General features: G+C 73.7%; 43 protein-coding genes and 1 pseudogene. 22 read left to right on the top strand and 22 right to left on the bottom strand.

Annotated features, from left to right (window positions below):
• The first annotated feature begins 214 nt into the window (after positions 1 to 214).
• From AB0D94_RS31140 to AB0D94_RS31150, 3 genes are all read left to right on the top strand, one after another.
• Positions 215 to 1372 carry an AAA family ATPase gene (locus tag AB0D94_RS31140; protein WP_362058699.1) on the top strand — a complete coding sequence of 386 codons (1158 nt, stop codon included), beginning with the start codon at positions 215 to 217 and terminating at the stop codon, positions 1370 to 1372.
• Positions 1373 to 1842: 470 nt separating this feature from the next.
• The gene (locus AB0D94_RS31145; RefSeq protein ID WP_362058823.1) at positions 1843 to 5562 is read left to right on the top strand and encodes a DUF5682 family protein; all 3720 of its coding nucleotides are present in this window, start codon (positions 1843 to 1845) and stop codon (positions 5560 to 5562) included.
• Positions 5559 to 7472 carry a hypothetical protein gene (locus tag AB0D94_RS31150; RefSeq protein WP_362058702.1) on the top strand — a complete coding sequence of 638 codons (1914 nt, stop codon included), beginning with the start codon at positions 5559 to 5561 and terminating at the stop codon, positions 7470 to 7472. The genes AB0D94_RS31145 and AB0D94_RS31150 overlap by 4 nt, the downstream gene beginning before the upstream one ends.
• A 183-nt stretch (positions 7473 to 7655) precedes the next feature.
• Here AB0D94_RS31150 and AB0D94_RS31155 read toward each other — a convergent pair whose 3' ends face one another.
• Positions 7656 to 7889, bottom strand: coding sequence for a hypothetical protein (locus tag AB0D94_RS31155; RefSeq protein WP_362058705.1), 234 nt, complete (start codon positions 7887 to 7889; stop codon positions 7656 to 7658).
• Positions 7890 to 8008: 119 nt separating this feature from the next.
• Between AB0D94_RS31155 and AB0D94_RS31160 the strand changes: the two genes are divergently transcribed.
• Positions 8009 to 8332: a hypothetical protein gene (locus tag AB0D94_RS31160; protein ID WP_362058708.1), complete on the top strand. Its 324-nt coding sequence runs from the start codon at positions 8009 to 8011 to the stop codon at positions 8330 to 8332.
• Positions 8333 to 8522: 190 nt separating this feature from the next.
• On the opposite strand, the gene AB0D94_RS31165 is transcribed toward AB0D94_RS31160, so the two are convergent.
• Positions 8523 to 8945 (bottom strand): MarR family transcriptional regulator, encoded by a 423-nt coding sequence (locus AB0D94_RS31165; protein ID WP_362058711.1) that lies wholly within the window; start codon positions 8943 to 8945, stop codon positions 8523 to 8525.
• A 163-nt stretch (positions 8946 to 9108) separates the two neighbouring features.
• Between AB0D94_RS31165 and eno the strand changes: the two genes are divergently transcribed.
• Entirely contained in the window at positions 9109 to 10416 is a 1308-nt protein-coding gene (gene eno, locus AB0D94_RS31170; protein WP_362058714.1) for a phosphopyruvate hydratase, read from the top strand.
• 445 nt (positions 10417 to 10861) lie between these two features.
• Here eno and AB0D94_RS31175 read toward each other — a convergent pair whose 3' ends face one another.
• The 4 genes from AB0D94_RS31175 to AB0D94_RS31190 form a co-directional block, all read right to left on the bottom strand.
• The gene (locus tag AB0D94_RS31175) at positions 10862 to 11824 is read right to left on the bottom strand and encodes a DUF6461 domain-containing protein (RefSeq protein ID WP_362058717.1); all 963 of its coding nucleotides are present in this window, start codon (positions 11822 to 11824) and stop codon (positions 10862 to 10864) included.
• 813 nt (positions 11825 to 12637) lie between these two features.
• On the bottom strand, positions 12638 to 13141 hold the full coding sequence (locus AB0D94_RS31180) for a hypothetical protein (RefSeq protein ID WP_362058720.1): 504 nt from the start codon (positions 13139 to 13141) through the stop codon (positions 12638 to 12640).
• A gap of 252 nt (positions 13142 to 13393) precedes the next feature.
• Complete coding sequence (locus AB0D94_RS31185; RefSeq protein WP_362058723.1) at positions 13394 to 14446, bottom strand: hypothetical protein; 1053 nt, start codon at positions 14444 to 14446, stop codon at positions 13394 to 13396.
• Positions 14447 to 14895: 449 nt separating this feature from the next.
• On the bottom strand, positions 14896 to 15474 hold the full coding sequence (locus AB0D94_RS31190; RefSeq protein WP_362058726.1) for a dihydrofolate reductase family protein: 579 nt from the start codon (positions 15472 to 15474) through the stop codon (positions 14896 to 14898).
• Between the two features lie 14 nt (positions 15475 to 15488).
• Between AB0D94_RS31190 and AB0D94_RS31195 the strand changes: the two genes are divergently transcribed.
• The gene (locus AB0D94_RS31195; protein WP_362058729.1) at positions 15489 to 15950 is read left to right on the top strand and encodes a hypothetical protein; all 462 of its coding nucleotides are present in this window, start codon (positions 15489 to 15491) and stop codon (positions 15948 to 15950) included.
• Between the two features lie 111 nt (positions 15951 to 16061).
• Here the strand turns inward: AB0D94_RS31195 and AB0D94_RS31200 are convergent, their stop codons facing one another.
• Entirely contained in the window at positions 16062 to 16421 is a 360-nt protein-coding gene (locus tag AB0D94_RS31200; RefSeq protein ID WP_362058732.1) for a helix-turn-helix domain-containing protein, read from the bottom strand.
• A 49-nt stretch (positions 16422 to 16470) separates the two neighbouring features.
• Between AB0D94_RS31200 and AB0D94_RS31205 the strand changes: the two genes are divergently transcribed.
• Positions 16471 to 17358 carry an NAD(P)-binding domain-containing protein gene (locus AB0D94_RS31205; RefSeq protein ID WP_362058735.1) on the top strand — a complete coding sequence of 296 codons (888 nt, stop codon included), beginning with the start codon at positions 16471 to 16473 and terminating at the stop codon, positions 17356 to 17358.
• Positions 17359 to 17411: 53 nt separating this feature from the next.
• Here AB0D94_RS31205 and AB0D94_RS31210 read toward each other — a convergent pair whose 3' ends face one another.
• Complete coding sequence (locus tag AB0D94_RS31210) at positions 17412 to 17891, bottom strand: HAD domain-containing protein (RefSeq protein ID WP_362058738.1); 480 nt, start codon at positions 17889 to 17891, stop codon at positions 17412 to 17414.
• A gap of 243 nt (positions 17892 to 18134) precedes the next feature.
• Between AB0D94_RS31210 and AB0D94_RS31215 the strand changes: the two genes are divergently transcribed.
• Entirely contained in the window at positions 18135 to 18998 is an 864-nt protein-coding gene (locus tag AB0D94_RS31215; RefSeq protein WP_362058741.1) for a hypothetical protein, read from the top strand.
• 59 nt (positions 18999 to 19057) lie between these two features.
• Here AB0D94_RS31215 and AB0D94_RS31220 read toward each other — a convergent pair whose 3' ends face one another.
• On the bottom strand, positions 19058 to 19648 hold the full coding sequence (locus AB0D94_RS31220) for a YdeI/OmpD-associated family protein (protein WP_362058744.1): 591 nt from the start codon (positions 19646 to 19648) through the stop codon (positions 19058 to 19060).
• A gap of 141 nt (positions 19649 to 19789) precedes the next feature.
• Here AB0D94_RS31220 and AB0D94_RS31225 point away from each other — a divergent pair, with 141 nt between their 5' ends.
• Positions 19790 to 20137 carry a hypothetical protein gene (locus tag AB0D94_RS31225; RefSeq protein ID WP_362058747.1) on the top strand — a complete coding sequence of 116 codons (348 nt, stop codon included), beginning with the start codon at positions 19790 to 19792 and terminating at the stop codon, positions 20135 to 20137.
• 12 nt (positions 20138 to 20149) lie between these two features.
• Here the strand turns inward: AB0D94_RS31225 and AB0D94_RS31230 are convergent, their stop codons facing one another.
• Positions 20150 to 21820, bottom strand: a complete 1671-nt coding sequence (locus AB0D94_RS31230; protein WP_362058750.1) for a carboxylesterase family protein — start codon at positions 21818 to 21820, stop codon at positions 20150 to 20152.
• Between the two features lie 184 nt (positions 21821 to 22004).
• Here AB0D94_RS31230 and AB0D94_RS31235 point away from each other — a divergent pair, with 184 nt between their 5' ends.
• Positions 22005 to 23051 carry a hypothetical protein gene (locus AB0D94_RS31235; protein ID WP_362058753.1) on the top strand — a complete coding sequence of 349 codons (1047 nt, stop codon included), beginning with the start codon at positions 22005 to 22007 and terminating at the stop codon, positions 23049 to 23051.
• Between the two features lie 107 nt (positions 23052 to 23158).
• On the opposite strand, the gene AB0D94_RS31240 is transcribed toward AB0D94_RS31235, so the two are convergent.
• From AB0D94_RS31240 to AB0D94_RS31250, 3 genes are read right to left on the bottom strand one after another with little or no spacing between them, the layout of a single operon-like run.
• On the bottom strand, positions 23159 to 24184 hold the full coding sequence (locus AB0D94_RS31240; protein WP_362058756.1) for an NAD(P)/FAD-dependent oxidoreductase: 1026 nt from the start codon (positions 24182 to 24184) through the stop codon (positions 23159 to 23161).
• Positions 24181 to 24735 carry an isoprenylcysteine carboxylmethyltransferase family protein gene (locus AB0D94_RS31245; protein WP_362058826.1) on the bottom strand — a complete coding sequence of 185 codons (555 nt, stop codon included), beginning with the start codon at positions 24733 to 24735 and terminating at the stop codon, positions 24181 to 24183. Before AB0D94_RS31245 ends, AB0D94_RS31240 begins: the two co-directional genes overlap by 4 nt.
• Positions 24736 to 24792: 57 nt before the next feature.
• Positions 24793 to 25851, bottom strand: a complete 1059-nt coding sequence (locus AB0D94_RS31250) for a 3-oxoacyl-[acyl-carrier-protein] synthase III C-terminal domain-containing protein (protein WP_362058759.1) — start codon at positions 25849 to 25851, stop codon at positions 24793 to 24795.
• Between the two features lie 76 nt (positions 25852 to 25927).
• On the opposite strand from AB0D94_RS31250, the gene AB0D94_RS31255 reads away from it, so the two are divergent.
• A complete protein-coding gene (locus tag AB0D94_RS31255) occupies positions 25928 to 26845 on the top strand; it encodes a UbiA family prenyltransferase (RefSeq protein WP_362058762.1) in 918 nt (305 codons plus the stop codon).
• Positions 26846 to 26900: 55 nt separating this feature from the next.
• Here the strand turns inward: AB0D94_RS31255 and AB0D94_RS31260 are convergent, their stop codons facing one another.
• Positions 26901 to 27935, bottom strand: coding sequence for a PHP domain-containing protein (locus AB0D94_RS31260; RefSeq protein WP_362058765.1), 1035 nt, complete (start codon positions 27933 to 27935; stop codon positions 26901 to 26903).
• A gap of 168 nt (positions 27936 to 28103) precedes the next feature.
• Here AB0D94_RS31260 and AB0D94_RS31265 point away from each other — a divergent pair, with 168 nt between their 5' ends.
• A complete protein-coding gene (locus AB0D94_RS31265) occupies positions 28104 to 28496 on the top strand; it encodes a hypothetical protein (protein ID WP_362058768.1) in 393 nt (130 codons plus the stop codon).
• Here AB0D94_RS31265 and AB0D94_RS31270 read toward each other — a convergent pair.
• Positions 28456 to 28932 carry a MarR family transcriptional regulator gene (locus tag AB0D94_RS31270; protein ID WP_362058771.1) on the bottom strand — a complete coding sequence of 159 codons (477 nt, stop codon included), beginning with the start codon at positions 28930 to 28932 and terminating at the stop codon, positions 28456 to 28458. The genes AB0D94_RS31265 and AB0D94_RS31270 overlap by 41 nt on opposite strands.
• 135 nt (positions 28933 to 29067) lie before the next feature.
• On the opposite strand from AB0D94_RS31270, the gene AB0D94_RS31275 reads away from it, so the two are divergent.
• Together AB0D94_RS31275 and AB0D94_RS31280 are read left to right on the top strand one after the other, a co-directional pair.
• Complete coding sequence (locus AB0D94_RS31275; RefSeq protein WP_362058774.1) at positions 29068 to 29478, top strand: organic hydroperoxide resistance protein; 411 nt, start codon at positions 29068 to 29070, stop codon at positions 29476 to 29478.
• 77 nt (positions 29479 to 29555) lie between these two features.
• The gene (locus AB0D94_RS31280; protein ID WP_362058778.1) at positions 29556 to 31250 is read left to right on the top strand and encodes an FAD-dependent monooxygenase; all 1695 of its coding nucleotides are present in this window, start codon (positions 29556 to 29558) and stop codon (positions 31248 to 31250) included.
• On the opposite strand, the gene AB0D94_RS31285 is transcribed toward AB0D94_RS31280, so the two are convergent.
• Complete coding sequence (locus tag AB0D94_RS31285; protein ID WP_362058781.1) at positions 31196 to 31582, bottom strand: DUF6204 family protein; 387 nt, start codon at positions 31580 to 31582, stop codon at positions 31196 to 31198. The two genes, AB0D94_RS31280 and AB0D94_RS31285, sit on opposite strands and share 55 nt — an antisense overlap.
• 160 nt (positions 31583 to 31742) lie before the next feature.
• Here AB0D94_RS31285 and AB0D94_RS31290 point away from each other — a divergent pair, with 160 nt between their 5' ends.
• Together AB0D94_RS31290 and AB0D94_RS31295 are read left to right on the top strand one after the other, a co-directional pair.
• The gene (locus tag AB0D94_RS31290) at positions 31743 to 33044 is read left to right on the top strand and encodes a VWA domain-containing protein (protein ID WP_362058784.1); all 1302 of its coding nucleotides are present in this window, start codon (positions 31743 to 31745) and stop codon (positions 33042 to 33044) included.
• On the top strand, positions 33044 to 33835 hold the full coding sequence (locus tag AB0D94_RS31295) for a hypothetical protein (protein ID WP_362058787.1): 792 nt from the start codon (positions 33044 to 33046) through the stop codon (positions 33833 to 33835). Before AB0D94_RS31290 ends, AB0D94_RS31295 begins: the two co-directional genes overlap by 1 nt.
• A 69-nt stretch (positions 33836 to 33904) precedes the next feature.
• Here the strand turns inward: AB0D94_RS31295 and AB0D94_RS31300 are convergent, their stop codons facing one another.
• The 5 genes and pseudogenes from AB0D94_RS31300 to AB0D94_RS31320 form a co-directional block, all read right to left on the bottom strand.
• A complete protein-coding gene (locus AB0D94_RS31300) occupies positions 33905 to 36343 on the bottom strand; it encodes a serine hydrolase (protein ID WP_362058790.1) in 2439 nt (812 codons plus the stop codon).
• A gap of 237 nt (positions 36344 to 36580) precedes the next feature.
• A complete protein-coding gene (locus tag AB0D94_RS31305; RefSeq protein WP_362058793.1) occupies positions 36581 to 36979 on the bottom strand; it encodes a DUF4440 domain-containing protein in 399 nt (132 codons plus the stop codon).
• A gap of 24 nt (positions 36980 to 37003) precedes the next feature.
• Complete coding sequence (locus AB0D94_RS31310; protein ID WP_362058796.1) at positions 37004 to 37747, bottom strand: hypothetical protein; 744 nt, start codon at positions 37745 to 37747, stop codon at positions 37004 to 37006.
• A 135-nt stretch (positions 37748 to 37882) separates the two neighbouring features.
• Positions 37883 to 38314, bottom strand: coding sequence for a GNAT family N-acetyltransferase (locus tag AB0D94_RS31315; protein ID WP_362058799.1), 432 nt, complete (start codon positions 38312 to 38314; stop codon positions 37883 to 37885).
• 52 nt (positions 38315 to 38366) lie between these two features.
• A pseudogene (locus AB0D94_RS31320) lies at positions 38367 to 38528 on the bottom strand (ATP-binding protein); the annotation flags it as partial.
• Between the two features lie 167 nt (positions 38529 to 38695).
• On the opposite strand from AB0D94_RS31320, the gene AB0D94_RS31325 reads away from it, so the two are divergent.
• From AB0D94_RS31325 to AB0D94_RS31335, 3 genes are all read left to right on the top strand, one after another.
• Positions 38696 to 39112 carry a YciI family protein gene (locus tag AB0D94_RS31325; RefSeq protein WP_362058802.1) on the top strand — a complete coding sequence of 139 codons (417 nt, stop codon included), beginning with the start codon at positions 38696 to 38698 and terminating at the stop codon, positions 39110 to 39112.
• On the top strand, positions 39109 to 40422 hold the full coding sequence (locus AB0D94_RS31330; RefSeq protein WP_362058805.1) for a sigma-70 family RNA polymerase sigma factor: 1314 nt from the start codon (positions 39109 to 39111) through the stop codon (positions 40420 to 40422). Before AB0D94_RS31325 ends, AB0D94_RS31330 begins: the two co-directional genes overlap by 4 nt.
• 78 nt (positions 40423 to 40500) lie before the next feature.
• A complete protein-coding gene (locus tag AB0D94_RS31335; protein WP_362058808.1) occupies positions 40501 to 40677 on the top strand; it encodes a hypothetical protein in 177 nt (58 codons plus the stop codon).
• Between the two features lie 180 nt (positions 40678 to 40857).
• On the opposite strand, the gene AB0D94_RS31340 is transcribed toward AB0D94_RS31335, so the two are convergent.
• Complete coding sequence (locus tag AB0D94_RS31340; protein WP_362058811.1) at positions 40858 to 41454, bottom strand: GNAT family N-acetyltransferase; 597 nt, start codon at positions 41452 to 41454, stop codon at positions 40858 to 40860.
• A 347-nt stretch (positions 41455 to 41801) separates the two neighbouring features.
• Between AB0D94_RS31340 and AB0D94_RS31345 the strand changes: the two genes are divergently transcribed.
• The 3 genes from AB0D94_RS31345 to AB0D94_RS31355 all read left to right on the top strand — a co-directional run.
• Entirely contained in the window at positions 41802 to 42953 is a 1152-nt protein-coding gene (locus AB0D94_RS31345) for a serine hydrolase domain-containing protein (RefSeq protein WP_362058814.1), read from the top strand.
• Between the two features lie 63 nt (positions 42954 to 43016).
• Entirely contained in the window at positions 43017 to 43775 is a 759-nt protein-coding gene (locus AB0D94_RS31350; RefSeq protein WP_362058817.1) for a class I SAM-dependent methyltransferase, read from the top strand.
• A 78-nt stretch (positions 43776 to 43853) separates the two neighbouring features.
• A partial coding sequence (locus AB0D94_RS31355; RefSeq protein WP_362058820.1) for a rodlin occupies positions 43854 to 44080 on the top strand: 227 nt, incomplete at its 3' end.

Here is a 44080-nt window from a genome sequence, read left to right on the forward strand (position 1 = left end):
GCCGCCGCCCCGCTCGCGGTCCACCACCGGGTCCCCCCACCCCCCCCCCCCCCCGGCGGCGCGGGGCCCGGGGGGGGGCCGGGGGGGGGGGGGCCCGGGGGGGCCCCCCGCGCCGCGTCCCCGTGCGCCGCGTCCCGCTGCGCGTCGTCCCCCGGCGCCTCGTCCCCCGGCGCGCCGTCCCCCTCCCGTACGACCCCTGATCCGAGGACTCCGCATGACCGTCACCGAACAGCCCGCCGCCACCCGGCAGGTGCTCCCCGCCGAGGAGCGGTACGCCGCCGAACTGGCCTTCCTCGCCGCCCAGGACCCCGGCCCCCGGCCGCCGGGCTGGGCCCTGACCCCCCGCGCCGTCGTCACCTTCGTCTGCGGCAGCGACGGCGCCGAGCTCGCCCTGCCCGGACGCCGTACCGCGGGCCTGCCGGCCAAACTGGCCATCGCCCCCAAGTTCGTAGGCGAACGCGCCCTGGTGGAACGCTGCGTGGTCACGCTCGCCGGAGAACGCGGCCTGCTGCTCACCGGCGAACCCGGCACCGCCAAGTCGATGCTGTCCGAGCTGCTGGCCGCCGCCGTCAGCGGCACCAGCGCCCTCACCGTCCAGGGCACGGCCGGCACCACGGAGGACGCCTTCCGCTACGGCTGGAACTACGCCCTGCTGCTCGCCCAGGGCCCCACCCCGCAGGCCTTGGTCGACTCCCCGGTGCTCTCCGCGATGCGGACCGGACGGGTGGTCCGAGTCGAGGAGATCACCCGCTGCCTGCCCGAGGTACAGGACGCGCTGGTGTCGATCCTGTCCGACCGGCGGATCAGCGTGCCCGAACTGACCGCCACCGAGGACGCGCTGGTCTCCGCGGTACCCGGCTTCACCGTCATCGCCACCGCCAACCTGCGCGACCGCGGCGTCTCCGAGATGTCCGCCGCGCTCAAGAGGCGCTTCAACTTCGAGACCGTCGCCCCGATCGCCGACGCGGACGCCGAAGCCACCCTGATCCGCCGCCAGGCGGTCGCCGCCGTCCAGCGCGCGGGCGCCGCCTTCGGCGTGGACGACGCCGTGCTCGACGCGCTCGTCACCGTCTTCCGGGACCTGCGCTCGGGCCGCTCCGCCGAGGGCTGGGACGTGGAACGCCCCGGTACGGTCATGTCCACCGCGGAAGCCGTCCAGGTGGCGGCCTCGCTGGGGGTCTCGGCCGCGTACCTGCCGGGCGGGGACGTCCTGGACCTGCTGCCGGGGCACCTGCTGGGTGTCGTACGCAAGGACGACCCGGCCGACCACGGACGGCTGCTGGGCTACTGGGACGGCCCGGTCCGCCGCCGCGCCGAGGACGGCTCGCCCATGTGGCGCCGCCTCTGGGACCTCCGCGGGAGCCTGCGTTGACCCCGCCGAAGTCACCCCTTGCGGCGCCGGCCGTGCCGGATCCGCTGTCCGCCGCGCCCGTGCACCCCGTCGAGCCCGTGTACGCCGACGCGGCCGGGTCGCCGTCCGGCGTAGCCGTTGTGCCGGTGGCCGGCGCGGGCGGCGTGTCCGGCCAGCCTGGCGCGCCGGATCGGCTGTCTGCCGGGCCGGTGCATCCCGCCGAGCCCGTGTGCGCCGACGTGGCCGTGCACCCTGACGCGGCCGGGTTGCCGTCCGGCGTAGCTGCTGTGTCGGTGTCGGTGTCGATGTCGGGCGCGGGCGGCGTGTCTGGCGGGCCTGGTGCGCCGGATCGGCTGTCTGCCGAGCCCGAGCATCCCGCCGAGCCCGTGTGCGCCGATGTGGCCGCGTACGCCGACGCGGCGGGGCACCTTGACGGGGTCGGGCTGCCGCCCGCCGTAGCCGTTGTGCCGGTGGCCGGGGCGGGCGGCGGCGTGTCCGGGGTCATCGATCCGCGTGACGCGGTCGACGCGCTCGCCGCTTCCCGTGAGCCGTACCTGCTGGGGGTGCGCCACCACAGTCCCGCGCTGGCCGCGATGGTGCCGGACCTGCTGGACGCGTCGGGGGCCGACGTGGTCTGCGTCGAGCTGCCGGCCGACTTCCAGCCGTGGCTCGAACACCTCGCCGACCCGGAGACCTTCGCCCCCGTCGCCCTCGCGGGGACGGGCCAGGGCGGTCGCCTGGCCTTCTACCCGTTCGCGGACTTCTCCCCGGAGCTGGCCGCGATCCGCTGGGCCCGCCGCCGCGGCGCGACCGTCGTCTGCTGCGACCTCCCCCTGGCCTCCCCGGGCTGGACCCCCGCCGGCCGGCCGGCCCCGGACCGGGCAGCCGTCCCCCCGGCCCGCTCCTACGCGGACGCCCTCGCCGCCGCCGGTACCGGGCGCGACGGGGACGACCTGTGGGACCGCGCAGTGGAAGTCCTTGCACCCGGCTGCGCCCCGGAAGCCGTGCGCCGCGCAGCACTCGGCGTCGGCTGGGCGCTGCGCGAGGACGCCGACGTCCCGTCCGTGGACCTCGCCCGCGAGGCCCGCATGCGCGAGGTGATCGCGGCCCAGGCCGGTCAGGGCCGCCGGGTGGCCGCCGTCATCGGAGCCTTCCACGCCCCGGCCCTCCTGACCCGCGCCGAGCCGGCCGCGGCCGAACCCGCGGGGCCGCGGGGAGCCGTCGACGCGGCGGGCCCGGACACCGCTCCCGCGGAGGCGGCCCCCGCGGGCCCGACCCCGAACACCGGGTGTACGGGAGCTGGTGGCGCGGGCCGGCCGGGGGATCAGAGCGCGGACCGGCCCGGGGGCCAGGGCGCGGGCCGGCCTGGGGATCAGGGCGCGGACCGGCCCGGGGGCCGAGGCGCGGACCGGCCCGGAGACGGGCCCGTGACCTCGCTCGTGCCGTACTCCTACGATCTGCTCGACTCCCGCTCCGGCTACCCCGCCGGGATCCGCGACCCCCTCTGGCAGCAGGCCGTCCTGCACGCCGGCGGAAACCCCGAGCGCGTCCGCGAGGCGGCCTCCGTCGCCGTCACCGGGCTCTGTCGCGAGCTGCGCCGCGCCGGGCACACCGCGGGCACCGGCGAGGCCGCCGAGACCCTCCGCCTCGCCTGCGACCTGGCCGTCCTGCGCGGGCTCCCCACACCCGGCCGCGGGGAGCTCCTCGAGGCCGTCACCACCGTCCTCGGCCAGGGCGAACCGCTGGGCCGAGGCCGGGCGCTCGCCCAGGCCCTGGAGGCCGTGTTCGTCGGCACAGCCCGCGGGCGGATCACCCCGCACGCGCCCCGCTCCGGCCTCGGCCCCTCCGTCGAGGCCGAGCTCGCCGAACTGCGGCTGCCGTCCCCCGAGGACCCGGCCCCGCGCGAGATCCGCCTCGACCCGCTCCGCTCCCCGCTCGACGGCCGCCGCGAGGTCCTCCTCCAGCGGCTCCTCGTCTGCGGAGCCTCCTACGGCGAGCCCCTCACCGTCTCCGCCACCGGCGAGGGCGCCGCTCTGGGCACCAAGTGGCGGCTGACCTGGACGCCTTCGGTCCCGGCCCGCCTGGACCTCGCCGGTGTCCGCGGCGTCACCGCCGCCCAGGCCGCCGCCGGAACCCTGCGCGACACCGCGCGCCGCGCCGCCGCGGAGGGCGGGCCGACCCCGGCCGGGATCCTGGCCGGGCTGGCCGCGGCCGCGCGGTGCGATCTGCCCGAGCTGGTCGGCGTACGCCTCCACGAGGCGGCCACCGCCCTGCCGCAGACCGCGACGCTGCCCGAACTCCTCGACGCCCTCGACCTCCTGGAGGCACTGCGCCGCGGGCACCTCCCGGGCACCTCCGCCGCGTCCCGGGCCACCGCCACCGCGCTCACCGCCGACCTGCTCGAAGCGGCCGTACGCTCCCTGCCCGGCCTCTCCGGGAGCGAGGACCCCGCCGACGCTGCGGCCCTCGTGGCGCTCACCGACCGGGCCGCCGTCCACCACCTCGGCGTGCGCCTGGACGAGGCCCTGGCCGAACTGGCCGCCACCGCGTCCCCGTTGATGCAGGGCGCCGCGTCGGCCGTACGGGTCCTCCTCGACCTCGACCCGGCCGCCGCGCTCGGCGACCGGGTCGCCGGCTGGCTCGACGGCGCGGGCGGCCCCGGCGGAAGGCGGGCGCTGACCCGCCGCCTCAGCGGGCTCCTGACCGCCGCCGGACCGCTCCTGCAGTCCTCTCCGGACGCCCTCACCCCGCTCCTCGACCGGGTGGAAAACCTCGCCGACCAGGAGTTCCTGGACCGGCTCCCGGCCCTGCGCGGCGGATTCGACGTCCTCGCCCCGGCCGCCCGCGACCGGCTGCTGGACACGGTCGCCGAGCGTCTCGGCGACCGGCCCGACCTCACCCTCGACGCATCGCCCGCCCTGCTCGCCCTCTGGGCCGCCGCCGACGCCGCAGGACTTGCCGCGCTGAAGTCCCTGCCGCTGCCCGCGACGGAGCCGCCGGCTCCGCGTACGGCACAGCCGGCGTCCACCGCCCCGCCGGGCGCCCCCGCCCCCGCCCCCGCCCCCGCTCCCGTCGCCGAGGACGGCCCCCGGATCGCACCCGCCGACCGCTGGCGGCTGCTCCTCGGCCGCGAGCGCGACCGGCTCCCCGCCGGAGCCCGCCGCTACGCGCACGCGCTGGACGAGCTCTACGGCGCCGGCCGCGGCGAGGGCTCCGGCGACATCGGCGGCGGCAGCGGCAGCGGCCGGGGTGGCCAGGAGGCCTCGTTCCCCACCGCCCGGGAGTGGTCCGAAGAGCTGGAATCGCTGTTCGGCGCGGACGTACGCGAAGAGGTGCTCGCCGGAGCGGCCGAAGCGGGCCGCACCGACGTACTGGCCCAGCTCGACCCGGCGTCCGTACGGCCCTCCGTGGAACTGCTGAGCTCCGTGCTGTCGCTCGCCGGCGGCATGCCCGAAGCGCAGCTGGCCCGCCTGCGCCCGCTGGTCAGGCGTCTGGTCGACGAACTCGCCAAGGAGCTGGCCACGAGGCTGCGCCCGGCCCTGTCCGGCCTCGCCACCCCGCGCCCCACCCGCCGCCCCGGCGGCAAGCTCGACCTGGCCCGGACCCTGCGCGCCAACCTGGCCCACACCCGGCGCGGCGCCGACGGCAGCGTGGTCGTCGTCCCCGAGCGGCCCGTCTTCAGCACCCGGGCGAGCCGCGAGGCCGACTGGCGGCTGATCCTGGTCGTGGACGTCTCCGGCTCGATGGAGGCCTCCGTCATCTGGTCGGCCCTCACCGCGGCCGTACTGGGCGGCGTACCGACCCTGTCCACGCACTTCCTCGCCTTCTCCACCCAGGTCGTGGACCTCACCGACCGGGTCGATGACCCGCTGTCGCTGCTCCTGGAGGTCCGGGTGGGCGGCGGAACGCACATCGCCGCCGGGCTCGCGCACGCCCGCTCCCTGATCACCGTGCCGAGCCGCACGCTCGTCGTCGTGGTCAGCGACTTCGAGGAGGGCGCCCCGCTCGGGGGACTCCTCGGCGAAGTCCGCGCGCTCGCCGCCTCCGGCGCCCAACTGCTGGGCTGCGCCGCACTCGACGACGCGGGCACGCCCCGCTACTCGGTCCCCGTCGCGCGGCAACTCGTCGCGGCGGGCATGCCCGTGGCCGCCCTCAGTCCCCTCGCCCTCGCCCGCTGGGTGGGCGACCGCCTCCGTGGAGAGTCCCGTTGAGCACCGAACTGCCGCCCGTTGCACCCGAGGTGCTCGCCGAAGCCGTCGAGAACCTCACCGCCCGCCTGCGCAAGAAGCTGGACGCCGCCATCGCCGGCTGCGCGGCGGGCGCCACCGCCGAAGCGGACGGCAGCACCACCGTCCGCTTCGGCGAGGACGCCCTGGTCACGCTGCGGCCCGGTCCCACGGGTGCGGTCACCTCGGCCGGACAGGCACTGTGCAGCTGCCTGCTGGCGCCGCGCTGCCTGCACCGGGCCGCCGTCCTGGGGGCGGCCCCGCTCGCCGACCCGGTGCAGCCGCCCGTACCGCCGGAGCCGGCGGCGGCCGGGCCAGCACAGGCATCGGAGCCCGCGGAACCGGTGGCGACGCAGCCCGTCACCGCGGGCCGGCCCCTTACCGAGGCTCAGCCCCTCATCGAGACCCAGGCCCTCACCGGGGGCCGGCCTGTCACCGAGGCCCAGCCCCTCACCGAGACTCAGCCCCTCACCGCGGCCCAGCTCCGCGCCGCTGCCGCGCTCTGGCGGGCCGCCGCCGAGGCCCTCGCCGCGGGCGTCACGGCCGGCGGCGCCGTCGTCCAGGCCGAGTTGCTGCGGGCCGCGCACACCGCCCGCCTCGCGGGGATGCCGCGCGCCGAGGCGGCCGCCCTGCGGGTCGTACGGGGCCTGCGCGGCGCGCGGGAACGCCAGGCGGCCCACCGGCTCGCCGACCTCACCGGGGCCTTCCGCGAACTCCTGCACACCGCCGCACTGCTGGCCTCCGGCTCCACCGAACCGGCACTCACCGGCACCACCCGCCGCGCCTACGCACCGGGCGGCAGCCTGCGCGTGTACGGCCTGTGCCGCGAGCCCGTCCTGTCCGCCACGGGGTACGGGGGAGTGGTCACCCACCTGCTCGCCCAGGACGACACCCGGTACTCGGTCTCCGACGTGCGCCCCGGCGGCCTCGCCCGCGCCCGGGGCGCCGGCACCGCCTCCGTCGCCCTCGGCGGCGCCACCCTCGACCACGCCGGGCTCGCCCGCGGCGGCCTGCGCATCGCCGGGGCCACCGTCTCCGCGGAGGGCCGGCTCGGCGCCGGACGAGGGGTCAAGGCCACCCCCCTGCCCGGCATCCGCTGGACCGAGGAACCGGCGGCGGCCCTCTTCGCCCGCCCGGCGGCCGAGGCCGTCGCCCACCGGCTGGCCGACGAGGAAGGCGCCGAACCCGCGCTGCTCGGCTGTGAGGTCACGGTCGTCGGCGCCTCGGGCGACCACCTCCTGGTCCGCGAGACACGCCAGGACGCGCCCCTGCTCCGGCTGCTGCCCGCGCACCCCCACCCGGAGCTCGCGCACACGGAGAACCTGCGCCGCCTCGCCAAGTACCCGGGCCTGCGGCTGCGGGTCCTGGGCCGCCCCGACCTCGACCGCGCCGCCACGCTGCGCCCGCTCGCGGTCGGCCCGGCCCCCGGCGCGCAGTACACCCTGCGGCTCCCCGAGGAGTGGCTGGGCCGCGCCGACCTCGGCTACGACCGCCTCCAGGGCAGCCACTTCCCGCCCCCGACCGAGGCCCCGGCCTGCGAAGCCGCCCCCGAGGCCGCTCCTGACGCGCTGGCCGACTCCCCGCTGTGGCGGGTACGCCGCCTGCTGGAGACGGGGGTCGCGGGGGGCCGCCGGGCGGTCGCCGAGGCCGCCCGCGACGCCGCGTCCCGGGCCCCGTACGGCCCGCTGCGCCGGGCCGGTCTCACCGCGGCGGCGGAACTGGCGGAGGCCCTCGCCGCCGAGGCCGACCGCCGCCCGCGCGACGCCTTCGGCCGCCTGGCCGACCCCGCTCCCGACGCCTACGCCCGGGCCTGGCTGGCCGCGGCCACCTACCTCAGGGCGGCGGAACGCTCCTTGGTCGCCGCCTCCTGGGAACCGTCCCCGGCCACCCCCTGAGGGGTGGCCGGGCGATCTCCGCGAGGCTCCGCCGGCTGTGGGCCGGTCCGCCGGACCGGAGGCAGCGGGCCGAAGTCCGCCCTCACGTCCGGCGCTTACCCATCCGGGTGATCACGTCCGCGCCGGCGTTCGAGGCCGGCGGCAAGGACCAGCCCGCCCCATTTCTACCGACTGCGTCCCGCTCTACCGACTGCGTCCAGATCTGAGCCCGCAACGAGTGGCCCAGTCGCCGGCCGGCATGAGCCGCTCGCCGCCGGCCCGCACGACGACAAGCCTGTCGCCCTCGCAATCGATGCGATCACCGGCGGCCAGGAAGAGCGGCCTCGACAGCTCGAAGGCATGGCCGTCGTCGGTCTCTAGGTCCTCCACCAGTACCAACCGCGAGGCCGGCGTGGTTCCGTCAGCTACCAGTCGCATGCCGAGATGATCCCACGCAGCCCGATCACATCGGAATGACTCGCCTAGTGCTCTGACCACATAGGTTCGCCGGGTTGATCAGCCGAGACAGGGCCAGCGGTCTTGGGTAGCCTCGCCCCGTGGTGGATCAGGAGCAGTACGTCCGGTATCGGGAAGACTCGAAGGTGCTGGCAGCGATCGGGGAGCATGTTGATACCCAGGTCGGCCGGGTCACCGTGCGGCTGCCCAGGGCCGTGGCCGAGGCCGCGGTGGATGCGTGGGAGCGTGACGAGCCGGGTGGACTCGCTCCCGAGTCCCATGAGCAGTACATGTTGCGGGACCAGGCCGCGGAGCTGGCGTTCATCGGCCTGGCGATCTCGCAGCACGGCCGCTGGGAGGGCGAGGAGGTCGTGATCGACCTCGATGTCGCCTCCGCTGGGGCGGCCTTGAGGGCGTCGCAGTAGTCAGGCCGGCGGTGCAGCGCACGGGTCCGGACCTGCTGCAGCCGTTGCCCCTCCTGACCGGTGAGTCTGCGGACTTTGACCGGCTCTGCCACCACGCCTCCACACACCGAACTGGATGTTTCGTCACATCCAACCGGCACTGGGCCCGCCATCGGGAGCCGCAACCCGGTGAACCTATGCGGTCAGAGCACTAGCGTGCGGCGAGCCGCTCCAGCAGGGCGGCGCTCCGCGCCAGCAACGCCCGCTCCTCATCAGTGAGTTCGGCCTCGATGGCCTGCGCGAGCCAGCCGGCCCTGCGGCCGCGCTCCGCTTCGAGCGCGGCCCGGCCCGCGTCCGACAGCTCGACCAGCGACTTGCGGCCGTCCGTGGGGTGCGCCCGGCGCGTGATCAGGTCCTGTTCCATGAGCAGCCCCACCGCCCGGGCCATCGACTGGGGACGTACGCGCTGATCGGCGGCGAGGTCGCTGGTGGTCATGGCGCCGTTGCGGTCGAGTGCACCGAGCACGGCGGCCTGGCCCAGCGGGATGTGGTCCTCGTGTTTGACGCGTCGGGTGAGCTTGCCCATGGCGGTGCGCAGTTCGGCGGCGATGGCGGCGGCTTCCGGGGTGGGCATAGGGCACTTTACCCCGTTGGTCAGCAAAGCTGTGCACCTGACCTGCACAGCAATGCTGTACAGCAAAACTGCGCAGCATTGCTGTAGGGTTTGGTGTTGTCGGGCTCAGCGCCAGCGTTGTCGCAGCCAGGGCCACGGCATACGACAACGGGAAGGAACTCCCATGTCCGCAAAGGCAGCCGGAACCGTCGACGCCACCATCGAGACCGTCACCGCCCGCCGGATCATCGACAGCCGGGGCAACCCCACGGTCGAGGTCGACGTCGTCCTGGCGGACGGGTCCCTGGGGCGCGCGGCCGTCCCCTCCGGCGCCTCCACCGGTGCCCGGGAGGCCGTGGAACTGCGCGACGGAGACGCCGCGCGCTGGCACGGCAAGGGCGTCGACCGCGCGGTGGCCCACGTCAACGGGGAGATCGCGGCGTCCGTGCGCGGCCGCGACGCGGCGGACCAGACGGGTCTCGACGCCGCGCTGGTCGCCCTCGACGGCACCGCCACGAAGTCTCGGCTCGGCGCCAACGCGATCCTCGGCGTCTCCCTCGCCGCCGCCAAGGCCGCCGCGGCGGCCCACCGCCAGCCCCTCTACCGCTACCTCGGCGGCGCCGACGCCCACCTCCTGCCGCTGCCGATGATGAACATCGTCAACGGCGGCGCCCACGCCGACAATCCGCTGGATTTCCAGGAGTTCATGATCGCGCCGGTGGGCGCGGACACCTTCGCCGAAGCCGTCCGCATGGGCAGCGAGGTCTTCCACACCCTGCGCCGCGATCTGCTGGCCGCCGGGCACTCCACGGGCGTCGGCGACGAGGGCGGCTTCGCGCCGGCGCTGCGTACCGCTGAGGAGGCGCTCGACTTCGTGATGACCGCCATCGAGCGCACCGGCTACCGCCCCGGCACGGACATCGGACTGGTCATGGACCCGGCGTCGTCGGAGTTCTTCCGCGACGGGGTGTACGACTACGCGGGCGAGGGGGTGCGCCGCACCCCCTCCGAGCACACCGACTACCTGGCCAAGCTCATCGACGCCTACCCGGTCGTCTCCATCGAGGACCCGATGGCGGAGAACGACCTGGACGGCTGGCGCGAGCTGACCGCCCGCGTCGGCGACCGCTGTCAGCTCACCGGCGACGACGTGTTCTGCACCAACGAGACGCTGCTGCGCGAGGGCATCCGCACCGGTGTCGGCAACTCGGTCCTGGTCAAGGTCAATCAGATCGGGACCCTGACCGAGGCGCTGGCCGCGGTGGCCACGGCCCACCAGGCTGGCTGGACGGCTGTCATGTCGCACCGCTCGGGCGAGACGGAGGACACCACCATCGCGGATCTGGCGGTGGCGACCGGCTGCGGTCAGATCAAGACCGGCTCGCTCTCCCGCTCCGACCGCACGGCGAAGTACAACCAACTGATCCGGATCGAGGAGGAGTTGGGCGACTCGGCGCGCTTCGCGGGCCGCTCCGCCCTGCGTCGGGCGTGAACAGCGGGCAGAGGTAGAGAACACGCGGGCCCCCGACCACGATCGGGGGCCCGCCGAGGTGCCCGGCGAGGTGGTAGGTGGGAGTGCCGCCCTGATCCTTCATCCCCCTGCGGGCCGAGGGTCCGACGGCGAGCAACAGCTTGGCGTAACCCGCGTAGTTCGCCTCGTTGTCCCCGGCGCGCGGCATCTTCGTCCAGCCGCTTCCCGCCTTGAGGCGGTTGCGGACGTAGTTGGCGTCGGCCGTAGCCACCGTCTCCATCCAGATGGCCTGGGAGACCGGGACGTCGTCCGGCGTAAGGATCTCGGCCCGGCCGGTGAACAGGACGTTGTGGCTGCCCCCGCCGCCGGGAACGCGTCAGCGCAGCGCGGCCGTGACCAGCCCGCGGACCGCATGGGCCGCCACGCTGCCGACATTCGACCGAGGCGGGTGGTGACAGTCGCTGCGTCACTGTTCCCAGTAGTCACGCTGTGGCAGCTCGACCCATACATCCGGCGGCCCCGCGACGGCGCGCCCATCGGTCAGCCGCAGTCCGGCGAACGCACACGAGTAGGCCACTGCGCTGTGCCGGTAGAGGTATGAGGCCAGGACTTCCTCGGGACTGTCGCCCAGGTCCGGCCCGCCGCCCGGGTGGAGGTCCCAGCCTTCGATGCTGCCGTTACGGGCGATCCTGCCCTGATTGCCGCTCTTGGGGTTGGCGTAGAGCCCGTAGCAGACGGTTCCATTGGACAGGCGGGTCAAAACACCCGGCATCGACGGCGCGTAGCCCCACGGCTGGGTGACGACGCAACCACCCCGCACGGTGGTCACGCCCACGATCTGCAGGCTCCCGTCGAAGTTGTACGCCCAGGGCTCTTCGAGTAGTTGCTCCAGCGCTTCGCCGCCCGCTGGGGTTGCCTCCAGGCGACGTATCGCTTCCTCCGCATCGATCCCGGCCACGCACGCAAGCCCCGTGCCCTCGTAGTGGAGGTCTGCCAGCGCGGCGACGAGTCGTCTGCCAGCCCGTGCGGCCGTTCGTTCCACCAGGCTCAATCCGGTCTTTCCTTCAGGTACCTCGAACAGGTCGGGTGTCGGTCCGGCCAAGCTGAGCCGCCCCGGTGACCAGCCCCCGATGAGGGGTCTCCAGGGATCCGCTCCGGCAGCGGCGAGGGCCCGCGCGTTGTCCGGCCGGTCGGACCAGACGGCTTCCCACAAGGCGGTCGTCCCGTTCTCCAGCGCGTCCACGTCCAGGACCCGCCGAGCCAGCTCGGTGACCACGTGCGGTGACCCCCAGACAGCCGCCCGGTGCAAGGGCCGCCCTCCGCTCCACGCCTCCGGATCGGCACCCCCGTCGAGGCGCCGCGTCATGCCGTCGTGGTCTGCCCAGCTCTCCCAGCCCATGCCTGCCCAGCCATCATTGCGACCCGTCACTGGTCCCCCCGAGGTGAATCCGGCCGGCTCCTGTCACCGCCCCGTACGCGCAGCATCACAGACGGGTCTGACACGCGGCCCTGCGTCAGCCAGCGGTTGTCCTGGGCCGCAACTTCGCCGACGACGCGGGGACGGAGTACTTCATCTCCCACCCCGAGTGGGACCGGCACGGGCCCCTGGCCACCTTTGACGGGCACCACGCCGGCCCCGGGCTGTCCTGGCGCGAACTCACCCACATCGCCGGTACGGCTGACCTGGATGCTCCCGGAGTCCACGCACCGTACGCACGCCTGCTGCTCCTCCTGCCCACGCTCGGCGACGCCGACCTCCCCGACGAGGCGGCCGAACTCCTCGCCGGCGTGCTCACCCAAGCCGGCGTACCAGCTGCTGAAGCCCCGCGACCACCCCCTGTGGGAGCCGGCTTCATGGGCGATGCCCGGCGTCTCCCCGCTCTCCGGCAGCCGGGCCCACTACCCCGGCATCCTGCACTGCGACGACCCCAGCAGCCCTCGGTGCGGCAGCCATCTCGCCCAAGGCATCACCCGACACCAGAGCGACCGCCTTGCCCGAGCACTGGGCACCTTGCCCGCCACATGAACCCACACGCCCATGGCGGCCGGTCAGGTTCTCACAGCCCTTGCGCGACCTGAAGTCGCTTGATCTGCCGCAGAACGGGCTCCTCGGAGAGACGGGGGTACGGCTCCGGCCCCAGTCCCACCATGTCGGTTTGACTCGGCGACCCCATCGCAGAGGACGGACGGCAGCGGAGCCGACTCAGGGCCTTCGCCGGTCAGTGGCACCGAATGCTCAGCCCTACGCTTGTGCTGCTGACCGTTGGCTCATGAACTGCTTCGCTGCCTCGACCGCTTCCCGGTTCAGTTCCTCGAAGGTGACACCCCAGCTCGCCTCCCAGCCCTCCAGGTTGTGCGAGCAGTGGACAAGTGGTTCCAGCTCTTCCGGATAGCCGAGCTCCTCGGCGATTTCTGCCCAGATGAGGTGAGTGCCCGTGGCGGGATCCAGGGATCCGTCGGCGATCTGACCGGCGACCCAGTAGGCCATTGCCCACATTGCGGCCCGCCGGTCAGCGGGCGGGTGGAAGAGCAGGCCCAGCTCCTCCAGCACCTGGTCGAAGAGGGCGGCAGCTTCGGGCTCTTCGCTCCGGAGGAGGCCGGCCAGCATCGCGAGCGAGGGGCTCTCAACCCCGGCAATCAACGCGTCCAGCCCTGCCTGGATGAGCCGGTCCGACCCGACGTGCCTATCGAACGCCCTCGCGCGCGCGATGTGGCTGAGCTGCTTGAGGGCGTCGTCGCGGGTCATCGGAGTCTTCTCGGTCGGCGTCTGGGAGAAGAAGGCTCGCACACCCGCCGAGGCTGCTGCATCGTGATTCTCTTCGAGCGACCGCGCTGACAGGGGGTCCCGCCTGCCCTGCCTGCTGGAGGGCGGGCCGCGCAGGTTCCGCCCGCGTACGGGCTCGTCGGAACCTGCGGACCACCACGGCCGCGCCGGCGGCGACGAGCGCGGCACCGAGGCTGCCGAGGAATTCCGGCAGCGCGGCATAAATGATCTCAGTCATCGCACCACCCGGGCGGCGATGGCACGTTCACTGTGCCGGCGGCCGAGCCGCCTGAGCTTGCGCCGCACACGATCGCCAAGGGCAGCTGGCTCCGGTGCACATACGGATGCCGCAGCCTCTGCCCATGTGATGCCGTCGGTCTGCATCCAGGCGAGTGCGACCGCGGTCTCATCCGGTCGTAAGTCCCGCAGCACCGTCACGATCCGCTGGTCGGTCAGCTCGGTTGCCAGAAAATCTGGCTCTGAGAGTCGTTTGTCGCTGATCAGGTCCCCCAGCGTGAGTCCACTTGCCACGCGAGTGTCGAGCAGTTGCAGGCGCCGCCCGCGGACCTTGCGCTCCCAGAGGGGTTGTTGCTGCTGATGGAAGGTGGCAGCCTCCCGCTTCAGCGTTCGGAGCAGGTCGACCACGGTCGTCCTTCCGTCCAGGTAGTCGTGGAAGCAGTCCTGCATCAGAGCCATCGAGACGGCTTCACGCCACTCCGGGTCGGTCTTGGTGATCCCCAGGCACCAGTGCGCGAAGGCATCGACCTCCGGGGTGTCGCCACGGATCGCCCCGATGCGCGCGTGGAGTGTCCACAACAGCGCGCGAGCTTCGTCGCGGTCGGCAGGCGCCATGACAATGGGGAAGCACGCGACAAGGTGGCCGTCGCCGCTCCACGTCACCGTCGCGGGTGTGATGCGTGCCCGGGGATGCGCGGCGGACAGCACGCCAGTGGGACATGCCACGCGCCGATCGCTATGGGGCCTGGTCGACCAGGATGCGGCAAACTCCGTCAGCCAAGGAAGCGCGGCTACTGCGTGGGCGCGTGTCCAGGCTGGGGCATCAATCACCCGGTAGCTACCCAGACCGAGGCGGACCAAGGCCAGCAACTCATTCGGTCGGACGTAGAACATCCTCCACTCCAACACGGGCTCTTCGAGCAAGGCGTAGCCCATCTCGTGATCGGCAACGTGACGGATGCGTTGAGACGGGCGGAGGTCCCTGTCACGGCGGAAGGGCTGGGCGAGGTGAAACGGGAGGTGGCGGACAGTCATAGCGGGGGCGGTCATGAACGAGTTCTCCTCACGGGTGTTGTTTGCCTCTACCCCTAGGCCCGGCAGCGCTTGCGAACGGCAACAAATCCCGGAACGCGTTCTGTGATGCCCGTCACATCGGATGGCTCTCCTTGTCCGGCGCGGCAAAAGGGGACATGGCAGAGGGTCAGGCACCGTGTTCCGACCGTGAGGAGAGACGCCCCGTCACGACGCTCGATCCCTCCGCCGTCCCCGTCGTCCCCGAAGCCCCGGCGTTCACCGTCGACCAGCTCACCCCGCAGGACTGCGCCGCCGTCTCCGCGTTCCTGGCCGCCCGCCTGCGCGAGCTGACCGACAGCGGCCAGGCCGCCGCTTCCGCAGCCTGGCGGCAACTGCACCGGGGGCGCTCACCATCAGCTACGACTTGTCCGGTCGGTCATGAGCGGAGCCAGATGACCGACGCGGCTGCTGTGGCCACTCCGGCCTCAGCCCTGGTTCGCGGCTGCCGGCCTCTGGCCGACGGCGTAGGCCGTCTGTACGAATCCTGCGCCAAGGGCGCGGGTCTCGCGGTGGGCGAGGTCGATGTCGTGGTCCAGGTGGCCGAACAGGGGAATGCCCGCTCCCAGAAGGACCGGGGCGGTGGTGATGATGAGTTCGTCGAGCATGCCTTCGCGCAGGAACGTCTGGACCATCTGTCCCCCGTCCACATACACGTTCTTCGCGCCCTCGGCGGTCAGGCTTTCCAGGAGTGCGTCCAGGCTGCGGTGGACGGTGACGTTCGCGTCCTCCGTCGTCAGTTGGGTGCTCAACACAGCCACGCGCTTGCCTGCGTAGGGCCAGAAGCCGAAGGTGAGGATCTTCTCGTAGGTGTTGCGGCCCATCACCAGTGTGTCGATGCCGGCCATGAACGCCTCGTACCCCATGTCACCGGCCTGCGCGCCGCGCTCGTTGAGCCAGTCGATGTCACCATCCGGGCGGGCGATGAACCCGTCCAGGCTCGTACCCATGTAGACCAGGGTGCGAAAGGCGCGCTCAGGGGTTTCGGGAGCGATGGAAGTAGTCATGACGGTCTGGCTCCTTGCTGAAGAACGGGAAACGGAGGTCACGGGGCGAGGCGATGGGGGGCGAGAACGGCTTCCAGGGAGGCGCGCTGTCGTTCACCGAGAGTGCCCTGTCGGTCGACCGCTCACAGCACGGCGGCGCCCGTCGTCGCGGCCTGCACCGTCGCGGCCAGGGCGGTGGTGTCGGTGTCCTGGAGATCCTGCGGGAGCCGAACGCGGCCGGTGCCCGCTACGTCCCTGACAAGGTGCCGACGCTGTTTCGTGCCGACCCGGCGCCAGGGCTACGTCGACGAGGCCGCGGCCAAGGGCGATGTTATCGCGAGGGGATGCTGCGTGAGGCGGACATCTGCCTGGTCAGCTACCACCACCAACTGTCGGCGACGGCCAGGTTCGGCTCCGGCATCCTGTCCTTCTCCGACGGGCAGCCGGTTCCCGGTGAGGGGCAAGCCGATCACCCGGCGGCGCCTCTCCACCCGTAGTAGCCACTTTTTTGTGGGTACTTGGCGGTGTTCGGCAACGGGGTGATCCTGATGAAGGGCGGCCGGAGAGCCACCGGATCCGGGTGAGAGGTGGGGTGATGGTGCGCTGCGTCAGGAGGCCGACTGGGCGTCGGTGAACTTCTGCAGCTTCTGCAAGCGGCGGTGGCCCCAGTCGGAGACGGGAGCCAGTGCCTCGGAGAGTTCCCGGCCGAACGCGGTCAGGGAGTAGAAGGTCTTCAGTGGAAGTGTGTCGTGCACCTCCCGGTGTACCAGTCCGTCGGTTTCCATTTCGCGCAGCGCCTGGGTCAGCACCTTCTCGCTGAGGCCCGGCAGCCGCCGGCGCAGTTCGCCGGGGCGGTGCGGGCCGGATTCCAACAGCCAGAGCAGAGTGGTCTTCCACTTCCCGTCGATCACAGCGATCGCGGCGGTTACCCCGCAGACATCTGGGTCCTGAGCACGACTGCGCGTCATTTTCCGCCCCATTCATTTCAATTTGCCGATATACCTACGGAGTTGAGCCATGTCCGTACACACTGAACAGTCTGCCGTCACCGTCCTCGGTCTGGGGCCGATGGGTCGAGCCCTGGCGGGTGCGTTCCTGGATGCCGGTCTGCGCACCACGGTCTGGAACCGGACACCGGGCCGGGACCGGGAGTTGGTCGCGCGGGGCGCGGTCAGCGCCCGGTCGGCAGAGGAAGCGGCTGCCGCGAGCAGGCTGGTGGTGGTCTGCGTGGTGAACTACGACGCGGTGGACAGCCTTCTGCGGCGCGAGGCGGTCACCGATGCGCTCAAGGGGCGCACGGTGGTCAACCTGACCGCAGACACGCCGGACCGGGCCCGGGACGCCGCGGCATGGGCCGCCGAGCACGGCGTCCGCTATCTGGACGGTGCGATCATGACGCCGACCGTGACCATCGGCACTCCGGCCGCAGTGTTCATCCACAGCGGCCCGAAGGATCTCTACCACGAGCATCAGCCGGTCCTGGAGGCGTTGGGCGGCACCCATACCCACCTCGGTGAGGAGATCGGCCGGGCGGCGGCATACGACATCGCGCTGCTCGACATCTTCTGGACCGCCATGGCGGGCTACGCCCACGCCGTGGCGGTGGCGCGAGCGGAAGGGATCACCGCGCGCGAGCTGGCTCCGTTCGCCAAGGGGATCGGCGACCTGCTCCCGCCCGTCTTCGAAGGCCTCGCGACGGAGGTGGACAACGGAACGGCCTCCGCCGAGGGCAGCCCGCTCACCTCAGTTGCGTCGTCCATGGCTCATATCGTCCACACCTCCGAGGCCCATGGCATCGACGCAGGCGTGATGCGCGCGGCAGAAGGCCTGGCCCGCCGAGCCATCGGGCAGGGCCACGGCACTGACGGGTTCATACGGGTCGCCGAACTGCTGGGTCGTCGCTGAGGAAAGCCCCGCGGGCGGGCAACGCCGACACCGCCGCGCACTCGGGCAATCCGTCAGACGGCCCGAGACCATCCCTCAAGCGCGGCGAAGTCCGCCTCGGTGATCCCCACCGCGGCATCGACGGCCTGGAGCAGCGCCCGCCCCGTGTGGTGCGCGGCCACCCAGGCGCGGTCGGCCTCGGTGATCTCGTCGTCGACCCAGATGAACGGCCGCCCGGCCGCGTACGCGACGAGGGCCGGGGTCTTCCAGTGGACCCCGCTCCGCCCGTCCTGCGCGGAGGGCTCGGGCCAGTGGACGAGGGGCAGCTCCGGCAGGCCGAGCCGCGGCGCGATGCACTCGTTCGCGTCCTCCATCCAGGTCGTGGCCCACACCAGTTCGCAGTCCAGCGCCCTCAGCCGGGGCCCCAGCGCGGGATCGATCCGGGCCAGCAGCGGATTCGGGCCGTACCCGGGTGCGTAGGGACCCGCCCCGAACGGGATCAGCGGTCCGTCGACGTCGAGGAAGAGCAGCGGACGCTGCGCGGTGTCCGTCATGCCGGCACGGTACCGCGGCCGGAGGCGATCGAGTTCGACGTGGATCCGTGGGAGTTGCAGGGCCAGGAGCGGATCCACGTGCTGTGCGGGGAGAGTACGGGCGTCCCGTGCTCGGGTTCGACGTCGGGGCCGACCGGGTCGTCCTCCTGCGGCAGCCACCCGTCAGCTGACCACCTGCGCATAGTGATGAGGCTGTGATCTGGGAGTCTTCAGATCGGTGGCGTTGATCACTAGGGTTCGGGCGTGCCGAACAACGATGACATACCCGCGGGCCGGAACAGGGCGGACGAAGAGCAGCGGAACGTGGTGCTCGACGACGGTTTCGTCCGCGCCGCCACGGTGCAGGAGACCGTCGTTCCGGCGCGGAAGCGAGTGTGGCCCCGGAACGCCGCGCTGGGGCTGCTGGCGGTTTCGGCGGTCCTGCTCGGGGTGAAGCTCACGGGGGCGTCGGCCGAGGACGAGGCCGCCGCGCCCGCGCCCGCTCCGACGGCCGCCACCCCGGCTGCTCCGGCCTCGCCGACGGCCGCCCCGGCCAGTGCCGGTGCCAGCGCCACAGCCGGTCACAGTGCCGGCGCCGCCGCCGACGCGGGCGCCGGACGGATGATCTCCCTGGCCGACGCCTTCCCGGCCGAGGTGCAGGACGGCTCGGGCGGCACCTTCACCAAGGTCGGCGCCACCGTGCTGAAGTCCTGTACGGAGCCCGGCTCGATCGGTCCCGTCCTGGCCGACGCCATAGCCCGCAGCGAGGGCTGCGTCGGCGAGCAGATCGCGCTCTACAAGGACGCGCAGAACAACCAGTTCAACCTGGCCGTCTTCACGATGAAGGAACCGACGGACACCGTGCGGCTGGTGGGCAGACTGGCGATGGCGATCGACGACTTCCAGGTGGCCGCGCAGGCCCCGCCGCCCGGTTCCGGACTGCCGACCCTCCCCGCCGACAGCGGCATGGTGCAGTCCTTCACGGGGCAGGGCCGGGCCATGGTCGTGGGCATGGGCCAGTGGTCCGACGGCCGGGTCGGCGACTTCCAGAAGCTGGTCGACGACCGGCTCTCGCCCCTGCTGGAGAAGGTCTCGGCGAACGTCGCCCGCTACGAGAGCGCGCTCTGACCCGAGGGATGCCTCATCTAGGTCCTGTCCGGGCTGATCCACGAAGCTCGCCCGGAGGCCTAAGGGGTGTCCCGCCGATCCGGTGCGCCGGGCACCAGCGCGCGCAGCGCCCTGTCGAGGCGGGCCCGGCGGGTCTTCGGGGTCAGGGCCTGGAGCAGCGGCAGGATCAGCTGGTAGCGGCCGGTCCTGTCCAGGGCCTCGAAGGCCTTCGCGGCCTCCGGGTCCGCATCCAGCGCGGCCGCCAGGTCGGGGGGCACCGTCGCCGTCTTCTGCGAGGCGTACGCCGCCTCCCAGCGCCCGTCCGCCTCGGCCTTGCGGACTTCCGCGAGCCCGGGTTCGCGCATCCGCCCCGCGGCGGTCAGCGCCGCCACCTTGTCCACGTTCACCCGGGACCACAGGCTCCGGGGCCGGCGCGGCACGTACTTCTGCAGGTAGTACCGCTCGTCGAGGGAGCGGCGTTGCCCCGAGATCCAGCCGTAGCACAGCCCGATGTCGACGAGCTCGTCGTCGGTGACCGTCGGGATGCCGGACTTCTTCTTGGCCAGCCTGATCCACACGCCCTCCTGACGCGTGTGGTGTTCGGCCAGCCAGCCCTCGAACGCCTCGGCGTCCGCGAAGGCGATGATCTCCACTCCGTCGATCTCGTCCATGCCCGCAGGCTACCGCCGCCGGGTGGCCATCGGGGCAGCTGGGCCCGGCGGTGACGGACAGTTATCCTGTAGCCGCGTCGGCCGCCGGCCGGCCCCCCAGAATTCCGAACGGACGCCTGTCCGGCAAGAGATGGAGCCCCGATGGACGTGCAGCACTTCGAGCGGATCACCGCGTTCATCGAAGCACGCCTCACCCCGCTGTTCGACGCCGGGACGGGCAGCGAGTACGGCTTCGGGATGGACGACACCTCCCGCGCCCTGCGCGCGCTGCGCAACGCCGTCCTGGAGGCCTCGGCGGTCAAGGGCCTCATCGAGAAGCGGGCGACCGCCGAGCCTGCGATGCGCCGGGTCATCGACCAGTCGGTGGAGCACAACTGGGACGTGCTGCGCGGCATCGCCCGCCAGTGGGAGGACCACGCCGACTTCGAGCGGGAGTTCAAGCGCCACGCCTGGGAGCTCGACGAGGCCCCGGCCGCCGCTCAGAGCTGAGCCGGCGGGTCGTCACCGGGCCCCGGCGGGCGCCTGCGACCACGCGTCCCACAGGGCGCAGTGGTGTTCGGCCCCCGCGTCCACCGTACGGATCCCGCCCGCCCCCGGAGCCAGGGACAGGACCGAAGCGGGCGGCGCGGCGCCCAGGCGCGGCCAGTCGGGGGCTCCCGCCGCCCGCGGGACGCCGGTGCGGGCGAACGACGTCCAGTAGCCGGTCATCCGGTCCGCCAGCTCCTGCTGCGGGGCCGCCAGCGGCACCATCGTGAACAAGTAGGGCAGTTCGAAACCGTGCGCCGCGCCGAACGGCAGGTCCGGCGGCGCGGACAGCCCGGTGAAGTTGGGCGCGTCCGCATCGCTGAACCGGTAGCCGTACGCCGGCACGTGCCGGGCCAGCGCGCGTCCGTCCCGCAGCGTCGGGCAGATGAACGAGGCGTCGGACAGCACGGTGGCCCAGGCGAGCGCCGGCGTCGGATGGGCCGACACCGGGTAGCGCGCCGCCACGTCCCGGGCGGTCGCGGCGTCGAAGGACAGCTCCAGCCGGGACCGGTACGCGGCTTCGTCGCCGATCGGATACGCCGCCAGGGTCTGCGACAGGAAGAGGCGCATCTCGTCCTCGGTCGTGCCCTGCACCACGGGCACCCGGTGGAACCTGCCCTCCTCCAGGGCCCGCCGGGGCTCCAGCGGCAGCCGGCCGTTGCCGTACGGGAGCAGGGAGAAGGCCTGCATCAGCTCCGGGGTGGCGAGGGTACGGGCGTCCAGCGCGCGCAGGCAGTCCAGCGCCCCGGCCGGACGGCCGCAGCCGAGCCGCTCCGCCGCGGCCAAGCCGTCGGCGACCGTGCGCTGCTGGGGCACGAAGGGCTCGTACGTGCCGAGCGTCGGCAGCAGGGCCCGGGGAGGCGTGGTGGTCGAGCAGGATCCGCTCTGCACGACGGCCCGGTGGAACAGGCCCGCGGAGGCGGGCGAGGTGAGGTGTGCGCAGACGCTGAGGCCGCCCGCCGACTCGCCGAAAACGGTGACGTTGTGCGGGTCCGCGCCGAAGCGCGCCGCATTGGCCCGCACCCAGCGCAGGGCCGCCTGCTGATCAGCGAGGGCGAACCCGGGGGCCCCGCCCAGCTCGGGATGGCCGAACAGCCCGAAGATCCCGAGCCGGTAGTTGACCGTGACGACCACGGAGTCGCCCTGGACGGCCAGCCGGTCGGGCCGGTACACGTCGGCGGAGCCCGAGTGGAAGCCGCCGCCGTGGAACCAGACCATGACCGGCCGCGGCCGCCCCCGGACGGCGCGCTCCGCCGGGGCGGTGACGTTGAGGTGGAGGCAGTCCTCGGAGCCGGTCGGCCCGCCCGGGACCAGCACGGGAAGCTGCACGCAGCGCGCACCGGGCGCCCCGGCATCGCGCACGCCCTCCCACCGCGCGGCCCGCTCCGGGAGCCGCCAGCGCAGTGCGCCGGTCGGGGGAGCGGCGTAGGGGATCCCCTCGAACGTGTGGTACGCGCCGTGGGCCCGCCCCCGTACCTGCCCCCGGTCCGTGGTCACGACGGGCCGCTCGGGATCTCGCGCCCCGGCGGCCGCCGGCGCCGTCCCCACGGCGAGGAGCAGCGACAGGACCGACCGCAACAGGACCGACCGCAACAGGGTCGACAGCGACAGGGGCAGGTGGAGCCGGACGGTACGCAAGTCGCGCACGGCTGACGCCCTTTCCTGTGGAGAGCGCCCCTGGGCCCGGGGGTCGCAACGGCACCCCGTTTGCCCGCCCCGAATGGCGCAGTGAGCGAAAGTGGCACTCAATGTAACAAAGCGTGCGCTTCCCATGACGCACGATGACCGGCGCGCAATGCGTAGACCCGCGCGTCGGCGAACGGAGCTTTTCATGAATGACCCCATCTCCCTCGCGGCCACCGAAGACGAAGACCGCCAGGGAACCCCCGACACCACCGCACCGGAATCGGCGGGCACCGAGCCCGTCCATACACTGCTGCGGACGGCCGCCACCTGCCGTCCGCTCGAGGAGGTCACCGAACTGGTGAGCCTTCTCAGAGAGACCGGCCAGCTCCCCAACCCCGGTCACGAGGCGCTGCGCACGGCAGCCGTGACCCGCCCCGTGCACGAGGTCCGGCGCATGGTCGCCCTGCTGGGCGAGCCCCCGCACGAGGTGGACGAGGCGGACATCACCCTGCGCGCCGCAGCGGTCGGACGGCCCATCGAGGACGTCGCCCTGCTGGTGAGCATCCTCAGCGGCGCCGACGGGCCCGCGGAGCAGGACGGGCGGCACCCCGCCGAGGTGGCCCCGCCGACGGCACGGGCGGGCGGCGAACTGCCCGGAAAGCCGCACCAGAAGCAGTACGAGGAGCAGGACGAGGAGCCGTACGTGGAGCCGTACGACGAGATGTACGAGGAGCCGTACGAGCCGCCCTACAAGGAGCTGTACGACGCCCCGTACGCGCAGCGGCCCCGGCTCGCGGCCCGGGTCGGCGAAGCCCCCGCCCCCGCCCCGGCCGGCAGCTCCGGCTCCGGCTCCGCGGCCCTGCGGCACGTACTGCGCTGGCCCGTGGCACTGGCCCTGCTCGTCAGCGGCGCCCTGCACCTGCCCCAGGACCTGACGGTCCCGCCGTCGGCCGCGCCCGCCGAGCTCCTGCCCCTGCTCGCAACCGTGCTGTGCCTGGGCTTCGGCGCACTGCTGGCCCTGTGGGACACCACGACGGTGTGGCGGGCGGCCGCGGCCACGGCCGTCGGGGTCGTCGCGCTGCACGTGCTCGGCGGCACGGTGGACTTCGACCCCCTGGGCGGCGCCATGGGCGCCTCCGTGGCCTGGGCCGGCGTGGTCGCCGTGCTGTGCGCGGCGGCCGCGGCGGTCCTCGCGGGCATGGCGCTGCGCACCCGCGCCGAGGCCCGCACCCGTCCGGGGGAGGCGGCCTGACGGGCGGCCGGCTCCGCCTGAGCTGACACGGAAGGGAACGGCACCCCGCGCCCGGCGAGGGGTGCCGTTCCCTTCGCGTGCACGGGTGTTCACGCGTGCACCGGTGTTCAGGCGAGCAGGTTCACCGCCCCCGTGAACACCCGGGGAAGCCGTGTCGCCAGCGGGACGATCCGCTGGGCCAGCGCGGGCCGGTGGCGGGCCCACAGCAAGGACGCGGTGAGCGTGCGGTAGCTGCGCGACAGTTCCCGCCAGGCCCGCTCGTACGCCTGCGGCCGCCCTTCCCGTACGCAGCGCACGAGTTCACCCGCCGCCGTCACCGCCAGGGTGAGGCCTTCACCGGTCAGCGCGTCCACGTACCCGGCGGCGTCCCCCACGAACAGCACCCGCCCCGCCACCCGTACGCGGGCCTGCTGGCGCAGCGGCCCGGCGCCGCGCACCGGCGTGCCGGCTTGCGGCGGCAGCCGGGCGGCGAGCAGCGGGAAGTCCGCCAGCTGCACGTCGAAGGGGGCCTGCCGCGTCGTCAGGACGGCCACCCCGATCCGGTCCGGCGCCAGCGGGGTCACATAGGCCTCGCACCCGGCCGACCAGTGCACCTCGACCAGGTCGCTCCACGCCTCCACCGCGTAGTGGCGGCGCAGCCCGTAGCGCGCGGGCCGGCCCGGTACGGGCGGCACCGCCAGACCGAGCCCGCGCCGGACGGGGGAGTGCAGGCCGTCCGCCGCCACCAGGTAGCGGGCGCTGAGCCCGGCCGCCCGGACCCGGTGCTCGTCCTGGCTGACCTCCCCGACCCGGCGCGCCAGCACGCGTACGCCGAGCCGTGAGGCGCGGTCGGCCAGCGCGGCCTGGAGCGCGGTACGCCGGGTGCCGAGGCCCGGGCCCTGGCGGAACAGCCCGTCCGCGTGCCGCCCGCTGACGGCGTCCACGTACCGGATGCCCGCGAAGGGCTGCCCGTCCACCGGCACGCCCAGCTCCCGCAGCCGGCGGACGGCTCCGGGCATCAGCCCCTCCCCGCAGGCCTTGTCGATGGGGGTGGGCCGGGGCTCCACGACCACGGCCTCCAGTCCGGCGCGTGCCGCGTGGATGGCGGTGGCCAGCCCGGCCGGCCCGCCGCCCGCGATCAGCAGGTCGATCACGGGGCGGCGCCCGCCCCGGGCACGGAGGCCGGTGCGCGCAGCCGGCCGGTCTCCGTCAGGGCGGTCTCCTCGCAGCCGATCCGCACGCGCAGCAGGAGCAGGTTGAGGACGGTGAAGCCGAGGGCCGTCAGCCAGGCCCCGTGCACCAGCGGCAGCGCGGCTCCTTCCACGACGACCGCCACGTAGTTGGGGTGGCGCAGCAGCCGGTACGGGCCCCGCTCCACCAGCGGCAGCCCAGGGACGACGAGCACCCGGGTGTTCCAGCGCGGCCCGAGGGTGGCGATGCACCACCAGCGAAGGCCCTGGGCGGCCAGGGCCAGGGCCAGGGCGGGCCAGCCCAGCGCGGGGAGGAACGGGCGGTCCAGGGCCCACGGTTCCACCGCGCAGCCCACCAGCAGGGCGGTGTGCAGGGCGACCATGGCGGGATAGTGGCCGCGGCCGTGCTCGCGCCCGCCGCGGGCCAGGCTCCAGGCGGTGTGGCGGCGCGCCGTGACGAGTTCGGCGAGGCGCTCGGCCGCGACGAGGCCGACGAGCAGCAGGTACCAGGTCATCGAGGGGGGAAGGGCAGGGGGCAGAGGGGTCATCGGCATGTGATCACCAGTCACCGGTCACCAGCGGAGCAGGACGAGTTCGGAGGCGAAGCCCGGACCGAAGCCGAGCATCAGCCCGACCGAACCGGGCGGCGGCCCCGCCGCCCGCACACCGCTCAGGATGTGCAGGACCGAGGCCGAGGAGAGGTTGCCGGCGGTCGCCAGCGAACGGCGGCTCTCGGCGAGGGCCGCTTCGGGCAGCGACAGCGCTTCCTCCAGCACGTCGAGGACCTTCGGACCGCCGGGATGGCAGATCCAGGCGTCGACGTCCGAAGGCTTGAGGTCGTGCGCGGCGAGGAAGGACTCGACCTCCTCGGCCACGTGCAGCCGCACCAGGTCCGGGAGTTCACGGCCGAGCACCATGCGGAAGCCCCAGTGGCCGATGTCCCAGCCGAGCAGGTGCTCGGTGCCCGGATAGAGGCGGCTGCGCGAGGCCACCACCCAGGGCCCGCTGCCCGACGCGTACAGCGGGTGCTCGCGGCCGACCGCCAGCAGGGCGCCCGCCCCGTCGCCGAACAGGGCCCCGGCGACCAGGTTCGCCATCGAGGTGTCCGTGGGCTGCAGGGTGAGCGAGCACAGTTCGGTGGACAGCAGCAGGGCCGCGTGGTCCGGCCGGCCCGTCAGCTGGTCGTGGAGGATGCCGAGCCCGGCGGCGCCCGCCGCGCAGCCGAGGCCGAACAGCGGCACCCGCCGCACGTCGGGCCGTAGACCGGCGCGGGTGGCGAGACGGGCCTCCAGGGAGGGAGTCGCGAGACCCGTCACCGTGGTCGACAGGACCAGGTCGACGTCCCCCGCGTCCAGACCGGCGTCGGCGAGGGCGAGTCGCAGGGCCCGCTCGCCCAGTTCCAGAGCCGCCGCGACGAACAGGGCGTTCGTCGTGCCGAAGTCGTTCGACGGCCCGTACCGCGCCAGGGGGAGCGCGAGATGACGGGCCTCCACCCGCACCGACGCGTGGACCCGGCGCAGGAGGGCCGTGTCCGAGCCCGGCGGCAGGAAACGGGAGAGCGCTTCCGTGATCTCGGACTGCGGATGGCGATGGGGCGGGAACACGCTGCTCACTGCCAGGACACGTGTCATTGATTCAACATAGGGAAAAAGTGACACATCGTAAGGAATCACGTGAACCGGGCGCGGCGCCGCATAGCGTGGCCGGGTGCCCGCGAGAAGCGCAGAGCTCCAGCCCCAGCCGCAGCAGCCAGAGCCGCGACCCCGGCCCCGGTCCGAGCCGCAGTCGAAGGCCCGGCCGGCCTCCGTCGGGCGCCGCCGCGCGCTCGTGGGCCTGCTGGCGGCGTGCCACCCGCTGCCCGCCGCGGCGGTCACCGCCCTCGCCGCAGCGCTCGCGGTCGCCGCGGGCCGCGGCCCGGCCGGGGCCGCCGTCACCGCGGCGGCGGTGGCCTCCGGACAGCTCTCCGTCGGCTGGTGCAACGACCGGGCCGATCTCCGGCGCGACCTGACCACGGGCCGCCGGGACAAACCCCTGGTGGCCGGTACGGTCACCCCCGCGGCCGTCACCCGGGCGGCAGCGCTGGCCCTGCTGCTCTGCGTACCGCTGTCACTGGCCGCGGGGCCGCTCGCGGGCGCCGTGCACCTCGTCGGCGTGGCCGCGGCCTGGGCCTACAACCTCCGGTTCAAGGGCACGGCCCTCTCCTGGCTCCCGTACGCCGTGGCCTTCGGGCTGCTGCCCGCCTTCGTCACCCTGGGCCTGCCGGGCGCGCCCTGGCCCCCGCCGTGGCTCACGGCCGCCGCGGCGCTGGTCGGCGCGGGCGCGCACTTCGCCAATGTCCTGCCCGACATCGAGGACGACCTGGCCACGGGGGTCGTGGGCCTGCCGCAGCGGCTCGGCGCACGCTGGTCGGCCGCCCTCGCCGGGCTCCTCGTCCTCGGCTCGACCGCGGCCCTGGTCTTCGGGCCGCCGGGGCGGGTGACGGCGTACGGCTGGGGACTGCTGGCGGCGACGGCGCTGACGGTGCTCCTCACGGCCGGGCGGCCGGGACGGGTCCCGTTCCTCGCCACGCTGGCGGTCGCCGGAGCGGACGTGACGCTCCTGCTGGTGCAGCTGCGGCCGGCCTAGCATTTCCTGCCGCCGGACGCGGGTCGCGGCGTGACGGTTCGCGCCGGCGGGACGATCAGGGGCGGCGGGTGCGGGTCCAGGTCAGGAGGTGGTCCGCCGTCCAGGTGTTGACGACGCGTTCGGCCGGTACCCCGCATTCCGCGGCCCGCTCGCAGCCGAGGATCTGCCAGTCCAGCTGGCCCGGCGCGTGCGCGTCCGTGTCGATCGCGAACAGCGTTCCGGCCGCCACCGCGAGGCGGAGCAGCCGGCGCGGAGGGTCCAGCCGCTCGGGCCTGCTGTTGATCTCCACGGCGGTACCCGCCTGCGCGCACGCCGCGAAGACCTCCTCCGCGACGAACTGCGACTCGGGCCGGGTCCGCCCGGTCACCAGCCGCCCCGTGCAGTGGCCCAGTACGTCCATCAGGGGATTGCGTACGGCCGCCAGCAGCCGCCGGGTCATCGCGGGCGACTCCATCCGCAGCTTGGAGTGCACGGAGGCGACGACGAGGTCGAGCCGGTCCAGCAACTCCGGTTCCTGGTCCAGCGAACCGTCGTCCAGGATGTCGCACTCGATGCCGGTGAACAGCCTGAAGGGCGCCCACGCCGCGTTGAGCTCCGCGACCACCTCCAGCTGCTCGCGCAGCCGCTCCGGGGAGAGCCCCCGGGCGACCGTCAGCCGGGGCGAATGGTCGGTGAGTACGCTCCACTCGTGTCCCAGCGCGGCCGCCGCCCGCCCCATGGCCTCGATCGGGCTGCCGCCGTCGGACCAGTCCGAGTGCACGTGGCAGTCCCCGCGCAGCGCCGCCCGGAGCGCGGCCGCGGCAGGCGGGGGCGGCGGGCCCGCGGGCATCGCGGCGGCCTCGTCCTCGAGCTTCTGCAGGTACTCCGGGACCGCCCCGGTCAGAGCTTCCCGGACGACCCGGGCAGTGGTGGGGCCGATGCCCTTCACGGACTCGAGCGAACCGGCCGCCGCGGCCCGCTCGGCCACCTCGTCCTCGCCCAGGTGCTTGACCGCGGCCGCCGCCGTACGGAAGGCCCGTACCCGGTACGTCGGCGCCTGCGCGCGCTCCAGCAGGAAGGCGATCCGGTCCAGCGCCGCAACCGGGTCCATCGCGTACCTCCAAGACGCCCCCCGCCCAGTGTGGCGTGGCCGGGGACGCCTCGCACGGGCACGCCGACGGTCCGGGCGCCCCGGGGCGGCCCCGGGGGTCGATGCGCGCGGACCGGGTAGACGGTCGACGCGACTACCGGACTACGGGACTACGGAAGGCGGCCGGTCATGGGCGAAGGCGCTCAGGCTGACGGAGCAGACCGAGCTGACGGAGGAGACGGGGCCGACGCGGTCGATCCGGCCGACGCGACGACCGAGGCGCACGAGCCCTCCGCCGCGGAACGGGCGGCCCGGGACCGGGTACGCCGCCAGGCCGCCGGGATGACGCACCACGAGGCCGCGGCCGCGCTGGAGGCCGCCGAGGAAGCCGAGGGCGACCCGGCGGGCGCCGGCGAGGGCCCCCGCGCCACGGTCTCGGAATGGCGGCGGATCACCGACCTGCTCTTCGACCACGGCGGCCCGTACTCGCCGGACACCGACGCCTTCGTCCAGGGTCAGCTCACCGCTCGCCGGAACCGGCTCAGGCCTCCTGCGGAGCAGCCGCGTCCAGGGCGGCGGTGAGGCGGTTCAGGCGGGCCTGGAGGTCCTGGATCTCGGCGAGCTCGAAGCCGGTCGCGGTCGCGATCCGCCGGGGTACCTCCACCGCCCGGTCACGCAGCGCAGCGCCCTCCGCGGTGAGCTGTGCGTGTACGGAGCGCTCGTCCTCGGTGCTGCGCTCGCGGCGGACCAGACCGGCGGCTTCGAGCCGCTTGAGCAGCGGGGACAGCGTCCCGGAGTCCAGCCGGAGGTGGTGACCGAGCTGCTTGACCGGCATCTCGCCGTGCTCCCACAGCACGAGCATCACCAGGTACTGCGGGTAGGTCAGCCCCAGGTCCTTCAGTACGACCCGGTAGAGGCCGCCGAAGGCACGGCTCGCCGCGTTCAGAGCGAAGCAGATCTGGCCGTCCAGGCGCAGGAACTCCTGGTCGGGGTGGGTCGCGCTCGGCTTCTCGGTCATGACGGCCAGTGTACCCGGGGTCGACTTGCGAGGCATTTAATTGTGCACAACTGAATTGTGTGCTCTACTGATGGAGCGCGGCCGGGCACCGGCCGCCACCACTGCCACGTTCCACCCCTGCGAGAGGACCCCCCGATGGACGCGCTGTACACCGCTGTCGCCACCGCCAACGGCCGCGAAGGCCGTGCCGTCAGCTCCGACGGCCAGATCGACCTCGCGCTGTCCATGCCGCCGGCGCTCGGCGGCAACGGGCAGGGCACCAACCCCGAGCAGCTCTTCGCCGCCGGCTACGCGGCCTGCTTCGCCAGCGCCCTCGGCCTGGTCGGCCGCCAGGCCCGGGTCGACACCAGCGAGGTGTCCGTCACGGCCGAGGTCTCCATCGGCAAGGACGGCGCGGCCTTCGGCCTGGCCGCGGTCCTGCGCGTCGAGCTCCCCGAGTCCCTGGCGGGCGAGACGGGCGCCCTGCTCGTCAAGCAGGCGCACGAGGTCTGCCCCTACTCCCGCGCCACCCGCGGCAACATCGACGTGGAGCTCGTCATCGAGTAAAGATGCCGGACACCGGGCGGTCCCCGACCATGGAGGTGCATGGAACCGTACGGGGACCGCCTGCCCGGGAGGCGTCAGTGACGCACACCTACGCAACGGACGTACTGGTCACAGGCGCCGGCCCGGTCGGGCTGACCGCGGCCGTGGAACTCCGCAGACACGGCGTCTCCTGCCGGATCGTCGACCGCCTGCCCGCCCGGCTGCCGTTCGCGAAGGCGGTGGGGATCCAGCCGCGCACCCTGGAGGTCTGGGACCGGATGGGACTGGTCCGCACCGTCCTGGACGCGGCCGTCTCCATGCGTGGCCAGCTGATGTACGTCAACGGCGCCGAACAGGCCCGTCTCGAACTCGAGCTGCCGCCGGAAGTGCCCTACGGGTTCGCCGCGTTGCCGCAGTACGAGACCGAGCGGATCCTCGACGAGTTCCTGGCCCGGTTCGGCACCCGGGTCGAACGCGGCACCGAGCTGGTGTCGTTCACCCAGGACGCCGAGGGCGTGACCAGCCGTCTGCGTACCCCCTCCGGCGCGGAGGAAGAGGTGCGCACCCGGTACCTGGTGGGCTGCGACGGCGCGCACAGCATCGTCCGCAAGGGGCTCGGGCTCACCTACGAGGGCGGGGCGTTCGCCGAGGAGTACATGCTCGCCGACGTGGAGGTCGACTGGGACATGCCTCCGGGGTACGGCGTGCGCTCCACGCACCGGGACGGCGACGGCACGGTCGACGACGTGCTGGTGTGCATCCCGCTGCCCGGCCTGAACCGTTACCGCATGTCCATGCTGGTGCCGCCCGAACTCTCGGAGCGGGCCGGCCCGGACGCCGCCACGCCCGACGGCATCACCCACGGACTGCAGAGCGGCCGGGCGCCCGGACTCCCCGACATCCAGGCCGTCCTGGACCGGCTGTCACCGCGCCCGACCACGGCCTCCCAGATCCGCTGGGCCTCGGTGTTCCGCATCAGCCACCGCATCGTGAACCGCTACGCCGTCGACCGGGTCTTCGTCGCCGGGGACGCGGCGCACATCCACCCCCCGACGGGCGCCCAGGGCATGAACACCGGCATCCAGGACGCCTGGAACCTGGCCTGGAAGCTCGCCCTCGCCGTCGACGGGCGAGCCCGCCCCGGCCTGCTCGCGAGCTACGACGCCGAACGCCGGCCCGTCGGCGAGGAGGTCGTGGGCCGCACCGTGCGGCACGCCACGCAGGGGATGCAGACCGACCCGGACGACCCGGCCACCCTGGTGCTGCGCGAGGCCCAACTGCTCGTCGGCTACCGGGGCAGCCCCCTCGTGGACCCGCCCGGCGAGGGCCCCGGACCCCGGCCCGGCGACCGGGCACCGGACTGCACCGGCCTCACCCACCCGATCGCGGTCCACCCGCTGCGTCTGTACGACCTCCTGCGCGACCGCGACCAGCACGTACTCCTGCTGTACGGGGCCGGCGGCGGGGACTTCCGCTGGATCGACGAACTCGCGCAGACGGCCCGGGACTCCTCCGGCGGACGGATGGAGACCTGTGTGGTCCTCGCCCCCGACGCCCCGGCCGCCCCGGGCATCCCGGCCGTCTACCGCGACACCGGCGGGGAGTTCGCCCGCCTCTACGAGGTGGACGGGCCGACGGCCTTCGTCGTCCGCCCCGACGGCTACCTCGGTGCCCGGCTGTCCCCGCCCGCCCCCGGCCCGCTCGCCGCCCACCTCACGGCCGTCTTCGCCGCGAGCCCTCAGCGCCGGGAGCCGCCGGAGCCCCCGGCCGCGGCGGCCCGGGCCGCCTCCTGACGCTGCCGCTTGCCCAGCGGAGCCTGGGAGAGGTCCTGGGCCTGGGACTTGAGCTGCTTGAATCCGTACCCGCGCTCGGTCAGCCAGCTCTCCGCCGCGAGTTCGGCGCGGGCCGTGGCATCGAGGATGTCCTCCTCGGCCTCACCCGAGTCCAGGAAGCGGAAGGTGAAGAAGGGCCGGGCGGCCAGGTCGTACGTGAGGTGCCCCTCGGCGGTGAAGGCCGCGTGCAGCATGTCGTGCTCGGAGGCGGCGGCGAGCAGTTCGGCCCGCTGGCCGGCACTGAGGCCGTCGAAGGAGCCACGGACGGTGATCCGGAAGATGCGCGTACTCATCCCCGAACCCTAGATCGCCCCTTCTGTCCCCCGCACCGGGATTTCCCGGCTCCGGCGGGCAGGGGACCGGAGAGAGCGGCGCCGGGCGGCCCGAGGGACCTGAAGGCCGTTACCGGAACCCCGTTTTGGATTGCCGGAAGATCCTCAATACGATCCGGCGATGATCACTAGAAAACGGCTTGCGGCCGGGGCGTGCGGCCTGCTCGCCGCCCTGGTCGTCGGGCTCTTCCCGGCGAGCGCCACCGCCGCCGACGGACCGAAGGCGAAGGAACCCCCCAAGGTCGACCTCGTCCTGGACGTCAGCGGCTCCATGCGCGCCACCGACATCGACGGCCAGTCCCGGATGGTCGCGGCGAAGCAGGCCTTCAACGAGGTCATCGACGCCGTCCCCGACGAAGTACGCCTCGGCATACGGACCCTGGGGGCCACCTACCCCGGGGACGACCGGGAACTCGGCTGCAAGGACACCAAGCAGCTGTATCCCGTAGGGCCGCTGAACCGGACCGAGGCGAAGACCGCCGTGGCCACCCTCGCCCCCACCGGCTGGACGCCCATCGGACCGGCCCTGCTCGGTGCGGCCCAGGACCTCGAGGGCGGTGAAGCCACCAAGCGGATCGTGCTCATCACCGACGGCGAGGACACCTGCGCCCCGCTCGACCCGTGCGAAGTGGCGCGCGACATCGCCGCCAAGGGCATCCACCTCGTCATCGACACCCTCGGCCTGGTCCCCGACGCCAAGACGCGCGCCCAGCTGACCTGCATCGCCGAGGCCACCGGAGGCACGTACACCTCCGTGCAGCACACGGCGGAACTCTCCAGCAGGGTCAGACAACTGGTGGACCGGGCAGCCGATCCGGTCGTCAACCCCGTGGCCACCGAGGGCGCCAAGCAGTGCGCGAACGCCCCGCAGCTGAAGCCCGGCCTCTACAGCGACCGCGAGACCTTCGGCGAGCACCGCTGGTACCGGGTGGACGTCCGCCCCGGGCAGGAACTTCGCGCCTCGGTGAGCCTCGCCGCCGACCGCGCCGTCAACAACGACTACGGGCTCCTGCTGCGCGCCACCACCGTCAGCGGCCGCGAGATCGTCCGCGGCTCGGAGGCGGGGGACGGGCGTACCGACGTCATCTCGACCGGCCTGCGCTACCCGAAGGCCGAGACCGACGGATCCGACGCGGACACGGCCAAGGGCAAGGGCAAGGACGCCGAGGAGCCCGCCGAGACCGTCTGCATCCAGGTCAGCAACTCCTTCTCCGCGCCCGCGTCCGTCAAGACCACCCCGGGCATGCCGCTGGAGCTGACCATCGAGCTGGTGGACGGACCCGACGGGGCGTCCGACGCGGCCGCCTTCGGCCTCGGGCGCGGCTGGTGGCTGCTGGCCGCCCTCGTGCTCACCGGGCTGGCGGCCGGCCTGGTGTGGGGCTGGATCTCGCGCTGGCGCATCTCCGTCTGGAGGACCAACTGATGCGTACCGTACGCGTACTGACCGCCGCCCTGCTGGCCGGAGCCGCCGCCCTCACGGTCGCGGGAACGGCCGCCGCGGACACCCCCTCGGCGAGCCCCGGCCCCACCTCCTCCGGCAAGGCCGACTCCGCACCGACCGAGGCGGGCACCAGCTTCCGTACCGCCACGCCGCTGCGCCCGGGCCAGCGGGCCACCGCCGGGGCGTCCACCGGCGACTACCTCTACTGGGTGCTGCCCGTCGACGCGCAGCAGCGCGTCACCGTGAAGGCGACGGTCACGCTGCCCGAGACGGCTTCCCGGCACGGCGCCGCCACCTGGCAGCTCGACGTGTACGACGGGCTGCGCCGCCGCCAGGCGTGCACCTACGGCACACAGGCCCGGGCAGCGGCCAAGGAAGCCCCGTCGGTCGAACTGTCCTGCACCCTGCGCACCGTCCGCGCCGGCGCGGAGCCCTGGGCCAACGACCCGCTCCCGGGCAGCTACTACGTCCGCCTGACCGTCCTCGACCTGCCGGAAGAGGACCTGGGCCTGCCGGTGCGCGCGGCCGTGGAGGCCACCGTGGCGGAGACCGGCGGCGCCCACGCGGTGGACGGCGCCCTCGCGGCGCCCCTGGTCCCCGCCACGGTGACCGGATCCCTGCGCGAGCCGGAGGACGGCTGGTCCGGCGGCTGGTGGTCCGACCGCTGGCTGTGGACCGCGGCCGGCGGAGTGCTCGGAGCCCTCGCGGGCATCTTCGGGTACTCCCTCACGCGCGGCGCGGGCCGACCGTCACGGGTGCCGCCCGGCGCGTGACGGCCCATGCGAGCGGCCGCGGTCCCGGGGAACTCCCGGGGCCGCGGCCGCTCGTGTACTGCGGACCGGCTACCGCAGGCGGGTGATCCGGGTACCGAAGGAGGGCTCGGACAGGGCGCCCCGGACCGCCACGGGCACGCTCTTCGCGCCTTCGCCCTCCCCGACCGTCAGCACACCGAGCTCGGAACCGGCCTTCGCGGTGTGCGGGACCGGCGAGGCTCCGGCCCGCAGGGTGAGCTTCAGCTGCTGGCCCGGTACGCCGATCACGTTCAGGTCCCTGGTGGCCACGAGCGGGGTGCGGCCCCCGAGGCCGTCGTCCACGTAGCCCACCGTCTGGCCCTTGCGGACGACCGGGGCCGAGGCGAGTGCCCCCCGTACCGCCTCGATGATCTTCCTGCTGTTCGCCTTCACCAGGATCAGGCTGTTCTCCGCGTTGTGGTCCGGGCCGTCCGCGCGCTGCTCCATCAGCGTTCCCAGGATCAGCGGGGTCTCGTCGCCGACGGACTTGTACGCCGCCCACATCAGGGCCCCGCCCGCCGGGGTGCTCGAACCCGTCTTGATGCCCCGCACGCTCAGGCCGTTGACCGTGAGCAGGTCGTTGTTGTTGGAGATCGGCTTCGGCAGCCCCTTGATCTCGGCGCTGGGCAGGGCGACTATCGCGCGGAACGCCTCGTCCTTCATGACCGCCTCGGCGAGCTTCAGCTGGTCGGTGGCCGTGCTGACGGTTCCCGCGTCCAGACCGCTGGGGTCCGTGTACGTGGTGTCCGTCATCCCGAGTTCCCTCGCGGCGGCGTTCATCTTCTCGACGAAGGCGGCCTCGGAGTCGGTCCCGGTGTCCCAGCGCGCCAGCAGCCGGGCGACGTTGTTGCCCGACGGGATCATGAGCATCTTGAGCATGTCCTGCTGGCTGAACTTCGTCCCGGCGCTGAGCCCTTCGATACGGGACTCGTTCTCGGAGGTGCCGTCCGCCACGGTCTTCGCGTCGACCGTGATCTGCGGGCCGGCCTCGCCCTTGCGCAGCGGGTGGCCCTTGAGGACCACGTAGGCCGTCATCACCTTGGCGACGCTGGCCGTCGGCACGGGCTTCTGCTCACCGAAGGTGCCGATGTCGCCGGAGCCGGCGACGCGGACGGCCCCCTGGCCCTTGGCGGGCCACGGTACGGAGAACTGCCCGTCGAGGGTGTGCGCCTGCTCGGCCGCGACCAGCTGCGCGGCGGGCAGCGGACGCAGCAGTTGCGCGCCGGTGACGGCGCCGGCGAGGAGCAGCAGGATCGGGGTCCATATCTTGACGCGCCGCAGCGCGGTCCGGCGCGGGGTCTCCGGCGGGGGAGCGGTGTTGGTGAGCTCGGCCAGCAGCTCCAGCGGGGGCAGCGGTGCGGCGCGCTTCGGCTCGACGACGTGGGGCCGGGGCTGCTGGGAGTGCTGCGGCTGTTGGAGCGCGGGCCACTTGGCCGGTGGCACGGCCGGTGCCTTGGCCCGTGCCTGGGCGGGGGGCGTCGCGGGCTCGTCGGCCGGGGCGGGTGCAGGGGCGCCGAGTTCCTTGAGCGCCACGAACGTGCTGGTCCGCTCGGCATCGGAATCGCCGCCCCGGGCCCAGGACGGCACCTTCCGCGCCCCCGGCCCGGCTTCGTCCGCCACGGCCTCCTGACCGTCCTCGGGCTCCGCCTCGTCGCCGGTCGCGGCCTCCGCGGCCGCCTCGTCGTCGCTCTCGGCCGTCTGACCCGTCTCGGCCTCGGGCTGTGCGTCCGGGTCGGCCTCTGCGGAATTCTCGGCCGTCTGGCCGGCCTCGGCTTCGGTCTCGCCGTCGCCGTCGCCGTCGCCGTCGCCGTCGCCGTCGCCGTCGCCGGTCTCCGGATCGGTCCCAGACTGTGCCTCGGGGGCGGCGGCGTCGCCGCTTTCCGCCTCGTCCTCGGCCTCGTTGTCGGCCGCGTTCTCCTGATCGGGCTCGGGCTGTGCGTCCGGGTCGGCCTCGTCGGCGGTTTCGGTCGGCTGGCCGGCCTCCTCCTCGGGCTTCTCTTGGGCCGTGGCCTGCTGTTCGGGCTCGGGCTCGGGCTGGGCGTCGGCGGCGGCCTCGTCGCCGGTCCCGGGCTCGTCGTCGGAGACGGCTTCGGCGTCGGGGGCGTTGGGGGCGACGGCGGATTCGGGCGCGCCGGGGAGCGGCTGCTCGGCGGGGTCGTCGCCGGGTTCGCCTGCGGTCGTGGTGCCTTCCGGGTCCGCGACCGGGTCCGCATCGGCTTCGCCCGGGTCCACGTCCGCGTCCGTTTCGGCCGCGGCCTCGGAGGCCGGGCTTTCGGGCGCGGCTTCGGTCTCCCGTTCGCCGGCCGGTTCGGCGGCAACCGCCTCCGAGGCAGCCGCCTCCGCCGCGTCGTCGGCCGTCGACGCCTCGGCCTCGTCCGGGCCACCGGAACCGGCTGTCGTGTCCCCCGTACCAAGTCCGGTCGTCGGAAGCTCGGTTCCCTCCGACTCCGGAGTGTCCGGGGAACCGCCCGCCACCGTTACCGCCTTCATCCCTGCCCCGCCTTGCCGCTCACCCCAGGCGGCCGCCGCCCCACCGCTCGCGCGGTGACCGTCGGCCCGCCGGTTCTTGCCGATACCGTCCGGCGAGGCCCCCGTAGGAGCCCCGCCGACTGCCTAGATGTGCGGTGCGCCGGGTCCGTTCCCCGAGCCGAATCTTGTAACCGTTCGGTCATACTGCGGGCCCGACCGGAACCCGGGGGCGGTGACCCGGTCCGGGCGGGCGGGCGGTCAGGGCTGGTCGTGCCAGGCGAACGCGGTGATCCGCCAGCCCTGCGCTGTGCGGACGAACTGGATGGTCTTGGTCCCGCCGCCCTCGAAGGGCTCTCCGTCCAGGATCCCGGACTTGCGGTACTCGCCGAAGCGCGAGGCGATGTCGCCCGCGATCTCGGTGCGTTCGGAGGTCTCCCATTCGCAGAAGTCGACGAGTCGGCCGTCGGCCAGCAGCCGCTCGCGGGGCTCGATGAACTCGTCCACGGTGTAGGCAGTGAACTTCGGGCTGGTACTGACGATCACGCCGCCGGGAATGAGGAGGCGGCGGATCCGGGCCACATCGGCGCCCTGGCCGCCCCTGTTGTCGAATGCGCCGTAGAACTCGGCGGTCACCATGTCTATTTCGGTCTTGGACATGAGCCGACCGTAACAGCGAGGGTTTCAGCGGGTGTTGTGCGGCAGCGACACACGGCCCGCGACCTGTCGGTCGGCGTCCGTGTCGATGAACGAGACCACCACCGGGCTGCTGCCCGTCGGCCCGCCCGCGGTCGCGCGCAGCCGGTAGCGCTCGACGCGGAGGGCGTCGTGGGCCAGCGGAGTCCCGCCGGTGAACAGGGAGTCCGGTTTCGTGTCGTTGGCGATCCGGAACGCTGCCGGGCGCCAGGTGCGCGAGGCCTGGTCGAAACGTTCCAGCAGGAAACCGGGCCCCGTCCCCGGCACATCGTCCGGTCCACCGGGGAGGGACTCCATCTGGAAGGCGATCAGCAGGTGCCGGTACGCGGCGGAGTTCCCGTTCCGCAGGGTGACGGTGAACTCCTGCGCCGCCCCGCCGCGTACGAGGGCCAGCTTCCCGCTCCTGGTCTCGACCGCCACCGTCAGCCGCGTCGGGGCCGGGGGAGGAGCCGGGGCCGCTGCCGGGTTCGTGGCCGGCGCCACCGGCGAGGAGGTCGCGGCGGCGGGCGTCGCGGACGGGGCGGCGGACACGGACGCGGACACGGACGCGGACACGGATGCGGACGCGCTCGCGGACACCGACGCGCTCGCCGAGGCCGAGGAGGAAGCGGCCGCCGCGCCCGACGGGTCCGGGGCGGCGGGCCCGTCCGCGCAGCCCGCCAGACCCGTCAGCAGGAACGCGGCCGAGGCCGCGGCAGTCAGGGCCCGGCGGCGTCTGGCATGTGTGGGCATGGGTCGGTCTCCCCGTGGTCGGCTGAGCCGGAACCTAGCAAGCACTGGGTTCCGGCCACGACGTCGAGCAGGCTTCGGGGTGGCGACGGTTCGGTCACGGCCCGCCCCGCGCCCACGGGCGCCGCCGGGGAGAGCTCAGCCGAGGGGCTTCTCGAAGCTGAAGGCGGTCACGGACATCCGCTCGCGGAAGTAGAAGCGGTGCGCCTCCGTCCGCTGGGTTCCGGAGTCGAGGGCGAGCGCCGTGCAGGAAGCGACCCTGGCGTGGTCCTCCAGGTGCGCGAGGAGCGCGCGGCCCACCCCGGAGGAACGGGCGGTGGCACTGGTGACCAGGTCGTCGACGTAGAGCTTGCGGACCAGGTAGGTGTTGGCGACGATCCGCCAGCCGGCCGCGCCCACGCAGACGCCGTCCGCGTCGTACGCCGCGGTGAAGCGCAGCCCTTGGGGGTGGCCTTCGGAGAGGACGGAGCGGAAGAGGTCCTCGGTGAGGTGCGGGCGCAGTTCGCGCAGCACGGGCAGCAGGTCGCCGGTCATCCGGGGGTCGCCCGGCTCAAGGTCGATGATCTTCATGAGGTCAGCCTAAGGGGCCCGTTCCGGCGGGCCGCAGGGTCCCCGGTGCCACTCAGCGGGCCGGGAACCGGGCCCGTGCGCTCAGACCGCCCTCCGGCCGGGCCACCGCCGTGACCGAGCCCTGGTGCGCCACCACGATGGAGCGGACGATCGCCAGCCCCAGGCCGTGCCCCGCGCCCACCCGGGGCCGCGCCCGGTAGAAGGGCTCGAAGAGCCGACGAGATTCTCCGGCTCAAGCGGGGAAGGCTCACCCTGCCCTGGGGAGAGCCGTCTCGTTCCGGCTCCGGCGACGTGTCGAAACGGGGGGAGCGGCTCCGACGTCTCGGGTGAAAGGCCCGGTCCACCCGGCTGAGGGCCGGTGAACAGAAGGAGTGGTACCCCATGAAGTACATGCTGATGATCCTCGGGAAGCAGGACGACTACGACGCCATGTCCGGCAAGGGCACCGGCGACAGCCCGGCCTGGTCCGAAGCGGAGCTCCAGGCCATGTACGCCCACATGGGCGCGATCAACGACGACCTCGCCGAGTCGGGGGAGCTGGTCGACGCGCAAGGGCTCACCGAACCCCGGCAGGCCCGCTTGGTGACGGCCGGCGCCGACGGCGCCCCGGTGGTGTCCGACGGCCCGTACGGAGAGGCCAAGGAGGTGCTCGCCGGGTACTGGGTCGTCGACGTTCCCGACTTCGCGCGGGCCGCCGAGATCGCCGCCCGCGCGTACGCCTGCCCCGTACCCGAGGGCTCACCGAACTACCCCGTCGTCGTCCAGCCCGTCGACAGCGGCTCGGGGACCGAGATGTGACGGCCGACCCCACCCCGACGGTCGAGGACCTGCTGCGCCTGCTGGCACCGCAGGTCCTCGGCGCGCTCGTGCGCCGCTACGGCCACTTCGACACCGCCGAGGACGCCGTACAGGAGGCCCTGCTCGCCGCCGCACGCCAGTGGCCCGAGGAGGGCCGCCCGGCCAACCCGCGCGGCTGGCTGATCCGGGTCGCCTCCCGCCGGCTCGTGGACCAGCTGCGCAGCGAGGACGCCCGGCGGCGCCGCGAGGAGACCGCCGCCGGGCTGACCCCGCGCGACGAGTTCCTCGTACCGCCGCCGGGGGAGAGCCGCGCCCCCGCCGAGGACGACACCCTCGCGCTGCTCTTCCTGTGCTGCCACGCCGAGCTGGCCCCGGCCGCCCGGATCGCCCTGACGCTGCGGGCCGTGGGCGGCCTGACCACCGCCGAGATCGCCCGCGCCCACCTCGTGCCCGAGGCCACCATGGCCCAGCGGATCAGCCGCGCCAAACGACGGATCAAGGCCTCGGGGACGCCCTTCGGCATGCCGCGGCCGGACGAGCACACCGAACGGCTCGGGGACGTGCTCCAAGTGCTGTACCTGATCTTCAACGAGGGGTACACCGCCACCTCCGGAACGGACCTGCAACGCCCCGACCTCGCCGCCGAGGCCATCCGCCTCACCCGCGCCGTGCACGCGCTGCTGCCGGAGGACGGCGAGGTGGCCGGCCTGCTGGCCCTCATGCTGCTCACCGACGCCCGCCGCCCCGCCCGTACGGGGCCGGGCGGCAGCCTGGTCCCCCTCGCCGAACAGGACCGCACCCGCTGGAACGGCGCCGCCATCGCCGAGGGGGTCGCGCTGGTCAGCGCGGCGCTCACGCGCACCCGGCTCGGCCCCTACCAGCTGCGCGCCGCCATCGCCGCCGTCCACGACGAGGCCGCGAGCGACGAGGACACCGACTGGGCCGAGATCCTCGCCCTGTACGAGCTCCTGATCCGCCTCGTCCCCGGCCCCGTGGAGCGGCTCGGCCACGCGGTCGCCGTGGCCATGGTGCACGGGCCGCGCCCAGCTCTGGAACTGCTGGCCGCCCTGGACGAGGACGACCGCATCGCCGGTCACCACCGGCTCGAAGCCGTACGGGCCCACCTGCTGGAACGGGCCGGCGACCTGCCGGCGGCGCGCGCCGCCTACGCGAAGGCCGCCGGGCTCACCCTCAGCATCCCCGAGCGCCGCTACCTCCAGTCACGGGCCGCCCGCATCGGCGGTGACCCGGGGCGGGACACCGGTGGCGATGACCCGGGGCCCGGCACCGGCGGACCGCCGTCCGCATGACGGGCCGTCCGCATGACGGGCCGTCCGCATGACGGACGTGGTCCACCGCTGTCAGACCGCGCGCCTATCCTTGATCATGTGAGCCCGACCCCTGCCCCCGCCCCCGAGCGACCCCTCGCCGAGATCAACTCCGACATCCGCGGCCTCTTCGCCCGCGCCGAGGGCCGCCTGTCCGACGCCGAGCGCGTCCGGCACGCCGTGCTGCTGGAGGAATGGGCCGCGGCGATAAAGGCCTCGGTCGTCCCGGCTGCCTAGTGCTGTGACCGGCAAGGTTTGCCGGGTCGCGCCGCCCGGTACGGCACTTCGCCGCGTTGTCGGACCGTGCCGGTACGTCCAGTACGAGCCGCGGCCCTCCGCCTTGCGATGCACCGCACCGGACGACGCGACCCGGCAAACCTTTCCGGCCACAGCACTAGGTCCCGTCCGGTCACAGCACTAGCCGCGCGGTTGCCGCCACATCCCCCACAGGACCGGGCCGCCCCCCGGCAGCCGCAGCTCCTCGCGCACGGTGAAGCCGAAGTGCTCGTAGAGGGGCACGTTCGACGGCTTCGAGGACTCCAGATAGACGGGCAGACCCGCCGCGTCGGCCTTCGCCAGCCCCGAGCGCAGCAGGGCGGCGCCCTGGCCCTGGCCCTGGGCGGCCGGGTCGGCGCCGATCAGCGCCAGGTACCAGTGCGGTTCCTGCGGGGTGTGCCCGGCGGCGGCCTCCACGGCCGCCCCGAACAGCGGAGCCCGGTCACCGAGGATGTTCTGGAGTTCCTGGATGGTGTCCGCGTCGGGAACGGCCTTGGCCTGCGCCTGCGGCGGTACCCAGAACGCTGCTGCCGCCGCGGTGCGCTCGCACACGCCGTGGCGGACGTACTGCCGGGTAAAGATCGTGCCGAAGTAGCGTTCCAGCGCGGCCTCGCGCGAGGCGTCGTCGGGGAAGAACCAGCGCATCATCGGGTCGTCGTCGAAGGCGCGGGCCAGCGAGCGGCCGATCAGCGGAGCGTCGTCGAGCGTTGCCGTATTCGGCGTGTTCGTCATGGTCATACAGGTCATTCTGCACCCGATGATCTTGGACGGTGGGGCGGGGTCCCGGTTCGTCCGCGGGGGCAAGGAGACGGCCTGGCGCGGAAGTTCCGGGAAGGGCAGCAGCGAGACGTGTCAGCGGCGGCCGCGGCGGCGCCGGGCTGAGGACCGCCCGGTGGGCAGCGTGGCCGTGGCCGTGTCGGACCGGTGAAACCGGGCGGCGGCGGCAGTCTTCTCCTACGAGGGGGTGTCGTGTCGGACAGGCCGGACCAACGCCGGACGGCCCGGGCCCGGCATGATCGGCAAGACACCCCCTGGACCCGCGCCGGGCTCCTCCCGGCGCGTCCGCACGCACGAGAAGGTGGACCATGAGCGAGCTGCGCAGTCTCCTTGAGGCCCATGTCATCGACGGAGCGCTGCCCGGCGCGGTGGCACTGATTGCCCGCGGCGAGGACGTCGAGGTCGCCGCCGTCGGTGCGGTGGACATGGCCGGCTCCGCGCCCATGGCCCGCGACTCCCTCTTCCGGGTGGCCTCGCTCACCAAACCGGTGGTCGCCGCGGCCACGATGGTGCTGATCGAGGACGGGCTCCTCGCCCTCGGCTCGCCGGTGGCGCGCTGGCTGCCGGAACTCGCCGATCCGGTTGTCGTCCGTACGCCGTCCTCACTCGTCGACGACGTGGTCCCCGCCGAACGCCCGATCACCGTCGCCGATCTGCTGACCTCCCGGGCCGGGTACGGCTTCCCCTCCGACTTCTCGCTGCCCGCGCTCCAACCCCTGATCAGCGTGCTGAAGCAAGGGCCGCCGCAGCCCCAGCACATCGCGGACCCGGACACCTGGATGGCGAGGCTGGCGCGCATCCCGCTCCTGTACCAGCCGGGCCGGGAATGGCTCTACAACACCTGCTCCGACATCCTCGGGGTGCTCCTCGCGCGCGCCGCGGGACAGAGCCTGCCGGACCTGCTGGCCGAGCGGATCTTCGAGCCGCTCGGCATGCGGGACACCGCGTTCGCCGTACCGCCGGAGCAGCTCCACCGCTTCACCAGCTACTACCGGACGGCCCCCGCCGGCGGAGCCCTGGAGCTCGCCGACGCGCCCGGCGGCCAGTGGAGCACCGTGCCCCCGTTCCCCTCCGGGGCGGACGGGCTGGTCTCCACTGCCGACGACCTGTACGCCTTCGGCCGCATGCTCCTCGCGGAGGGCGCGTACGCGGGCGGGCGGCTGCTCGCGCCGGACTCCGTACGGCAGATGACCTCCGACCACCTCACCGCACCCCAGCGCGAGGCGGCCGCGCTCTTCCTGGACGGCCAGGGCTGGGGCTACGGCGGCTCGGTCGACGTCGCCCGCCTCGACCCCTGGAACGTCCCCGGCCGCTACGGCTGGATCGGCGGCACCGGCACCGCCGCCCACGTCGTGCCCGCTACCGGTGCGGTCACCGTCCTGCTCACCCAGCGGGAGACGGACAGCCCGGCCGTGCCCGCCCAGATGCGGGAGTTCTGGGCCTACGCCGCCCGGCGCTGAAGGGCGTCCCGGGGGCCCGCAGGCCCACTCCTGCGGAACGCGGCGTCCCGGCATCATGGCGGCATGACGACCGAATCCCGTGCTCGTTCCTTCAGTTCCGCGGCCGCCCGCTACGCCGCCTACCGGCCCTCGTACCCGCCCGCGCTCTTCGATGCCGTGGCCGAGCTCGCCGGCTTCCCCCTGGCCGGCGCCCGCGTGGCCGACGTCGGGGCCGGGACGGGGATCGCCACCGCCCTCCTGGAGGAGCGCGGGGCCCGGGTGGTCGCGGTGGAGCCGGGCGACGGCATGGCCGAGGAGTTCCGGCACCGCAATCCGCGGACCCCGCTCGTGCGCGGGGACGGCAACCGCCTTCCCCTCGCGACCGGTTGCCTGGACCTGCTGACCTACGCGCAGTCCTGGCACTGGACGGACCCCGCCCGCGCCGTACCCGAGGCGCTCCGGGTGCTGCGCCCGGGCGGGGCGCTGGCGGTCTGGTCGAACGACCCGGACGTCCGCGTCGGCTGGACGGCCGACCAACAGGCCCGCATCGAGGCGCGGTTCGGCCCCGGCTACTACATCAACGAGCACCCCCGCCCGCAGGAGGGCCTGCGCTTCACCGTCCGCCGCCTGTCGTGGTCGCGCCGCCTCACGGTCGACACGCACCTGGCCAAGCTGGCCACACACTCGCTCTTCCTCGTCGGGGAGCCCGGCACCGATGCCTTCCTCGCCGACGAACGCGCACGCCTCATGGCCCGGTTCCCGGACGGCCGGCTGGAGGAGCACTACGTGGTCGACCTGCGCGTGGCCGTCCGCGCGCACGACACGGAGGGGCTGTTCGGGTGAACTCGCGCAACCCGTCGTGGTTTCCGCCGTTGATCAAGGCGCTCACCACCATGCACTCGTGCAACCGAAGGACCAATAATGATCAAGAAGATTATGGCCACCGCAGCTGCCACCGCTTCCCTCGTCGGCGCGGGCGCCGCCATGGCCGCCCCGGCCATGGCGATCGGCAACGACCACGGGATCAACACCGTCAACGGCAACGGTGCCCACCAGATCTACGGCAACCAGAAGACCCACGGTGACCTGAGCCCGCAGCTCGGTCTCGTCCAGGGCACCCTGAACAAGCCCTGCATCGGTCTGCCGGC

The organism is Streptomyces sp. NPDC048255, from assembly GCF_040652415.1.
Taxonomy (GTDB): domain Bacteria; phylum Actinomycetota; class Actinomycetes; order Streptomycetales; family Streptomycetaceae; genus Streptomyces.

Bases quoted from the DNA above. Each gene is read 5' to 3' on its own strand.
- AB0D94_RS31140 (WP_362058699.1), top strand. From the start codon at position 215: ATGACCGTCACCGAACAGCCCGCCGCCACCCGGCAGGTGCTCCCCGCC.
- AB0D94_RS31155 (WP_362058705.1), bottom strand. From the start codon at position 7,889: ATGCGACTGGTAGCTGACGGAACCACGCCGGCCTCGCGGTTGGTACTG.
- AB0D94_RS31165 (WP_362058711.1), bottom strand. From the start codon at position 8,945: ATGCCCACCCCGGAAGCCGCCGCCATCGCCGCCGAACTGCGCACCGCC.
- eno (WP_362058714.1), top strand. From the start codon at position 9,109: ATGTCCGCAAAGGCAGCCGGAACCGTCGACGCCACCATCGAGACCGTC.
- AB0D94_RS31180 (WP_362058720.1), bottom strand. From the start codon at position 13,141: ATGACCCGCGACGACGCCCTCAAGCAGCTCAGCCACATCGCGCGCGCG.
- AB0D94_RS31185 (WP_362058723.1), bottom strand. From the start codon at position 14,446: ATGACCGCCCCCGCTATGACTGTCCGCCACCTCCCGTTTCACCTCGCC.
- AB0D94_RS31190 (WP_362058726.1), bottom strand. From the start codon at position 15,474: ATGACTACTTCCATCGCTCCCGAAACCCCTGAGCGCGCCTTTCGCACC.
- AB0D94_RS31200 (WP_362058732.1), bottom strand. From the start codon at position 16,421: ATGACGCGCAGTCGTGCTCAGGACCCAGATGTCTGCGGGGTAACCGCC.
- AB0D94_RS31205 (WP_362058735.1), top strand. From the start codon at position 16,471: ATGTCCGTACACACTGAACAGTCTGCCGTCACCGTCCTCGGTCTGGGG.
- AB0D94_RS31210 (WP_362058738.1), bottom strand. From the start codon at position 17,891: ATGACGGACACCGCGCAGCGTCCGCTGCTCTTCCTCGACGTCGACGGA.
- AB0D94_RS31220 (WP_362058744.1), bottom strand. From the start codon at position 19,648: ATGGACGAGATCGACGGAGTGGAGATCATCGCCTTCGCGGACGCCGAG.
- AB0D94_RS31225 (WP_362058747.1), top strand. From the start codon at position 19,790: ATGGACGTGCAGCACTTCGAGCGGATCACCGCGTTCATCGAAGCACGC.
- AB0D94_RS31235 (WP_362058753.1), top strand. From the start codon at position 22,005: ATGAATGACCCCATCTCCCTCGCGGCCACCGAAGACGAAGACCGCCAG.
- AB0D94_RS31245 (WP_362058826.1), bottom strand. From the start codon at position 24,735: ATGACCTGGTACCTGCTGCTCGTCGGCCTCGTCGCGGCCGAGCGCCTC.
- AB0D94_RS31250 (WP_362058759.1), bottom strand. From the start codon at position 25,851: ATGACACGTGTCCTGGCAGTGAGCAGCGTGTTCCCGCCCCATCGCCAT.
- AB0D94_RS31260 (WP_362058765.1), bottom strand. From the start codon at position 27,935: ATGGACCCGGTTGCGGCGCTGGACCGGATCGCCTTCCTGCTGGAGCGC.
- AB0D94_RS31265 (WP_362058768.1), top strand. From the start codon at position 28,104: ATGGGCGAAGGCGCTCAGGCTGACGGAGCAGACCGAGCTGACGGAGGA.
- AB0D94_RS31270 (WP_362058771.1), bottom strand. From the start codon at position 28,932: ATGACCGAGAAGCCGAGCGCGACCCACCCCGACCAGGAGTTCCTGCGC.
- AB0D94_RS31275 (WP_362058774.1), top strand. From the start codon at position 29,068: ATGGACGCGCTGTACACCGCTGTCGCCACCGCCAACGGCCGCGAAGGC.
- AB0D94_RS31285 (WP_362058781.1), bottom strand. From the start codon at position 31,582: ATGAGTACGCGCATCTTCCGGATCACCGTCCGTGGCTCCTTCGACGGC.
- AB0D94_RS31290 (WP_362058784.1), top strand. From the start codon at position 31,743: ATGATCACTAGAAAACGGCTTGCGGCCGGGGCGTGCGGCCTGCTCGCC.
- AB0D94_RS31295 (WP_362058787.1), top strand. From the start codon at position 33,044: ATGCGTACCGTACGCGTACTGACCGCCGCCCTGCTGGCCGGAGCCGCC.
- AB0D94_RS31300 (WP_362058790.1), bottom strand. From the start codon at position 36,343: ATGAAGGCGGTAACGGTGGCGGGCGGTTCCCCGGACACTCCGGAGTCG.
- AB0D94_RS31305 (WP_362058793.1), bottom strand. From the start codon at position 36,979: ATGTCCAAGACCGAAATAGACATGGTGACCGCCGAGTTCTACGGCGCA.
- AB0D94_RS31310 (WP_362058796.1), bottom strand. From the start codon at position 37,747: ATGCCCACACATGCCAGACGCCGCCGGGCCCTGACTGCCGCGGCCTCG.
- AB0D94_RS31315 (WP_362058799.1), bottom strand. From the start codon at position 38,314: ATGAAGATCATCGACCTTGAGCCGGGCGACCCCCGGATGACCGGCGAC.
- AB0D94_RS31325 (WP_362058802.1), top strand. From the start codon at position 38,696: ATGAAGTACATGCTGATGATCCTCGGGAAGCAGGACGACTACGACGCC.
- AB0D94_RS31340 (WP_362058811.1), bottom strand. From the start codon at position 41,454: ATGACCATGACGAACACGCCGAATACGGCAACGCTCGACGACGCTCCG.
- AB0D94_RS31345 (WP_362058814.1), top strand. From the start codon at position 41,802: ATGAGCGAGCTGCGCAGTCTCCTTGAGGCCCATGTCATCGACGGAGCG.
- AB0D94_RS31350 (WP_362058817.1), top strand. From the start codon at position 43,017: ATGACGACCGAATCCCGTGCTCGTTCCTTCAGTTCCGCGGCCGCCCGC.